The organism is Mucilaginibacter terrigena, from assembly GCF_004168255.1.
Taxonomy (GTDB): domain Bacteria; phylum Bacteroidota; class Bacteroidia; order Sphingobacteriales; family Sphingobacteriaceae; genus Mucilaginibacter; species Mucilaginibacter terrigena.
In genome coordinates, this window is the sequence record NZ_SEWG01000011.1 from 1 (window position 1) to 57,671 (window position 57,671).

Annotated in this window: 54 protein-coding genes (1 of these 54 running past the window's edge); 35 read left to right on the forward strand and 19 right to left on the reverse strand. The window is 44.2% G+C overall.

The genetic code is table 11. From position 1 onward, the window contains the following. Positions 1 to 148: 148 nt before the first annotated feature. From EWM62_RS18710 to EWM62_RS18725, 4 genes are all read left to right on the forward strand, one after another. On the forward strand, positions 149 to 502 hold the full coding sequence (locus tag EWM62_RS18710; protein WP_129878209.1) for a GIY-YIG nuclease family protein: 354 nt from the start codon (positions 149 to 151) through the stop codon (positions 500 to 502). Between the two features lie 163 nt (positions 503 to 665). Next, a complete protein-coding gene (locus tag EWM62_RS18715) occupies positions 666 to 1,859 on the forward strand; it encodes a hypothetical protein (RefSeq protein WP_129878210.1) in 1,194 nt (397 codons plus the stop codon). Between the two features lie 334 nt (positions 1,860 to 2,193). Beyond that, the gene (locus EWM62_RS18720) at positions 2,194 to 2,355 is read left to right on the forward strand and encodes a FeoB-associated Cys-rich membrane protein (RefSeq protein ID WP_129878211.1); all 162 of its coding nucleotides are present in this window, start codon (positions 2,194 to 2,196) and stop codon (positions 2,353 to 2,355) included. Positions 2,356 to 2,407: 52 nt separating this feature from the next. After that, a complete protein-coding gene (locus EWM62_RS18725) occupies positions 2,408 to 5,794 on the forward strand; it encodes a glycosyltransferase (RefSeq protein WP_129878212.1) in 3,387 nt (1,128 codons plus the stop codon). Positions 5,795 to 5,901: 107 nt separating this feature from the next. On the opposite strand, the gene ispF is transcribed toward EWM62_RS18725, so the two are convergent. Both ispF and porV read right to left on the reverse strand, forming a co-directional pair. Continuing rightward, positions 5,902 to 6,384, reverse strand: coding sequence for a 2-C-methyl-D-erythritol 2,4-cyclodiphosphate synthase (ispF, locus tag EWM62_RS18730; protein ID WP_129878213.1), 483 nt, complete (start codon positions 6,382 to 6,384; stop codon positions 5,902 to 5,904). After that, positions 6,384 to 7,562, reverse strand: coding sequence for a type IX secretion system outer membrane channel protein PorV (porV, locus tag EWM62_RS18735; protein ID WP_129878214.1), 1,179 nt, complete (start codon positions 7,560 to 7,562; stop codon positions 6,384 to 6,386). The genes ispF and porV overlap by 1 nt, the downstream gene beginning before the upstream one ends. Positions 7,563 to 7,795: 233 nt before the next feature. On the opposite strand from porV, the gene EWM62_RS18740 reads away from it, so the two are divergent. From EWM62_RS18740 to EWM62_RS18790, 12 genes are all read left to right on the forward strand, one after another. Beyond that, entirely contained in the window at positions 7,796 to 9,448 is a 1,653-nt protein-coding gene (locus tag EWM62_RS18740; protein WP_129878215.1) for an SUMF1/EgtB/PvdO family nonheme iron enzyme, read from the forward strand. Positions 9,449 to 9,653: 205 nt separating this feature from the next. After that, positions 9,654 to 9,821 carry a hypothetical protein gene (locus EWM62_RS19410; protein ID WP_162499880.1) on the forward strand — a complete coding sequence of 56 codons (168 nt, stop codon included), beginning with the start codon at positions 9,654 to 9,656 and terminating at the stop codon, positions 9,819 to 9,821. Beyond that, positions 9,821 to 10,042 carry a type II toxin-antitoxin system VapB family antitoxin gene (vapB, locus tag EWM62_RS18745; RefSeq protein ID WP_129878216.1) on the forward strand — a complete coding sequence of 74 codons (222 nt, stop codon included), beginning with the start codon at positions 9,821 to 9,823 and terminating at the stop codon, positions 10,040 to 10,042. The genes EWM62_RS19410 and vapB overlap by 1 nt, the downstream gene beginning before the upstream one ends. Positions 10,043 to 10,045: 3 nt before the next feature. Further along, on the forward strand, positions 10,046 to 10,429 hold the full coding sequence (locus EWM62_RS18750; protein WP_129878217.1) for a type II toxin-antitoxin system VapC family toxin: 384 nt from the start codon (positions 10,046 to 10,048) through the stop codon (positions 10,427 to 10,429). Positions 10,430 to 10,568: 139 nt separating this feature from the next. Continuing rightward, complete coding sequence (typA, locus tag EWM62_RS18755; protein WP_129878218.1) at positions 10,569 to 12,380, forward strand: translational GTPase TypA; 1,812 nt, start codon at positions 10,569 to 10,571, stop codon at positions 12,378 to 12,380. A 91-nt stretch (positions 12,381 to 12,471) separates the two neighbouring features. Then, the gene (locus tag EWM62_RS18760) at positions 12,472 to 13,470 is read left to right on the forward strand and encodes a tectonin domain-containing protein (protein WP_129878219.1); all 999 of its coding nucleotides are present in this window, start codon (positions 12,472 to 12,474) and stop codon (positions 13,468 to 13,470) included. Positions 13,471 to 13,547: 77 nt separating this feature from the next. Then, the gene (locus EWM62_RS18765) at positions 13,548 to 14,864 is read left to right on the forward strand and encodes a flippase (RefSeq protein WP_129878220.1); all 1,317 of its coding nucleotides are present in this window, start codon (positions 13,548 to 13,550) and stop codon (positions 14,862 to 14,864) included. Then, entirely contained in the window at positions 14,861 to 15,514 is a 654-nt protein-coding gene (locus EWM62_RS18770) for an O-methyltransferase (RefSeq protein ID WP_129878221.1), read from the forward strand. Before EWM62_RS18765 ends, EWM62_RS18770 begins: the two co-directional genes overlap by 4 nt. A gap of 3 nt (positions 15,515 to 15,517) precedes the next feature. After that, entirely contained in the window at positions 15,518 to 16,288 is a 771-nt protein-coding gene (locus EWM62_RS18775; protein ID WP_129878222.1) for a class I SAM-dependent methyltransferase, read from the forward strand. A gap of 51 nt (positions 16,289 to 16,339) precedes the next feature. Next, positions 16,340 to 17,260: a glycosyltransferase family protein gene (locus EWM62_RS18780; RefSeq protein WP_129878223.1), complete on the forward strand. Its 921-nt coding sequence runs from the start codon at positions 16,340 to 16,342 to the stop codon at positions 17,258 to 17,260. 240 nt (positions 17,261 to 17,500) lie between these two features. Next, positions 17,501 to 17,743 carry a hypothetical protein gene (locus EWM62_RS18785; protein WP_129878224.1) on the forward strand — a complete coding sequence of 81 codons (243 nt, stop codon included), beginning with the start codon at positions 17,501 to 17,503 and terminating at the stop codon, positions 17,741 to 17,743. 154 nt (positions 17,744 to 17,897) lie between these two features. Further along, the gene (locus EWM62_RS18790) at positions 17,898 to 18,992 is read left to right on the forward strand and encodes an AI-2E family transporter (protein ID WP_129878225.1); all 1,095 of its coding nucleotides are present in this window, start codon (positions 17,898 to 17,900) and stop codon (positions 18,990 to 18,992) included. Positions 18,993 to 18,998: 6 nt separating this feature from the next. Here EWM62_RS18790 and EWM62_RS18795 read toward each other — a convergent pair whose 3' ends face one another. From EWM62_RS18795 to EWM62_RS18810, 4 genes are read right to left on the reverse strand one after another with little or no spacing between them, the layout of a single operon-like run. Continuing rightward, positions 18,999 to 19,934 carry a hypothetical protein gene (locus EWM62_RS18795; protein ID WP_129878226.1) on the reverse strand — a complete coding sequence of 312 codons (936 nt, stop codon included), beginning with the start codon at positions 19,932 to 19,934 and terminating at the stop codon, positions 18,999 to 19,001. 29 nt (positions 19,935 to 19,963) lie between these two features. Continuing rightward, positions 19,964 to 20,689 carry a DNA repair protein RecO gene (gene recO, locus EWM62_RS18800; protein ID WP_129878227.1) on the reverse strand — a complete coding sequence of 242 codons (726 nt, stop codon included), beginning with the start codon at positions 20,687 to 20,689 and terminating at the stop codon, positions 19,964 to 19,966. Beyond that, positions 20,679 to 21,044, reverse strand: coding sequence for a diacylglycerol kinase family protein (locus EWM62_RS18805; protein WP_129878228.1), 366 nt, complete (start codon positions 21,042 to 21,044; stop codon positions 20,679 to 20,681). Before EWM62_RS18805 ends, recO begins: the two co-directional genes overlap by 11 nt. 5 nt (positions 21,045 to 21,049) lie before the next feature. Continuing rightward, positions 21,050 to 21,235 (reverse strand): hypothetical protein, encoded by a 186-nt coding sequence (locus tag EWM62_RS18810; RefSeq protein ID WP_129878229.1) that lies wholly within the window; start codon positions 21,233 to 21,235, stop codon positions 21,050 to 21,052. A gap of 267 nt (positions 21,236 to 21,502) precedes the next feature. Between EWM62_RS18810 and EWM62_RS18815 the strand changes: the two genes are divergently transcribed. Continuing rightward, a complete protein-coding gene (locus EWM62_RS18815; protein WP_129878230.1) occupies positions 21,503 to 22,279 on the forward strand; it encodes an SDR family oxidoreductase in 777 nt (258 codons plus the stop codon). Here EWM62_RS18815 and EWM62_RS18820 read toward each other — a convergent pair. Further along, positions 22,276 to 22,467 (reverse strand): hypothetical protein, encoded by a 192-nt coding sequence (locus EWM62_RS18820; RefSeq protein ID WP_129878231.1) that lies wholly within the window; start codon positions 22,465 to 22,467, stop codon positions 22,276 to 22,278. The two genes, EWM62_RS18815 and EWM62_RS18820, sit on opposite strands and share 4 nt — an antisense overlap. 8 nt (positions 22,468 to 22,475) lie before the next feature. Continuing rightward, the gene (locus EWM62_RS18825) at positions 22,476 to 24,020 is read right to left on the reverse strand and encodes a CotH kinase family protein (protein WP_129878232.1); all 1,545 of its coding nucleotides are present in this window, start codon (positions 24,018 to 24,020) and stop codon (positions 22,476 to 22,478) included. 112 nt (positions 24,021 to 24,132) lie between these two features. Between EWM62_RS18825 and EWM62_RS18830 the strand changes: the two genes are divergently transcribed. Further along, positions 24,133 to 24,750 (forward strand): HAD family hydrolase, encoded by a 618-nt coding sequence (locus EWM62_RS18830; protein WP_129878233.1) that lies wholly within the window; start codon positions 24,133 to 24,135, stop codon positions 24,748 to 24,750. 240 nt (positions 24,751 to 24,990) lie between these two features. Here EWM62_RS18830 and EWM62_RS18835 read toward each other — a convergent pair whose 3' ends face one another. Beyond that, a complete protein-coding gene (locus EWM62_RS18835; protein ID WP_129878234.1) occupies positions 24,991 to 26,649 on the reverse strand; it encodes a M28 family metallopeptidase in 1,659 nt (552 codons plus the stop codon). A 353-nt stretch (positions 26,650 to 27,002) separates the two neighbouring features. Here EWM62_RS18835 and ileS point away from each other — a divergent pair, with 353 nt between their 5' ends. The 8 genes from ileS (at position 27,003) to EWM62_RS18875 (ending at position 35,248) form a co-directional block, all read left to right on the forward strand. Beyond that, a complete protein-coding gene (ileS, locus tag EWM62_RS18840) occupies positions 27,003 to 30,386 on the forward strand; it encodes an isoleucine--tRNA ligase (protein WP_129878264.1) in 3,384 nt (1,127 codons plus the stop codon). Beyond that, positions 30,387 to 30,764, forward strand: a complete 378-nt coding sequence (locus EWM62_RS18845) for a TraR/DksA family transcriptional regulator (protein WP_129878235.1) — start codon at positions 30,387 to 30,389, stop codon at positions 30,762 to 30,764. Beyond that, complete coding sequence (locus EWM62_RS18850) at positions 30,765 to 31,370, forward strand: lipoprotein signal peptidase (protein ID WP_129878236.1); 606 nt, start codon at positions 30,765 to 30,767, stop codon at positions 31,368 to 31,370. Between the two features lie 409 nt (positions 31,371 to 31,779). Then, the gene (locus EWM62_RS18855) at positions 31,780 to 32,475 is read left to right on the forward strand and encodes an SIMPL domain-containing protein (protein WP_129878237.1); all 696 of its coding nucleotides are present in this window, start codon (positions 31,780 to 31,782) and stop codon (positions 32,473 to 32,475) included. A gap of 117 nt (positions 32,476 to 32,592) precedes the next feature. Continuing rightward, the gene (locus tag EWM62_RS18860; protein ID WP_129878238.1) at positions 32,593 to 32,832 is read left to right on the forward strand and encodes a hypothetical protein; all 240 of its coding nucleotides are present in this window, start codon (positions 32,593 to 32,595) and stop codon (positions 32,830 to 32,832) included. Between the two features lie 86 nt (positions 32,833 to 32,918). Continuing rightward, complete coding sequence (locus tag EWM62_RS18865; RefSeq protein ID WP_129878239.1) at positions 32,919 to 33,332, forward strand: hypothetical protein; 414 nt, start codon at positions 32,919 to 32,921, stop codon at positions 33,330 to 33,332. A 205-nt stretch (positions 33,333 to 33,537) separates the two neighbouring features. After that, positions 33,538 to 34,674 (forward strand): N-acetyl-alpha-D-glucosaminyl L-malate synthase BshA, encoded by a 1,137-nt coding sequence (bshA, locus tag EWM62_RS18870; RefSeq protein ID WP_129878240.1) that lies wholly within the window; start codon positions 33,538 to 33,540, stop codon positions 34,672 to 34,674. Positions 34,675 to 34,747: 73 nt separating this feature from the next. Next, positions 34,748 to 35,248 (forward strand): lipocalin family protein, encoded by a 501-nt coding sequence (locus EWM62_RS18875; RefSeq protein ID WP_129878241.1) that lies wholly within the window; start codon positions 34,748 to 34,750, stop codon positions 35,246 to 35,248. Positions 35,249 to 35,347: 99 nt separating this feature from the next. Here EWM62_RS18875 and EWM62_RS18880 read toward each other — a convergent pair whose 3' ends face one another. Both EWM62_RS18880 and EWM62_RS18885 read right to left on the reverse strand, forming a co-directional pair. Beyond that, positions 35,348 to 36,481: a lactonase family protein gene (locus tag EWM62_RS18880; RefSeq protein WP_129878242.1), complete on the reverse strand. Its 1,134-nt coding sequence runs from the start codon at positions 36,479 to 36,481 to the stop codon at positions 35,348 to 35,350. 181 nt (positions 36,482 to 36,662) lie between these two features. Next, positions 36,663 to 38,084, reverse strand: a complete 1,422-nt coding sequence (locus tag EWM62_RS18885) for a pseudouridine synthase (protein WP_129878243.1) — start codon at positions 38,082 to 38,084, stop codon at positions 36,663 to 36,665. A gap of 220 nt (positions 38,085 to 38,304) precedes the next feature. Here EWM62_RS18885 and EWM62_RS18890 point away from each other — a divergent pair, with 220 nt between their 5' ends. From EWM62_RS18890 to EWM62_RS18920, 6 genes are all read left to right on the forward strand, one after another. Then, complete coding sequence (locus tag EWM62_RS18890) at positions 38,305 to 39,093, forward strand: lytic transglycosylase domain-containing protein (RefSeq protein WP_129878244.1); 789 nt, start codon at positions 38,305 to 38,307, stop codon at positions 39,091 to 39,093. Positions 39,094 to 39,294: 201 nt separating this feature from the next. After that, positions 39,295 to 40,323, forward strand: coding sequence for a hypothetical protein (locus EWM62_RS18895; RefSeq protein WP_129878245.1), 1,029 nt, complete (start codon positions 39,295 to 39,297; stop codon positions 40,321 to 40,323). Next, entirely contained in the window at positions 40,323 to 41,219 is an 897-nt protein-coding gene (locus EWM62_RS18900; protein ID WP_129878246.1) for a hypothetical protein, read from the forward strand. Before EWM62_RS18895 ends, EWM62_RS18900 begins: the two co-directional genes overlap by 1 nt. A 186-nt stretch (positions 41,220 to 41,405) precedes the next feature. After that, the gene (gene uvrA / locus EWM62_RS18905) at positions 41,406 to 44,252 is read left to right on the forward strand and encodes an excinuclease ABC subunit UvrA (RefSeq protein WP_129878247.1); all 2,847 of its coding nucleotides are present in this window, start codon (positions 41,406 to 41,408) and stop codon (positions 44,250 to 44,252) included. A 57-nt stretch (positions 44,253 to 44,309) separates the two neighbouring features. Next, positions 44,310 to 44,498: a hypothetical protein gene (locus EWM62_RS18910; RefSeq protein WP_129878248.1), complete on the forward strand. Its 189-nt coding sequence runs from the start codon at positions 44,310 to 44,312 to the stop codon at positions 44,496 to 44,498. Between the two features lie 382 nt (positions 44,499 to 44,880). Then, a complete protein-coding gene (locus EWM62_RS18920; protein WP_129878249.1) occupies positions 44,881 to 46,386 on the forward strand; it encodes an NAD(P)H-hydrate dehydratase in 1,506 nt (501 codons plus the stop codon). A 211-nt stretch (positions 46,387 to 46,597) separates the two neighbouring features. Here EWM62_RS18920 and EWM62_RS18925 read toward each other — a convergent pair whose 3' ends face one another. The 6 genes from EWM62_RS18925 to EWM62_RS18950 all read right to left on the reverse strand — a co-directional run bounded on the left by EWM62_RS18925 (position 46,598) and on the right by EWM62_RS18950 (position 50,967). After that, positions 46,598 to 47,455 (reverse strand): anti-sigma factor, encoded by an 858-nt coding sequence (locus tag EWM62_RS18925; RefSeq protein WP_162499881.1) that lies wholly within the window; start codon positions 47,453 to 47,455, stop codon positions 46,598 to 46,600. Positions 47,456 to 47,457: 2 nt separating this feature from the next. Next, positions 47,458 to 48,009 carry an RNA polymerase sigma factor gene (locus EWM62_RS18930; RefSeq protein ID WP_129878251.1) on the reverse strand — a complete coding sequence of 184 codons (552 nt, stop codon included), beginning with the start codon at positions 48,007 to 48,009 and terminating at the stop codon, positions 47,458 to 47,460. A 24-nt stretch (positions 48,010 to 48,033) separates the two neighbouring features. Further along, the gene (lipA, locus tag EWM62_RS18935) at positions 48,034 to 48,912 is read right to left on the reverse strand and encodes a lipoyl synthase (RefSeq protein ID WP_129878252.1); all 879 of its coding nucleotides are present in this window, start codon (positions 48,910 to 48,912) and stop codon (positions 48,034 to 48,036) included. A gap of 184 nt (positions 48,913 to 49,096) precedes the next feature. Then, on the reverse strand, positions 49,097 to 49,426 hold the full coding sequence (gene ytxJ, locus EWM62_RS18940) for a bacillithiol system redox-active protein YtxJ (protein ID WP_129878253.1): 330 nt from the start codon (positions 49,424 to 49,426) through the stop codon (positions 49,097 to 49,099). Positions 49,427 to 49,659: 233 nt separating this feature from the next. Next, entirely contained in the window at positions 49,660 to 50,157 is a 498-nt protein-coding gene (gene ribH / locus EWM62_RS18945; RefSeq protein ID WP_129878254.1) for a 6,7-dimethyl-8-ribityllumazine synthase, read from the reverse strand. Between the two features lie 135 nt (positions 50,158 to 50,292). After that, entirely contained in the window at positions 50,293 to 50,967 is a 675-nt protein-coding gene (locus tag EWM62_RS18950) for a tetratricopeptide repeat protein (protein ID WP_129878255.1), read from the reverse strand. Between the two features lie 187 nt (positions 50,968 to 51,154). Between EWM62_RS18950 and EWM62_RS18955 the strand changes: the two genes are divergently transcribed. After that, on the forward strand, positions 51,155 to 52,846 hold the full coding sequence (locus tag EWM62_RS18955; protein WP_129878256.1) for an ArnT family glycosyltransferase: 1,692 nt from the start codon (positions 51,155 to 51,157) through the stop codon (positions 52,844 to 52,846). Here EWM62_RS18955 and EWM62_RS18960 read toward each other — a convergent pair. Further along, positions 52,823 to 55,387, reverse strand: coding sequence for a phosphocholine-specific phospholipase C (locus EWM62_RS18960; RefSeq protein ID WP_129878257.1), 2,565 nt, complete (start codon positions 55,385 to 55,387; stop codon positions 52,823 to 52,825). The genes EWM62_RS18955 and EWM62_RS18960 overlap by 24 nt on opposite strands. Positions 55,388 to 55,447: 60 nt before the next feature. Further along, on the reverse strand, positions 55,448 to 55,963 hold the full coding sequence (locus EWM62_RS18965; protein WP_129878258.1) for a GNAT family N-acetyltransferase: 516 nt from the start codon (positions 55,961 to 55,963) through the stop codon (positions 55,448 to 55,450). A 169-nt stretch (positions 55,964 to 56,132) separates the two neighbouring features. Here EWM62_RS18965 and EWM62_RS18970 point away from each other — a divergent pair, with 169 nt between their 5' ends. Next, the gene (locus EWM62_RS18970) at positions 56,133 to 56,462 is read left to right on the forward strand and encodes an L-rhamnose mutarotase (protein ID WP_129878259.1); all 330 of its coding nucleotides are present in this window, start codon (positions 56,133 to 56,135) and stop codon (positions 56,460 to 56,462) included. Between the two features lie 57 nt (positions 56,463 to 56,519). Further along, positions 56,520 to 57,671: the 5' portion of an alpha-L-fucosidase gene (locus EWM62_RS18975; protein ID WP_129878260.1), read on the forward strand. It continues 150 nt past the right edge of the window; only the first 1,152 of its 1,302 coding nucleotides appear in the window; its start codon is at positions 56,520 to 56,522; the stop codon falls past the right edge of the window.

Consider the following 57,671-nt stretch of genomic DNA (forward strand, 5'->3'; position numbering starts at 1 on the left):
ATGACAAGTGTTAAAAAAGATTTGTCATGCTGAACGTAGTGAAGCATCTATTCGCCGATAGAACAGTAGGCGATAGTAAAGTTCACAATAGATCCTTCGTTCCTTAGGATGACAAGTGGGCAGTAGTGACAAACAGGAAAAATGATATATGAAACAACACAATTATTACACATATATCCTTACTAACTATAACAAAACTGTATTGTACACAGGCGTCACAAATGATATTGAAAAGCGCCTTTACGAACACTATTTCGGATTAAACCAGGAAAGTAGTTTTACATCGAAATATAAATGCTTTTATCTGTTATGGTACGAGCGTTATCAATACGTTAATCACGCTATTGAGCGTGAAAAAGAAATAAAGGGTTGGACAAGGGCGAAGAAGATATATTTAATAGCACAGGAAAACCCAAATTGGACTTTCTTAAATACTGACATTATGGAGTGGCCACCAATAAACACGCACACTGAGTATGGTGGTACATTAGTCGGCGATTAGATCCTTCGCTATCGCTCAGGATGACAAAGGATTAAAAAGATTTGTCATGCTGAACGTAGTGAAGCATCTATTCGCCGATGGGACGGTAAGCGATAGTAAAGTTCGCCATTAGATCCTTCGCTATCGCTCAGGATGACAAACGGGAAAATTAAAAATAGCCACTATGAACCCATCTATCAGAAAAACCTTCAACCAAAACTTTACCGAAGAAAAGTATGCTGATTTTTTGGTAGACCTGAACGCAGGCACTAAAAACCCTATCGAGTTTCGGATTGCCGAAACACCGGTGTTTTTAACAGACGATTTCAGGGATAAGCTTTTGCAGGCGGGTGAAGAGATAGTTGCTACTATACTTAAACCCGGGTTTAAAGAACTCACGGAACGCGCCATTCCCGAAAAATGGCGGGTAGCTAACGAGAACGGTCACTCGCATTTCATCGCGCTCGATTTTGGGGTTTGCAAGGACGAAGCTGGGGATATCGTTCCAAAGCTGATAGAGCTGCAGGGCTTCCCCTCTTTATACGGTTTCCAGGTACATTTGGCCGAGAATTACCGCCATGCGTTTAATATCCCCGGCAACCAAACCATATTTTTTAACGGCTTAACCAAAAGCACTTACCTTGATCTGCTGCGCAAAACCATCATTGGCCCCTACCAGCCCGATGAAGTGGTGATAATGGATGTAGATGCCCCAAACCAGAAAACCGCGGTTGATTTTTACCTTACCGAAGGTTACCTGGGCACGCCCGTTGTGTCCCTTGCAGACCTGATACAGGAAGGCGACCAGCTTTTCTATTTGCACAAGGGTGAAAAGAAACGCATCCGCAGAATTTATAACCGGCTGATATTCGACGAGATTGAAAGCGACCCTGAAATATTTAATAAAGTGGTTGATATCCGCAAGCCGCTTGATGTGGAATGGATAGCACACCCAAACTGGTTTTACCGCATCAGTAAATTTACCATGCCTTTTTTAGAGGGCGATTACATCCCCAAAACGCAATTTTTGCATGAGGTTAAGGAGATCCCCCAAGACCTGCAGAATTACGTGCTGAAACCGCTGTTCAGCTTTGCAGGGCAGGGCGTTATCATCGATATTATGGATGGCGATATCGAAAAAATAAAAGACCCGGAGAATTGGATCCTGCAGGAAAAGGTAACCTACGAGCCCGTTCTGCAATCGCCGGATGGCGGGGTGAAGATAGAGGTCCGCCTGTTATACCTGTGGCCCGATAGCGATGCCAAACCCACCCTTGCCATCAATCTGTCAAGGCTTAGCCGTGGTAAAATGATAGGCGTTAGGTACAATAAAGATTTTGACTGGGTGGGCGGTACAGTAGCTTTTATGCACAAATAGTTCAAATAGGGGGCACCTACGGAGCCTTTTATTTTATTATCAATTCTATAAACATGTGGCTCTATTGTAGCCAAATTGCAAATTTTGAAGCCCTGTAAAGCATCCTGTTACAGAATAATTCTTATAAGCAGGTGTTTTGCTGAAACCAAATTACAAATTTGAAGCTCCGTTAGGAGCACCCTGTTTGTAGAGTATCTAATAACACGCATTTGGCCCCGTAGGTGCCTCCTAAAAACAATCGATATTCAATAATAGCAACCGGTTTATAATGCAAATAAACTTTATACTATTTTTGTACTCTGTACGTATATAAATAAAGTATTAATTTTGCGACATGAACATACAGGCGATTATCATCATCGTATTATTTATTGCAGCAGTATTTTACGTTGCCCGCTTACTGTATAAAAGCGTATTCACTAAAAAAGGCTGCGGTGGCAATTGTAAGTGCGGGGTCGATTTTTCTGATATTAAAGCTGTTAAGCAAGCTAAATAATTTGGTTGATATTGTTATTACCTTGTCATAATTCATAGTTTAAAACCCCTTCATGTCTTCTAATAAGCAGATATTTCAGGCTGATAACCCCGGCAGGTGGAACCGTTTTAAATGGCTTAGCCGTATTTTGTTAATTGTTTTTGTGGTTGGTGTGGTAGCAGCGGTTGTTACGGTTACTTCAACCGAGTACCCGATAATTCCCGACCTTAACCCCGCACCAAAAAAGCTGTCCAAAACCGAAATGGAGGCTTTGAAAAAATCAAGAAAGTACGCGGATTTTAAAATAGAAAAGGCGGAGATAGAGGTATTGGATAAGGCCCGCAAGTTGCACCAATTAAAACACCCTAATAATGATAACCGCATAAACGCGGGGTTTTATAAAGCCTGGGAAGCACAGGCCTACAATTCGTTGGTAGACCATATAGCCCGCCTGGATATGGTGGTTACCGAAGGCTTTGCTTTTTCGCCCAACGCCGATACGCTAAAAGTTAGTATAGATACCGGCCTTATTAATCTTAATAAAAAATATAAAAAACAGGTACTGGTTACATTATCCAATTACGTTAACTATGATAATGTACGGGGCGGATACGATGTAAAGGATGTTGAACGTATCTTCAAAAGTAAAAAATTGCGGGTGGCCTTTATCAACAGTATGGCAGCCGCGCTTAAACGCTATAACTTTAACGGTATTAATATTGATGTTGAGGATTTGCCCAACCGTAACAGCAAGGAGAGTATCGCTTTTCAGAACGATGTTTACCGCATCTTTCATAGCCAGGGCTTACTGGTAACCCAAAACGTAATACCAAACGACGAGGAGTTTGACCTGAAACGCCTGCAGCACGTTAACGACTTTTTGTTTGTAATGGCCATAGACCAGCACTCGGATATGAGCAACGCGGGTGATATATCGCATCAGCATTGGGTTGAAGAGATCCTTGACCAGGTTTGTTCAGAGATCCCGAGCGAGAAGGTTATCCTCACTATTGCCGGTGGGGGCTTCGACTGGCGGGCGGGAAGCGTTGGCACAGCAATTGGCTATCCGCAGGCAATAAGCACGGCTAAAGAAAACAACAAAAAGATAATTTACGATCCGCAATCGGCCAACCTGCATTTTAGTTACCTGGGTACCGACAGCCTGGACCATACGATTTACTTTGCCGATGCCGCAACAAATTTTAACATCATCCGCATGGCGGATGATTGGGCTACAGGTGGTGTTGCGTTATGGCGTATGGGTGCCGAAGACCCCCGTCTTTGGACGTTTTTCCAGAAAAACCTTTCTATAGATTCGTTAAAAAAGACCGGTATCGATATTAAGCACTTTACCAAGGTTGGTTTAAATAATAAAATTGATTACGCCGGCGAAGGCGGCGAGGTACTTGACCTGATAACTACCCCCACCATAGGCGAGATCCAGGTGAATATGGATACCTCAACCTACACCATCACCAACCAAAAATATATAAAGCTGCCCACCAAGTATGTTATACGCAGGTATGGTTACAAACCCGGTAAGGTTGTTTTAACTTTTGATGATGGCCCCGACCCGGATTTTACCCCGCGCATTTTAGATATCCTTAAAAAGGAAAAAGTGCCCGCATCGTTCTTTGTGGTAGGGTCCATGGTGGAAAAGAATATCCCTATCCTGAAAAGGATCTACGACGAGGGTTACGAAATTGGTAACCATACGTTCTTTCACCCGGATATTTCTACCATAAGCCTGGATAGGGTAAACCTGGAACTGAACTCTACCCGTAAGCTGATAGAGTCGGTAACCGGGCGCAGCACCATATTGTTCCGCCCGCCGTTTAACGCCGATGCCGAGCCGCAAACCCTGGCCGAGGTTATACCCGTGGCCGAAAGCCGCAGGCAAAGCTACATTACCATCGGCGAGTCTATCGACCCGTGGGACTGGCAGCCAGGTGTAACAGCCGATAGTATTATTGCCCGCACCATCAGGCAAAAAGATAACGGCAGCATGATACTGCTGCACGATGCCGGCGGCGATACCCGCGAAGAAACCGTGAAGGCCTTGCCCGCTATTATCCACTTTTTTAAGAAGAACGGTTACGAGTTTACCACCATTGCCGATGTTTTAGGCAAAACAAAAGACGATCTAATGCCCCCTGCCGAAAAGGAAAGCAAAAGCTTTTGGGGTAAATACTACGATATTGTAGTGGTGGGCTTTTTCCTGGGGAATAAGTTTGTTTTCTACCTGTTCCTGTCGGCTATATTCCTGGCGATAGGGCGTATTGTTTTGATAGGTATTTTGGCTGCACGCCAGTTTGCCATTAATAAAAAAATAGACAGGGCGCCGCACCCGCAGCCGCCTGTAAGTATTATAGTGCCTGCCTATAACGAGGAGGTTACAGCTATAATTACCATACAAAGCCTGTTAAAAACCGAGTACCCTAATTTCAATATCATTTTTGTGGACGATGGGTCGAAGGATAAAACCTACCAGGTAGTTGCCGAAGCTTACGGTAACCACCCGCTGGTTAAAGTATTAACCAAGCCAAACGGGGGCAAGGCATCGGCGCTTAATTTTGGTATTACCCACGCCGAACACGAATTTGTGGTTTGTATTGATGCCGATACACAGTTAAAAAACGATGCCATTTTTCACCTGATGGCCTACTTTACCGATGAAGAGATTGGCGCGGTTGCCGGTACGGTTAAAGTTGGTAACGAGAATAACATCATTACCAAGTGGCAATCCATAGAATATATAACCGCGCAGAACATGGACCGCCGTGCATTTGATATCATCAACAGCATTACCGTGGTGCCGGGCGCAATTGGGGCGTTCCGCAAATCGGCCATATTCAGGGCGGGGGGCTTCACCTACGATACCCTTGCCGAAGATTGCGACCTTACCATGCGTATTTTAAAGCAGGGCTACGTTATAAAAAACGCCGCCGAAGCCGTGGCCTACACCGAAGCGCCCGAAACGCTGAACATGCTTTTAAAGCAGCGTTTCCGCTGGAGTTTTGGGGTTATCCAGAGTTTTTGGAAAAACCGCGACGCGCTGTTCAATAAAAAATTCAGCTACTTTGGGATGGTGGGGATGCCGAACATCCTTATCTTCCAGATCATCCTGCCGCTGTTTTCGCCCCTGGCCGATTTTATTATGCTGCTTGGCCTGTTTGGCGATAAGCCCGAAAAAATGCTGACCTATTACGTAGCCTTCGTGATGATCGACTTTTTGGTGGGGCTGCTGGCCTTTAGGATGGAAAAGGAAAATTACCGCAAACTGATCTACATCATTCCGCAGCGTTTTATATGGCGCCAGCTGATGTACTATATCCTGTTCAAATCCATCCGCAAAGCGCTGAAAGGCGAGCTGAACACCTGGGGGGTACTGAAACGTACCGGTAATGTAAAGCTTAAAAAGGGTGAGCTGATAGGGGATAGCAACGAGCCGCCGATGTAACTGGTTCATTGGTTCACTTGTTCATTAGTTCATTTGTGCCCATAGCGAGCAATTGTTCGCCAACAACCGTAGCTACCAATCAACTAATGAACAAGTGAACTAATGAGCTAAATCCGCTCTATTAAACAAACGGCATACGCAACAACACCTTCTTCGCGGCCTATAAAGCCAAGCTGCTCGTTGGTAGTAGCTTTTATAGAGATATCTTCAATATCAATACCCGCGGCTTTGGCAATATTAGCCTGCATAGCAGGGATGTGAGGGTTGATCTTTGGCGCTTCCAGGCAAACCATGGCATCGATGTTGCCTATCTGCCAGTTTTTTTCGGCCAGCAGGGCAACCACGTGCTGCAATAATATCAGGCTGCTGATACCTTTCCAGCGGTCGTCGGTATTAGAAAAGTGAAAGCCTATATCGCGCAGGTTGGCAGCGCCTAAAAGGGCATCGCATATGGCGTGCAGCAGCACATCGGCATCAGAATGGCCGTAAGCGCCTGCCGTATGTTCCAGGTTTACGCCGCCCAGTATAAACGGGTGCTGTTGCTTTAGCTGGTGCACATCAAACCCAAACCCAACCTTAATTTTAGCCATTATCTTTTAGAAGCGTTGCTGGTGCCGCCAAACCCGGCCGACAAAGTAAAACGAAGCGTATTGGCCAGCGGGCTGTTTTGCTGGCTGGCTATCAGGTACGAAAAATCAAACTGAAATACATCATACTTTAACCCAAGGCCCGCGGTAGCATAGTGCCTGCCGCCTTTAGCGGGGTTTTCGTAAAAATAACCTGCCCTTATGGCAAAGCGCTCATTATATATATATTCCATCCCCGGCGAAAAGCTGATCTCCTTCATCTCTTCGCTAAAGCCGCCCGGCGCATCGGCAAATGAACCGAAGATACCGGCAGGCACCGATATATCATCATCTTTCCCGCGTATAATGTTGCCATCGTTATCGCGTATGGGCGGCGTAGGCACCAACAGCTTGTTAATATCAAACGCGATGGTGAACTTGCTCATTTCGTCAACATTCCAGGTGTTGGCTACCCCCAATTTTAAATTGGCCGGTAAAAAATAGCTTGGGCCGGTGGTGGTATAAGTTATTTTATTGCCAATGTTTGAAATATTAGCGCCGAAAGAGAATATGGAATTATCGCCGTATGGCTTATTATAAAACAATGATACGCCTGCCGATACCGCGTTGCCGGCTTTGCTTTGCTGGCCTGCGCCGGATACAAACGCGCCATTGCTGAAATTAGAATAGATATATCGCAGCGTTAAGCCCAACGACAGGCTTTCGCCAAATTTACGGGCGAAAGATGCATCGATAGAAAACTCGCTCGGCTTATAAACCCCTTGCTCGGTTTGGTTGGCATCTATCAGCTGTATCGACCCGAGGTTGAAATAACGCAGCGATGCGCCAAAGGTATTCCGGTCGTCAATTTTATGGGCATAACTTAAATAAGCCAGGTTAACATCGGGCACCAGGTGCCTTAACCATGGGCTGTATGATAAGGCGATATCGTTGTTGTTTTCGAGGAAAGCCAGTTTTGCCGGGTTCCAGTAGTTGGCATTCACATCCGGCGATAGCGCAACACCGGCGTCGCCCATAGCCCCTGACCGCGAATCGGGCGCGATATTCAGGAACGGCACAGCCGTAGGGATGGTATTTGTGCTGCTGCCATCGGTACTGGGGTTGCTGCTTTGCGCCAAAGCAAACCCTGGTATTGCAAGTAACAGATATATTGTAAGGCTTTTAGGGCTCAAAAACTTCATTGGTGCAATTTAGTCTTATTATTTAAAAATAATAAAAATATACAAACGTTATTATCGGTAATAGCATGCTGTTACCCCACGTATAACAGGCAATGCATTAAATTATTGTAACTCCGCTAATAAAATATACGTTTAAATAAGCTTTAAGTATATAACTTGTTATAAACACATAAATAACACAATTTTTATAATTGATTTTTTCTAAATTTACCTCTAAATATATTTTGCAAAATATGAAAGTACTTACTAATACTGCTTTGGTGTTGTTGGGAGGGTTAGGTGTTATGCTTAGCAGCTGCAGTAAACGTCAGCAATCACAAAAAACAGGTTTAGCTTATAACGACAGGACAAACGGCGGATACTTACGGTATCAGCAAAGCCACCCTTCGCCGGGGCCCGGCCTTGTACCTATAGAGGGCGGAACATTTGTTTTAGGCGGCAGTGCAGACCAGGACGTTACATACGAGTACAATAATGTACGCCGCAGGGTAACCGTTCCGTCGTTTTATATGGATGAAACCGAGGTATCTAACCAGGATTGGCTGGATTACCTTCACTGGATAAACATTACCTTCCCTAACGATAACGAATTATATTACAATGCGCTGCCCGATACCCTGGTATGGCGTAAACCATTATCATACAACGAGCCCTATGTAGATAACTACCTGCGCCACCCCGCGTTTCAGGATTACCCGGTTGTGGGTGTTACCTGGGAACAAGCGCAGGAATATTGCGTATGGCGTACCGACCGTACCAACGAAAATATTTTGCGCGAACGTGGTAACCTGGTTACCTGGAAAGATGCCGCCGGAGGCAAAAACGGCGCTGCACCAAACAATGCTTTAAAAGAACCATTCAATACCGATATTTATCTGAACGGGCAAATAAGAGGCCAGGGGATAGATGGTAAAAAAATGATGACCGACCTTAACCCTAATGCACCAACAACCGGTACCGGCAAAAACGGCCGCGCGGTAAGGCCTGTGCGTTTAGAGGATGGTATATTAAAACAGGGCTACCGTTTACCATCAGAAGCTGAGTGGGAGTATGCTGCTTTGGCGCTTGCCGGGAACACGCAGTTTGAAAACATTAGCGATGGCCGTATTTACCCATGGGATGGCCTTGGGGTGCGCTCGCCGGGCAAAAAAACCCGTGGGTTGATATTAGCCAACTTTAAACGTGGCGGCGGCGATAACGCCGGTGTTGCAGGTGGCTTAAATGATAAGGCCATTATTACAGCGCCTGTACGCTCATACGAGCCAAATGATTTTGGTTTGTACAACATGGCAGGTAACGTTAACGAGTGGGTGGCCGATACCTATCGCCAAACATCGTTTGAAGAAGTGGACGACCTGAACCCTTTCCGCGGGAACGAGTTTACCAACAAACGCCTTGCCGACCCTACCAAGGGCTTATACGCTAAAGATAAATATGGCCGCCCTATTAAAGACCCGGCCCGCTCTAATAAAAAATTAAAGTATGCCGATATGATAGCCCAGCAACAGGCACAATCGGCTGCGGCTGCTAACCCTGCTGCTGCTAATAACGGCGCGCAAAACCTGCCGGCTACAACAGCTGCTATCGACCCGCTTGCTGGTAAACCTTACACGCCCGATTACAGGGATTACGGCGACTCGGTTAACACCAGTTTATACGGTACCACTACTTTGGTTAATAACCATTCCAAGGTTTACAAAGGTGGATCGTGGAACGATATGGCCTATTGGTTAAACCCGGCTACCCGCCGCTTTGCCGACCAGGAAAGCACCAGTGCCGAGATCGGTTTCCGCTGCGCAATGACAATGGTTGGCGCACCCGAGATCCATCCCGAAGGAAAACCGCACCTGCCGGTTAAAAAAGCAAAGAACTACAAAGCAAGATAGTGCTTAGATAAGATTTGATACAAAGCCGTTTCCTGAAAAGGGAGCGGCTTTTTTGATAGCACAGGATTTGCCCTGTAAACGGTCTGACAAACGCCTTGTGCTAATCAATGCAACAGTGCCTGCAAAACCAAAATCCGGACATAGCCATGATTAAGTTTTTGCAATAGGGCATTGGGAAGTATGTAATAATTTGTAAATTAGTGCTATGCTTGTTATTGAAGAAATAGAAGAAAAAATAAATAAACTTTCACCAGAGCAACTTGCGCAGTTTGAACGCTATGTCGATTTTTTATTATTAGAAGCTGAGCGCAAAAATCGCACATCTGAAGAATTAAAAAATTCTACATCAAAGCCCGATGATAATTTAAAGTAATGAATACCAAAGAGTTAATTAATAAAATAAATCATCTCCCATCGGATTTAAAAACCGACTTAAATGATTATTTAACTTTTTTAAATGCTCATGGAATTATTGACAAGATAAAGCAGTCACAGAAAAAAATTCAACCTGGATTTGGTGGAGGTAAAGGGATTTTTGGTGCAATGTCTGAAAATTTTAATGAGCCTTTAGAAGATTTTAAAGATTACATGTAGCCCATGAAGATATTGCTTGACGCGCATACCTTGATTTGGTTTACAGAAGGTGACGCAAAGCTATCATTTAACGCAAAAACTGAAATTGCAAAGGATGAAAATCAAAGATTTATAAGTATTGCTTCGTTGTGGGAAATTGTAATTAAAACAAGTATCGGAAAGCTTGAACTAAACCAATCCATAATTGATGTTAAAACGGTTTTAGACGTTAATAACATTTCTTTATTGGGAATAAATTTTAATCATTTATCAATTCTTTTAAATCTGCCCCAACATCATAAAGATCCTTTTGATAGATTAATCATATCCCAGGCTATTTCCGAAAACTTAACCATCATTTCTTCAGATCAGCACTTCAGCGCTTACCCTGTGCCGGTTATTTGGTAATGGGTGTTACAACAAACTCATCCGGCGGGGCCATTCCCTAACAATTATGTAATAATCAGTTAATTGTAAAATGGCGCTAAGGCTTTCAAATGCCATTTGTAAACCGTATCTTTGCGCAAAATTTATAAGGCCGCATTTCATGCAAAAAATAAGAAATATTGCGATTATCGCACACGTTGACCACGGTAAAACTACATTGGTTGATAAGATTTTACACAGCTGTGCCATCTTCCGCGAAGGACAGGAGACGGGTGAACTGATATTAGATAACAATGACCTGGAACGTGAGCGTGGTATTACCATCGTATCAAAAAACGTTTCGGTAATGTATAAAGATGTTAAGATCAACATCATTGATACCCCTGGTCACGCCGATTTTGGCGGCGAGGTAGAGCGTGTATTGAAAATGGCTGATGGCGTTCTTTTACTTTGCGATGCTTTTGAAGGCGCTATGCCTCAAACACGCTTTGTAACCCAAAAAGCTTTGGCCCTGGGCTTAAAGCCAATTGTGGTTGTAAACAAAGTAGATAAAGAGAACTGCCGCCCCGAAGAAGTTTACGAACAGATATTTGAATTGTTCTTCAACCTTGAAGCAACCGAAGACCAGCTGGATTTCCCGGTTATCTACGGTTCATCAAAACAAGGCTGGATGAGCACCGACTGGAAACAACCTACCGAGGATATTTTCCCGTTGATGGATGCTATATTGGAGAACATCCCGCCGGCACCTATTGAAGAAGGTACCTTGCAGATGCAGATCACTTCTTTAGATTATTCATCTTTTGTTGGTCGTATCGCTATTGGCCGTGTTGCCCGTGGTACTATCAAAGAAAACATGCCGGTATCTTTGGTAAAACGCGATGGTACTATTCAAAAATCAAGAATAAAAGAATTATACACTTTTGAAGGCCTGGGTAAGGTTAAAACCACCTCGGTAAGCAGCGGCGATATTTGCGCGGTTGTAGGTATTGATGGTTTTGATATTGGCGATACCATTGCCGATTTTGAAAAACCGGAGCAACTGGAAGTTATCCATATCGACGAGCCTACCATGAACATGCTGTTCACCATCAACACTTCACCGTTTTTTGGTAAAGAGGGTAAGTTTGTAACATCGCGCCACCTGCGCGACCGTTTGTACAAAGAGATGGAGAAAAACCTGGCGCTGAAGGTTGTTGAGACCGAATCGCCCGATTCGTACCTGGTTTATGGCCGTGGTATCCTCCATTTATCGGTATTGATAGAAACTATGCGCCGCGAAGGTTACGAGTTACAGGTTGGCCAGCCGCAGGTTATCATCAAAGAAATTGATGGTGTTAAATGCGAGCCGGTTGAAACCTTGATAGTTGATGTACCGGGCGAAGTTGCAGGTAAAGTAATTGAGCTGGTAACACAGCGCAAAGGCGACCTGCTGGTAATGGAGCCTAAAGGCGATTTACAGCACCTGGAGTTTGATATCCCTGCACGTGGTATCATCGGTTTACGTAACAACGTATTGACCGCTACCGGTGGCGAGGCTATTATGGCACACCGTTTTAAAGCATACGAGCCTTGGAAAGGTGTTATCCCTGGTCGCTTAAATGGTGTATTGGTATCTATGGATACCGGTAAAACTACTGCATTTGCTATTGATAAGTTGCAGGACCGTGGCAGGTTCCATATCGATCCGGGAACTGATGTTTATGAAGGACAGGTTTTAGGCGAGCACATCCGCGATAACGATTTGGTTATTAACCTAACCAAAGGCAAGCAGTTAACCAACATGCGCGCATCTGGTAGCGATACCAACGTGCGTATTGCACCTGCTATTAAATTCTCTTTAGAAGAATCGATGGAATACATACAGGCCGACGAATACATTGAGGTAACCCCGCAAAGTATCCGTATGCGTAAAATATTCCTGAACGAAAACGAAAGACGTATAAACGCTAAGAAATTTACTGCACAGTAATTAATTAGCTATCTGATAATAAAAGCTTCCTGTTTACCGGGGAGCTTTTTTTGTACGTAGGTTTTATTATATTTAAACTCAAATAAATTAAATGAAAAGAATTTTACATGTATTAGTGTGTTTTGTATTGTTATCAGCTTCGTCGTGCGTGAAAAACGCCGAAGTTGGGCCTGATTCCATTACCCTAAATTATACCGATTTGGAGTTGCAGGTGAGCAGTTCTAAACAACTGATAGCCCGAAGGTATGATGCTACCCAGATCACCTGGACATCATCTGATACTACTGTTGCAACCATCAATGATAAAGGGATCATCACTGCTTTAAAAGAAGGCCAAACCACCATGACCGCTAAAAGTAAGCAGTACAATATAACGGCTATTTGCCTGGTTAAAGTTGTACCGATGGTTATTGAAGGTAAAGATGTAGGCATAGGAGCAGATGGGTCGATATTTATTATCGGTATAGACAGCACCTCGGCCAGCAGCGGTTACAGTATATCAAAGTTGGTAAATAACACACTTACCAAACTGCCCGATTGTGGTGCAGTGCGCGTAGCGGTATCACCGGCTGGTGTACCATGGGTAGTAACCAAAGCGCATAAAATATTAAAATATAACGGCACCGGCTGGGACGAGATGCCCGGAAGCGGATCTGACATTGCCATTGGCGCCAACGGTGCGGTATTTGCCATCGGTACTATCGAAACTTCACCTACAGGTGGTAACAACATTATGAAGTGGACAGGCACCGCCTGGGAAGACATGCTTGATTGCGCAGCTATCCGTATAGCGGTTACACCCGCGGGCATCCCCTGGGTGGTTAATAAATCCGGACTTGTTTATGTTTTCGGTGGTGAGTATTTATGGAAGGCTTTTGATAACGTGTTGGCATCAGATATTGGCATAGGCGCAGATGGAAGTGTATTTGTAACCGGCAAAAATACAGGCGACACCAACCCTGATATATTTAAATGGGATGGCACAGCCAACTGGACCAATTTGAATATCAGCGGAGGTACAAACATATCAGTTGCGCCGGATGGTAAAGCGTGGTGGCTGGATAAAGAAAACATGCTGCATCATCAATAACCACTAATAATTATACTTATTTTAAGCTAAGCCTGGTGAACAATCGGGCTTAGCTTTTTTTATACCTTTGCAGTTATATGCGTATACCCAGCATCCCCGGATTTGACCAAGAGGCTTTAGAAAAGTATTTTAAAAATACCGGGATGAGCTTTGTGGGCAAGGTGGGTAGCCTTTTCATTAAAATGCTGGTAAGCATTGCTGTTGCCCGGTATTTAAGCAAAGCCAACTTAGGCATCATTACCGGAGGGATAACTTATATCTACCTTTTTTCGGCACTTGCTACACTGGGGCTCGATCAGTTTATTGTGAAAGAACTGCACGAATTCCCCCAAAACCGCGACCGTATTTTGGGCACTTCCTTTTGGATGAAGATTTTTGCGGGTTTGGGTTGCATCCCCGTTATCTGGCTGATGTATAAGATATATCCCGCGCATGGTACGCCCTATGGTTACGTGCTGATATTTTCTATTATCGGCGTTGTACAGGCGTTTAATGTTATCGATTCATACTTCCAGTCGGAGGTGAAATCAAAATATATCATGCAGGTGCAGGTCATCGGTACCCTGGTATCGGCAGCCATAAAGCTGGTATTAATTTACCTGAAAATGCCACTTATAGCTTTTGTATATGCCTATGCGTTAGATTTTGTTTTTTTGGCGATAGGCTATTTTCTTACCTACAACAGGGCTGGGCGGAATATATTTAGCTGGGTTTATAACGGCGAACTTGCAAAAAAACTCCTGCACTACTCATGGCCATTAATTATATCGGGGATAATGGTGTCATTATACATGAAAATAGATCAGTTGATGGTGCAGAATATCTCGGGCGTTAATGAAGCGGGGGCGTATGCAACTGTGGCAACTTTAAGTGAGGCCTGGAATTTTATACCAACAGTAATTATCACCACGCTTTTCCCGGCAATACTAAATGCACGCCGAGACGATATGAACAGGTACAAAAAGCGGATCCAGAACCTGTACGACCTGATGATATATCTGAGCCTGCCTGCCGCGCTTATCATCACATTTACTTCTCATTTAATATATAAAGTTTACACACCCGAGTATGCTTATGCCGCGCCAACCCTCTCGGTGCATATCTGGTCTGGGGTGTTTGTATTTTTGGGTGCAGCCAACAGCCAGTATTTAATAGCCGAGGGTTATGTAAAACTCACCTTTTGGCGTACGGGCTTTGGCGCAATTGTAAATATTGTGCTTAACTTAATACTTATACCTAAAATGGGGATGATGGGGGCCGCCATTGCCACATTAATTGCTTATGCAAGCTCGGCGTTTTTTGTATTGCTTATACCCAAAGTAAACAGGCAGGGCGTTATGATGTTAAGAGCATTATTTTTAATTTCACTGTTTCAAAAAATTATAAAACGTTGAGTACATTTTCATCCTTAATAAAAGTATTAACCAATCCGTCGCATTTGCGTGCGCTGCTGTCTTTTGATAAAAAAGGGTACCTCGATGATATTGGCTGGTTTAAGGCTTTTGATACCAGGTCGCCGGTTGATAGTGATGGTAACCCCATACCCTGGGTAACTTATTCGTTTATTGATTTTATAAGAACCAGGCTTAATAAGGCGCACACCGTGTTTGAATTTGGATCGGGTAACTCCACCTATTTTTATGCCAGGTATGCAGGCGCGGTGGTTTCTGTTGAGCACGATAAAGAGTGGTTTGATAAGATAGAAAGATCAGACGCTAAGCCGGAAAACGCCGAGCTGATATTTTGCGAACTGGTACGCGATGGTGATTATTGCCGCATGCCCGTTAAACTGCAGAAAAAATTTGATATTATTATTGTGGATGGCCGCGACAGGGTAAACTGCTGCAAGCAGGCCGTTGAAGCTTTAACATCAAACGGTGTGATTGTTTTGGACGACTCTGAACGCGAGGTTTATAAAGAAGGGGTAGATTTTTTACTGGGTAAAGGCTTTAAGCATTTATTGCTCAGCGGTATCTCGCCCGGTTTATTTTATCGCAAATCAACTTCGGTATTTTATAAGGCAGATAATTGCCTGGATATATAAACTATGGCACAAGAAATTATTAGCGGCAATGTAAAAAACGCCTACGACGAGTTTTATAAAACTCATGACGAGGCATGGCGCATGCTGGGGGCTAAATATAAGGCCTACCATGTTATGGATGTGTGCAAAGGCCAAACGTTTAATAAGGTGCTTGAGGTTGGCGCGGGCGATGGAAGTATATTAAAAAAACTGTCGGATTATAACTTTGCGCCCGAGTACCATGCCGTAGAAATTTCTGAGAGTGGCGTAGCGCACATTAAAGCGCGCGATATTAAAAACCTGGTATCGGTGCAGGAGTTTGACGGGTATAAACTGCCTTTTGAGGATGATAGTTTCGATCTGGTTATCCTGTCGCACGTGTTAGAGCACGTAGAGCACGAGCGCCTGCTGCTGCGCGAAATTAAACGCGTGAGCAAAAATTTTGTAATAGAGGTACCTATTGATTATAAACCCAATGTTGATAAACGTATAAAACATTTTATGGCCTACGGGCATATCAATGTATATACCCCAACATCGTTAAGGTACCTGCTGCAAACCGAAGGTTTCGAGATTAAAAAGGACCTGCCATCTATTATTGGGCCCGAGGTTACCCGCTTTAACACATTTATCAATCAGAAAAAGCCGCGCAGTTTTGTAAACAGGTTTAAAATACTGGCTACATTCGCCATAAAAAATACGGTGGTAGAACTAAGCGAAAAGTTTAGGGAGCGCCTGGCAAATGCCTACACGGTATTATGCACCAAAACCGGTAAGCAGGCCGACATATTTTAAGCGACAACCCTGTAAGGCAATCACTAAATCAATAATTCACTAAATCATCAATTGAACACCCCTGCACCCATAGCGCTTTTTGTATATAACCGGCCATGGCATACCCGCCAAACGCTTGATTATTTGCAGAAAAATTTGCTTGCAGCGCAATCGCCCCTGTATATATTTTCCGACGGTGCTAAAACAGATGCCGATAAGGCCAGCGTAGCCGAAGTTAGAAAGATCGCCGCCGGTATATCGGGCTTTAAATCGGTTACAGTTATCGGGCGGGAGCAAAACATGGGGCTTGCCAATTCTATCATCAGCGGGGTTACGCAATTGGTTAACCAGCATGGCAATGTAATTGTATTTGAGGACGACCTGGTGTCATCGCCCTATACGCTGCAATATTTTAATGGTGCTTTAGAACGTTATGCCGGCGAGGAAAAAGTGATGCATATAAGCGCCTACATGTTCCCGCTGCAGGATCTGGCCCTGCCCGAAACCTTCTTTTTCCGCGCGGCATTTAGCTGGGGATGGGCAACCTGGGCAAGCGCCTGGAAAAACTTTGAACCGGATATTGATAAGCTGATAGCCCAATTTGACAACGAAAAAATTAACCAATTTTCGATTGAAGGCACCATGAACTTCTGGAAACAGATGCTTGATTTTAAGGCCCGCAAAAATAATTCCTGGGCTATCCGCTGGTATTCGTCGGTTTTTTTAAATGGCGGGCTTACGCTAAACCCCGGCCAATCGCTTATCCATAACATTGGGCACGATGGCAGCGGGGTACATTCAAACATCGAGGATATGTACGGTGTGCAGGTAGCGCAGCAGCCTGTTAAGAACTATCCCGGCGTGTTGGAAGAAAATAAACAGGCTTATGATGCCATAAAATACTTTCTTAAAAATCGAAAAGGGAGCATTTTGCAGCGGGGAATGCGCTTTGCAAAGCAGCTTCGTTCAAAATATCTGCTAAAAAAGCAGTAACTTATTAACACAAGGCCAAATTAAATAGGCGTTGTTGATAAATAAATGTTATTTAATATTGTCTACTAAGTATATAGATATTATATTTGGTTAATTATTATATATCCTACCCAACCAATTGTTCTTTATGATATAATGAGGTCAGTAAAAACACAAAAAGAGAAAACCACAAGTTTTCTCTTTTTTGGTTTATGAAACATTGGTGCGTTCTTTGATGTTATACATCAAAAGAACTAAACCATGATAGAAGAGAAAGACACCACCCCAGCCGATAAAGATGGCAAATACGAGTTTCAGATCCACTACTCGGGCCGCGAAGTGCCATGCCGCGTTCAAAAAGAGCAAAATAAACTTATAGTGAACATTGATGACAACATCGAAGCCGAGCTTACCGTGCAGGACGATGGCTGCCTGGTGCAAACCGGCGGTAACGACCTTGCCGACTCTGCCATCGATTATATCAAAAAGCGCATCTTAGGCTAAAGCGATAAATTTTTTATCACACAGGCCATAACGTATCACAAAGGGCACCGGGTTTTAAGCGTTATAAATATCTGTTAATGTTAATACCGCTAAAATAAACGCTGTGCTCTTTGTGTTTTTTTCCCGGGCCGCTCAGTAATAAAAAATATTTTAAATGAATATTACCTACCTCAACCAAACCCTTCGTATCCTGCTGCTTTTTGTACTGGTGTTTGGTATATTGTATGTGGCATCGGCTGTATTGATACCGCTTACCTTTGGTGTGGTATTATCCATGCTGCTATTGCCGGTATGCCATTGGTTGCAAGGCAAAGGCATAAACAATGGCTTCGCATCTGTTTTAAGCGTAATTGCCCTGCTTGTTGTAATAGGCGGTATCATTACCCTGCTGCAATACCAGATAAGCGATCTGGCGGACGACCTGTCGAAAATTGAGGAACGGGTAAACAGTATGATCATTGGGGTAAAGGAGTATATAAAACAGCATTTTGGGATATCGCACCGCGAACAAACAAAAATAATTAAGGAGCAGCAAAGCGGGGGCATGAGCCAGGCCGCAGGCATGATAACCACCCTGGTAGGCTCGCTGGCCGGGATCATCATTGATGCTATACTGGTACTGGTGTACACCTTCCTGTTTATTTACTACAGGGCGCATTTCAAAAAATTTATCCTGCGCTTATTTAAGCCCGAAAACCGTAAAGAGACCGAAGTGGTATTAAACAACGCCGGCAAGGTTACCCAAAGCTACTTAGGCGGCCTGGGCCTGATGATTGTTATGCTTTGGATAATGTATGGCATTGGCTTTACCATTGCAGGCGTTAATAACGCGTTGTTTTTTGCCGTACTATGCGGCATACTGGAGCTGGTACCCTTTGCCGGGAATATTACCGGCACCTCCATTACCGTTTTAATGGCCCTGGCACAAAGCGGCGACACAAAGGTGGTAATCGGCGTGCTTATTACCTATGGGTTGGTACAGCTGATACAAACCTATGTGCTGGAGCCGATTGTGGTGGGCGACAGGCTTAACATAAACCCACTGTTCACTATCCTTATCATTGTAGTGGGCGAAGCCGTTTGGGGCATCCCCGGTATGATACTGGCCGTGCCGCTGCTGGGTATGTTTAAAATAGTTTGCGACCACTGCGAACCCCTGCACGATTACGCCTTTTTAATTGGCCCGCCCAAAGAAAAGAAAGGCGAACAGGGTAATTTCATCACCCGGTTGTTTAAAAGTAATAAATAAGCGTTATTATTTTGCTGCTTTAAAACCCATTACATGTACCGAAATTATACTGGCGTGTTTCATACCCAAACTTTGGCCGGGCACAGTGGTCATAAATAGTTTCAAATAGGTATTCATAATTGCTTTTGTAACCCTTATACCATTGGCTTCGGCGATCTTATCCCCAAAAAAGTGACGTAAAGGCTTATTGTAATACCAGGTGCCGGCAGAATCTATGGTAGCCTCGAATACATAATCAAAATCCTGATAGGCTTTGTGGATTGTTATATTGAAAAGCGGGTTCAGGTAATCATCATCAGTACTATATTTATTATCTAAAAGGCTGGGTTTTGCCTTTTGTTGCTCAACCTTTAAATTCGGGTTTTTGCTGATGAGCTGCACCGGTTGCGATGCAGCAAAGGCCTTTTTAATATCGGCATTTGCTTTGGTTACCATGCCCCGCACAAACGCTGTATCCTGTTTACTGGCACGCTGCAATGTGGCCAAATCGGTATGCAGTTTGTTTTTAATGTAATCTTCTGAGTAAAGCCTCATGGTTACCTGCGATTTATTCAGGTTTATCGAATCGCCCTCAGCCTCTAACAGCTGAAATACCAGGCTGTCCTTACTCATTACCTTCATTTTTAAAAAAGCATGGGCAATATTAAAAACCGAATCAGTCCCCAAAGCCAGCGGAAAGTTGAAAAACTTATCCTTTTGCGGGCTGTAAAGCGCGGCCGAATCGGCCGATACAAAGCGCAGTTTCCAATCGGGCACCAGGTGAAAGCCGTACTCGTTATACGACAGGCCATTATTTTGCTTGCGCGATACTTCCAAAAACGTAATACCTTCAACGCTTTTGAATGATATCTTTGATTTTTCGGGCTTACGTGGGCCGCAGCTTGTAAACGCCAAAACTATAAACCCGGATATTAATACACTTATTTGTAGATGCTTATTCACGGCGTACAATTTAGTAATTATCTTTAATTCTATCCCAACACCTCTTCCAGAACTTCGTGCGATCGGATATTCCCAAACCCCTCGATATGCATGGCGTAATACTCCAGCAGTTTGTGTATCAGGTAACGGCGCTCGTCGTTGTTTAGTTTTACCTCATCTATATTGCCGAAGTTGCTTTGTAACAAGGTGTAGAAGTTTTTGGTATGCGGCGGCGACAGGTACGATACGCTCTCCGGTTTATAATTACTGAACACGCCATTCTTCATGTCAAAAAAATTGGCCCCGGCCATCGATCCGCCATGCGGATAAAAGCCCAGGTATCGCGTTAGCTGCACCAAAAACAGCAGGTGAAAGTTTGCCAGTCCGCGGGTTTTATGGTCCAGCAGTTCAATAGCGTTAAAAATAAAATCAAAGATGTTTTCGTCGGGCGTTTGCTGTTTAACGGCTTTGTACAATACCTCGTTCAGGAACATGGCTATGCAGCTTTTTATTACATCGTAGGGGATGGTTTGCAGTGTAGGCGAGTTCTTAAGTTCTGATATCCGCTGTACGTTGCCGTTGCTTTTGTGATAAACCACCATATCAACCAGGTGCAGGGGCTGCAGCATGTTACGGCTTATCTTAGCCTTCGGCTTTTTTGCCCCGTTAATGATGTACGATTGCAGCCCGAATTTTTCGGTAAAGATCTGCACCACTACGCTGCTCTCGCTATAATCGGTAGTTTTAAAAACAATGCCACGGGTTTTATGCAGCATGGATAAGCGATAATATTTTCGGTAAAAAAATAATAGTGCCGGTTACCAGTGTAAATATCGCCACAATTAAAACCGCCGCCGCGCTTACATCCTTAACATGGCCCGCAAGCTTGTTATACTGGGGCGATACCAGGTCTACCAGTGCTTCAATACCGGTGTTAAACAATTCCATCATCAGCACCAGCGCGATGCAAAGGGTTATCCAATGCCACTCGGTATTGCTGATGTTGAAATATAGCCCCATGGCAATGGCAATCAGCGCAACAGATACCTGTATCCTGAAGTTAAGCTGCGTGGCGAAGGCGTGTTTAAGGCCTTTAAACGCGTAACCAACGCTCAGGATAAATTTTTTCATAAGGGTTAGCGTTTTTTAAAGTTATCCATCAATAGCATTACAAAACTTATACAGCCGGCCAGCCCAAAACCTGCCGATGCGCCGTTACAGATATCCTTGTATGTACCGGGCGCAAAAAACAATTCGGCCGATGCAAAAAGTATAAGCGCTATGCCCAGCAATAAATAAGTACGGGCAGTTTGGTTTTTCATGTTCAAATGAATTGATGTTATCAATAAGCCGCAAAGCTTGTTTAGCTATCACAAATATATTTTATTTATGTTAGCAACGGTTTAACATTAGTGTTGTTATTGATGTTATACATATTATGCAGCGATAAACGGGGGCGAACCGAGGGAAGGAGGAGGTGGGGTAAGGTTGATGATAATTTAGTTTAACCCCCTGCAAATACACAAACCATCCGCACTGCTTCCCGAAAGGAGGGGATTTATTCGCTCAGGCACCGATAATAATATATTATGGACTTAAAACTAACAAATAAGGTGGCCATTGTACTGGCCGCAAGTAAAGGTTTGGGCAAAGCCATCGCTATGGCATTATCTGCCGAAGGCGCGAAAGTGATCATCGGCTCGCGCGATGAAGATGCTTTGAACAAAACCGCTGCCGAAATTACGCATGCAACCGGTAACCAAGTTATTGCCATACCCGTTGATGTAGCCAACGCCGCGCAGATGGCTGAGTTTATTGATAAAGCCGCCAATGCTTTTGGCCGGGTAGATATTTTGCTGAACAACGCGGGCGGCCCGCCCTTTGATAAGTTCGAGAATTTTGATGACGAGCAGTGGCAAAAAGCTTTTGAGCTTAACCTGCTTAGCATGGCGCGTACAAGCCGCCTTTTGTTGCCGCACCTTAAAAAAACAGGCAGCGGGCGTATTATCAATATCATCAGCGGGTCGGTAAAATCGGTGTTGGGTAATTCGGTATTATCTACCGCTATGCGCATGGGGGTGGTAGGGATGGCTAAGCTAATGGCCGATGAGTTTGGCCCATACAACATCACCGTAAATAACGTAGCGCCGGGCTTAATATTAACCGACCGCATAAAACACACCATGCCAAAAGATGTTGACCCCGATGAAGCCATAAAGCAAAAAGCCAAAAGCATCCCGCTTGGCCGCATTGGCAAACCCGAAGAGTTGGCAGCGCTGGTTACCTTCCTGGCATCCGGGCAGGCGGCCTACATTAGCGGGCAAACCATACAGGTTGATGGTGGCGCCGGACGTAATATTTATTAAGGTTTTTTGCCCGCCAGCCTTTTCTTTTTCATAATGCGGAAGCCAATGGCAAGCATACAGCCAATTACCGCGCCTATTAATACGTTACCCCATTGCTCGCTTTGCGTGCCAACCACAAACAGGCTAAATATGGCAAACAGTATAATAAGCACGCCCACAAATACCACCAGGTAAATTTTAAAATTCATAAACAAAATTACAAATTACTATCTATCCAGGCTACGCGCTGGGTAAGCCAAAACTTAAACTGCGAAACTTCTCTGGGGTAGGTGCCCAATATTACAGGGTTAGGCCATACATATTTGTCCAGTACATTCCATTTGGTGAAATTTTCTTTAGCCGGCAGGGTTAGCAAAGCCTCTGTATCGTCAATGCTTTTAAACATGGCGGGTATGCCATTGGCTTTAAGAAATTGCCAGCGGGTACGCACCTTGGTAAGAAACGCCGGGTCCTGAAATAAGCGCTTAAACCATGGGCCGTTTTTAACCCACCAACCATCCGGGCGGGTGGCATCGCTATAATCCACATTACCTGCGCCAAGGTCAAAGTCCCACGCAGGGCCCATGCCTAATTTACCGCTGCGGTCCTTAAAATAAAATATGCTGCTAAAATCCGCCGCATCCTGGTTCTTAAACAATTCGTTCACCAAAAACCAGTTGATGAACGAGTCGCTATTGATGTATTTATTGTAGCCGTTCACCGGGTCGGTAAAGTTTGCCGCGAATATGGCATTCTCGGTATCCTGCATGTAGTTTTGGATGTAAGCCATCTGCGCCGGGGTTATATCCCCAGGCTCTTTTACCGTAAAGGGCAGGCCCGAAGCTGTTTTAAAAAGATGTTCATCCTCCTGTCGCTGGTCAAGTTCTACTAAATACCCTCCGGTAACATTGGGTTCGGCATTATCACCGGCTTTCATTTCGGTTATATTTACCCTGTTTGCATTAACTTCTACCTGTTCAGTTAGCATATAGGTACCCAGGTATTCGCCGTTCATCACCACCTCTATAAATATGCCGTGCGGGGTAAAATCGCCGTTAAGGCTTTGTGCCACACCATCGGCAATATAATTGCGCATCAGGGTTTTGTCAGAGTGGTTAGCCAGCAACACCCAGTTTTTTGCAGCGCCAAGTCCTAATACCTTCGCCTTTGATGAAAATTTTAACCGGTATGGCTTTTTTGGGTGCAAGCCCCAGGTAGAGTTACCGCGGCCTTTTATCTGCAGGGCAATATCATTGGTTTCCTGCTCGTAAAGCCCGTTGGTGTTAATGTTTAAACTGCCGGTAACATACTCTTCTTTTGATACTACCGGGCCCGATGTTGTGAGGTTAAATATGGGCAGCCCGGTAAAATTGTAAATGCTTACGGTGTAATCTTTACCGGCGCCTTTCGAGTCGGTTACGGTGTAAACCACCGGCTTTGTAAAATCGTTTTCGGTAACACCGCTAACCTGTGCCACATCGCCTACTTTTACGGTTGATGCAGCATCTTTTAGTTTAAAAGTTAATATAAAGTTGTGATAGGTGCTTGTACTGGGGGTATAACCTTTTAGCTTTGTGCCATCAGCGGTCAGCACTACATCGTTAGTAACCTTACCCGCATTATTCTTAGCTTCTATTTTAAATTCAACATCCGGCCCGGTAACTACTACAGGCGGCGTAACAGGCGGCGGTACTTTTACCCCGTCCTTTTTACATCCAAAAACTAAAAGCAACAAACACAGGCAGGTAATAGATCTTTTCATTCAATTGGTTTATAATAATGCAAGATATTAAAAATTGAGCGAGTTTGTGTTAATAATACACGTGCAGAATACTTTCCTGAAATGTTTGCAGGTTTATTTATACTTGCAGCAAATGGATAAAGCATTATCAACTCAAAAGTACAAGGCCCTTACAAAACTTGCTACAGGCGATTTTAAAGCCTTTTTATACGATTGCGACGGCACCCTTGCCGATAATATGGGAGCGCACAAGAACAGTTACATACGCGTTGCTGCCGATGATGGCATAGTGATAGAGGGCGATATTATTGACGAATTTGCCGGCCTGCCCATTCTTAAAGTTGTTGACGAAATAAACAAGCGTTATAACACCACCTTTGAGCCGGTTGAATTTGCCGCGCGCAAGCATAAGATATTTTTTAACGAGTATATTGAGCAAACCCAGCCCATCGACTATGTGGTAAACCATTTAAAGAACCATGCAGGCAAAGTTAAAATTGGTGTGGTATCCGGCGGCAGCCGTAGCTCGGTAACCAAAACGCTGCAGGTTTTGGGTATCTATGACCTGGTTGAAGTACTGATATGCGCCGGCGAAACCGCCCACGGAAAACCCTATGCCGACCCTTTCCTGGCCGCTGCCGAACAGCTGGGGGTTGAGCCCCGCCATTGCCTGGTTTTTGAAGATGGCGAACCCGGCGTACAAGCCGCCGAAGCTGCCGGTATGCAATGGGTCAGGATAGATAAAGTGTAAATCGCGGAATAAACTTTTGACATTAATGGTGGCACTGTTCTGTCAGTCAATTTTTCACATATATCTGGTTATCAGGTGTTCACGTTTTTTTAATGCTGGTTGTGTATCGTGAACGTGAACATTTTCTGCCTGTAATCCCATAATAACATGCCTGTCATTCTGAGCGAGAGCGAAGAATCTATCGGCTACATGCTTGTTCGCGAATAGATGCTTCACTGTCGTTCAGCATGACAATGGTAATTAATCTTCTATCGGCGATGGCCTCATTTTCTCCCTTATCGCCCTAAATTCCGAGCCTTTCTTCCAACCTGGGAAAGTGGTTTCGTTGCTTAATTTAACGCCCAATTGGTACATCAGGTTAGCGGTTTGCGCCATGCCCTTGGTATCCATAGCTTCGCTGTACTCGTCTGATGGCTGGTGGTAGTGCTGTTCGTTATATTCCTTAGCTTTTTCCTTGCCAAAAGCCTCGCCGCGCTGGATGCTTTTTGCCCCGTTATGCAGATCGAGCGCCGGCACACCCACCTTAGCAAAGTTGAAATGATCCGACCGGTAGTAGCTCCCCGAGCCGGGTGTTTCATCGCCCACCACATCCCAGCCTTTTGGCTTGGTTAGCGCTATCACGTAATCGTCCAGGTCGTTTTGCCCTTTGCCGGTGATAGAGAAATTGCTTGTTTCGCCAAAATCTGATAAAGCATCGATATTTAAATTGGCAACCGTTTTATCAAGCGGATAAACCGGGTGTGTGGCATAATATTCCGAACCTAACAAACCCTGTTCTTCAGCAGTAACGGCTAAGAAAACTATGCTGCGTTTTGGCTTATCTTTTTGCTGCATAAACTTTTTAGCCACGGCCAAAACAGCCGCAACACCACTGGCATTATCTACCGCGCCGTTGTAAATGCTGTCGCCTTTTGCATCGGGTTTACCTATCCCGAAGTGGTCCCAGTGGGCGGTGTATAAAATGGTTTCATCCGGCCTGGCAGTGCCCTTTAAAGTAGCTATCACGTTATGCGATTTTGAATATTTAAGCGTGTTTTTTAAGCTTAGCGATACATAGCTGTTTAGCGGCACTGCCTTAAAATCTTTTTTACGGGCATAAGCGCGGATATCCCCCGTAATCCCTGCTGATGAGAGCAGTTTGGTGGCGGCTTCTTCGCTCATCCAGCCTTCAACCTGGCAACGGTTCATGTGCTTGTCGGCCTGCTGCAGGTACAGTTTTGCACCCGTAAAGCTATTTTGTATTACCTGCCAGCCATAGCTTGCCGGTTCGGTCTGGTGTACGATGATCACGCCTGCGGCGCCCTGTCGTGCGGCTTCTTCATACTTGTAGGTCCAGCGGCCATAGTAGCTCATGGTATCACCCTTAAACAGTTTTTCGCCTGCCTTAAAGCCGGGGTCGTTCACCAAAACAATAACGGTTTTGCCTTTAACATCAATGCCTTTGTAGTCGTTCCAGCCGTACTCGGGCGCTACAACACCAAAGCCTGCGAAAATTAGCGGCGAGTTCTTCAAACTCAAGGTATCTACTTCGCGGCGGGTTGCCGCAACAAAATCAACACCCGGTTTAAGGGCCACGGTTGCCGCGCCGTTTATGGTCATATCTTGCGAAGCAGAAGTAATTTCTACCAACGGCACTTCCTGAAAATAACTGCCCTTGTTGCCAGGCTCCAGGCCGAGTTTTTTAAATTCGCCGGCTATGTAGGCAATGGTTTTATCCTCACCTTTGGTGAACGGCTTGCGGCCAAGCAGGCTATCGTTTGCCAAAACGGCAATATGCTGGCGTATATCCGCGGCCATGCCGGTATCGGGCGTTGTGGCGATGGTGGTTTTCTTCTCAGTACCTGTGCAGCCGGCTAAAAAGGCGGCAACAACTAAAAAGCTTATGAAATTTAGTTTCATGGGTTTAATGTGTTTGTTAGTCAAATATAGGAAAGAAAGATTTTGTTTGACGTGGGCTATTACTCACCCCGACATCGCTACGCTCGTCGACCCTCTCTCCGCAAGCGGAAAGAGGGTGAGAATAAAAAATATGAATTTTTATCCCCCTCTTTGCGCAGCAGAGAGGGGGCAGGGGGTGAGTTAACTGTAAAAGCGATAGGCCTACAAGATTATTCATTATGCTTTTACTCCCTCTCCTTTGGAGAGGGCTGAGGAGAGGCTCAAATCTCTCCGTCATAATTAGCCATTTAACTATCATTTAATAATAAAATTCGCTATTTTTGCAACCTTTAAAATTCGACGCGAACACATTGATGTACAAGGAATATAAGCAGTTAAATCTATCCCAAACAGGTAAAGACGTGCTGGATTTCTGGAAACAGAACGGCATCTTCGAGAAAAGTATCAGCAGCAGGCCGGCAAGCAAGCCGTACACCTTTTATGAAGGCCCGCCCAGCGCTAATGGTATGCCCGGTATTCACCACGTTATGGGGCGGAGTATCAAGGATATTTTTTGCCGTTATAAAACCCTAAAAGGTTACCAGGTAAAGCGTAAAGGCGGCTGGGATACCCATGGTTTGCCCATTGAACTGGCGGTTGAAAAATCGTTAGGCATCACTAAGGATGATATCGGTAAAAAAATTACCGTTAAAGAATATAACGACGCCTGCCGCAAGGAGGTGATGCGCTATACCGATGTTTGGAACGACCTTACCCTGAAAATGGGCTATTGGGTAGACCTGGACAACCCATACGTTACCTACGAGAACGAATACATCGAAAGCCTTTGGTGGATCCTGAAACAACTTTACGATAAGGATCTGCTGTATAAAGGTTATACCGTACAGCCATACTCGCCAAAATCGGGCACGGGCCTAAGCTCGCACGAGCTGAACCAGCCGGGTACTTACAAAATGGTGAAGGATACGACTATCGTTGCCCAGTTTAAAGTAAAGAACGATAAAGATTCGGCATTTTTATTTGATGGCGTAAGCAGCGATGTTTTTATCCTGGCCTGGACGACAACCCCCTGGACGCTGCCATCAAACTGTGCCTTAGCCGTTGGCGAGGGCATCAGCTATGTACAAATAAACACCTTTAACCCTTACACCTACGACCCCATCAGCGTTGTATTGGCTAAGGACCTGGTGAAAAAATATTTTAAGCCCGAAGGCGAGAACGCGTCTTTTGAAGATTACAAAAGCGGCGATAAGATCATCCCCTGGACCTTAACCCGCGAGTTTAAAGGAACCGACCTGCTGGGTATCCACTACGAGCAGCTAATGCCGTACGTAACCAATGCCGACCTGGAAAAAAATGCTTTCCGTGTTATCCCCGCCGATTTTGTAACTACCGAGGATGGTACAGGTATAGTGCACACCGCATCTGTTTTTGGGGCGGATGACTTTAGGGCATGTAAGGAGAATAACGTGCCCTCCGTTATGGTGAAGGACGAGAATGGTAAGGAAGTACCCCTTGTTGATAAACAAGGCCGCTTTGTAGAAGAGGTTACCGATTTTGCCGGCCGTTACGTTAAAGAAGAATATTATACCGATGCAGATCGAGCAGCAGATGGTTTTAAACCCACTGACGTACTGATCTCCATCAAACTCAAAACAGAGAACAAGGCGTTCGACGTTAAAAAATACGAGCACAGCTACCCGCACTCGTGGCGTTCTGATGAACCTATACTATACTATCCGCTGGATAGCTGGTTCATCCGTACCACCGCGGTGAAGGATAAAATGGTTGCGCTGAACAAAACCATCAACTGGAAACCCGAAAGCACCGGTACAGGCCGTTTTGGCAACTGGCTGGAAAACCTGGTAGACTGGAACCTGTCGCGTTCGCGCTACTGGGGTACCCCGCTGCCTATCTGGCGCGAGGAAGATGGCAAAGAAGAAAAATGTATCGGCTCGATAGAAGAACTGAATGCGGAGATCGAGAAATCTATCGCTGCCGGTTTAATGCCTGCGGGCTTCAAGCTGGAGGATATGCACCGTCCTTACGTGGATGATGTGATCTTAACTTCATCAACCGGTAAACGTATGCTGCGCGAGCCTGACCTGATTGATGTTTGGTTTGATAGTGGCGCCATGCCTTATGCGCAGTGGCATTTCCCGTTCGAAAATAAAGAGGATTTTGCCGCTGCCTACCCGGCCGATTTTATCGCCGAAGGTGTTGACCAAACCCGCGGCTGGTTCTTTACCCTGCACGCCATAGCGGTGATGCTGAGCGAAGCCAGCGATGAGGTGAAAGCTATAAATCAGCAGGTTGGCAACAAAGGTGTAGCGTTTAAAAACGTTGTATCAAACGGGCTTGTGCTGGATAAGAACGGTAACAAAATGTCTAAGCGATTAGGCAACGGTGTAGATCCGTTTGAAACTATTGAGCAATTTGGTGCCGATGCGGCCCGCTGGTACATGATCAGCAACGCATCGCCGTGGGATAACCTTAAGTTTAATATAGAGGGGCTGGACGAGGTTCGCCGTAAATTCTTCGGTACGCTTTACAACACTTATTCATTCTTTGTGCTTTATGCCAATATCGATAAGTTTAAATACGAGGAAGCCGAGATAGCCCTTGATAAACGCCCCGAGCTTGACCGTTGGATCATCTCGTTACTAAACACATTGAGCAAAGAGGTTGACGGTTTTTACGCCGATTTTGAACCGACCAAAGCTGCCCGTGCTATACAGGAATTTGTTGATGCACATTTTAGCAACTGGTATATCCGTTTAAGTCGCCGCCGTTTCTGGCGTTCGGATAATTCTGAGGATAAGCTATCGGCTTACCAAACGCTTTATACTTGTTTAATCACCATCAGCAAATTAATGTCGCCTATAGCTCCGTTTTTTGCAGAGCGTTTATATACTGACCTGAACAGTGTTACCGGCAAAGAGGAATTTGAATCGGTACACCTGGCTTACTACCCCGAGTATCATAATGATTTGGTGGATGCTGATTTAGAAGAAAGCATGCAATTGGCACAGGATATATCATCACTGGTATTATCTATACGTAAAAAAATAGAAGTACCTGTTCGCCGCCCATTAATGAAAATTCTTTTGCCAATATTGGATAAGAACTTCAAAAAGAAGGTAGAGCGGGTAAAGGAACTCATACTATCCGAAACCAATGTTAAGAGTATAGAGTACATTACCGATGCAGCCGGTTTCATCAAGAAAAAGATAAAGCCAAACTTTAAGGCACTGGGCGCTAAAGTGGGTAAAGATATGAAGGATGTAGCTGCGGCTATCAATGCTTTTGGCCAGGAACAGATATCCGAATTGGAAGCAAACGGTTCAATCTTGATACTTGATACTAAATACTCGATACAATTATCCGACGTAGAAATTATCGCCGAAGATGTACCGGGGTGGCAGGTTGCAAATTTAGGAAAACTAACCGTGGCTTTAGATGTTACGATAACCAACGAACTGAAGGAGGAAGGTATTGCCCGCGAATTTGTAAACCGTGTACAAAACATCCGCAAGGACAAAGGTTTTGAAGTTACCGACCGCATAAACGTACGCGTAAATTGCGGCCCGGAGATTTGGAAAGCACTGGAAAATAATTTATCCTATATTTGCGCCGAAATTTTAGCCGATGGCCTGGTACTTGATAATGAGTTAACTGACGGTGTAAAGGCCGTTATTGATGAGAATGAAATTTTGATCGCTATAAGTAAAAGTTAAATGGAAAACGAAAAAACAAGGTATTCTGATTCGGAATTAAAAGAATTTAAGGACCTATTATTGGAAAAACTACGCAGCTCGAAAGAGGAATTGAGCGCATTGGCTACATCGTTAAGCTCGCCAAACGCGAACGGTACTGATGATACTGCCGGTACATATAAAACACTGGAGGATGGATCTGCGACGTTGGAGAAAGAACAAATTAACCAGTTAGCTGCCCGCCAAAAGAAATTTATTGAGCAGTTAGAAGCCGCTTTGGTACGTATCGAAAACAAAACCTACGGTATTTGCCGCGAAACCGGTAAGCTTATCCCTAAAGAACGCCTGCGTGCAGTTCCGCACACCACGTTAACAATGGAAGCTAAATTGAAGCAATAAATGAAGGCTGCTTATACAAAACCTTTTTTAACCGCAGCATTTATTATTTTACTCGACCAGATCATCAAGATCTGGGTTAGGAAACACATGATCCTGGGCGACGAGATCCGTTTCCTTGGTAACCGCGGCATGCTGCATTATACCGAAAATAATGGTATGGCCTTTGGCATGGAGCTTGGCGGTGAGTTTGGTAAGCTGGCCTTAACGTTGTTCCGTATTGTGGCGGTTTGCGGTATAGGCTACGCGCTTGTGTTCCTGATTAAGCATAAATACCACCGTGGGTTAATTATGATGGTGGCGCTTATATTAGCCGGCGCACTGGGTAATATTATCGATTCTACCTTTTACGGGGTTATTTATAAATACGCGGGCTTGTTTCATGGCCGGGTGGTTGATATGTTTTACTTCCCCCTGCTAACCGGTAGCTTTCCTAAATGGCTACCCATATGGGGAGGCGAGGAGTTCATCTTTTTCCGCCCGGTGTTTAACCTTGCCGATGCATCGATATCCATAGGGGTTATTATGATACTGCTAAACCAAAAGCGCTACTTTAAACAAGAAGAGCCCGAAGTAAGCAGCCCTAACAGCGAAATGGTAGAGGAGTAAACATCTTCTTTATAAATATTTGAAGCCGCCCGGTTAACCGGGCGGCTTTTTGTTTAATTGTCCTAACGGATAACTGAGCGCGACGAACGGAATGTCACCGTAAAATGCAGCATTGGCCTGTTCGGGTGGCACAGCAACTGCTTTAGCATTAACTTTCATAGAGCAGGACGCAGCTGCGACTTTTCTTTGGTTACTTTCTTTTGAGAGAAAAGAAAGTGACATCCACTGACAACTCATACGCTTCACTGCCAATCCTAACGGAGAACGGATAAGCGCCCTCACCCCTTTATTATCACCATATTAAAACACAGCAAAGCAATTGCGGTTACATATTTATATTTTTTGCCTGTTTCAGATTAAACTATTGCTACGTAATTAACTCTACACACTATATACTTATTTAATACTTATGAAAAAGATATTTTTAATAGCCGCATTAGTTGCCACCACATTTGGGGCGTTTGCACAAAGCGCAGACCTGCGCCGTAAAATTGAAGTTACCGGCATTGCCGAGCAGGAGGTTACTCCGGATATCATCAACGTATCTATTTCCCTTAAAGAATACCTTAACGGTAAAAAGAAGGTTACCATCAGTCAGTTAGAAGCCCAGTTGGAAAAAGCCATTGCCGAAGCCGGGATAGCTAAAGAAGATTTTACGGTGAATAACCTGTCATCGTGGAATTACGAAACCGAGAAAAAGAAAAACCCCGACTTTTTGGCCAGCAAACAATACGGCGTTAAGTTTCGCGATCTGAACAAGTTTAACCAGATCATGAGCAAGATAGACCCTAAGGGAATCCAAAGCACTAACATCGATAGCTACGATTACTCGAAAATAAACGAGATAAAAAACAAGCTTAAACTGCAGGCCTTACTTGCCGCGAGGGACAAAGCCGCGTTTTTAGTAGGCGGTTTAGGCGATAAGCTTGGCAGCGCGTTAAACATCAGCGAAAGCGATAACAGCAGTTTCCCGCAGCCGCGTATGTATGCTAACGTGATGTTTAAATCAAATGCAGCGGCAGATGCAGTAGTGCCGGAATCGGATATCGACTTTAAGAAGATCAAACTGAGTTTCCAGATCCAGGCTGTTTTCGAAATAAAATAACCAACCCGCTATATATAATAAGCAGCCCCGCATTGTTGGGGCTGCTTTTGTTTTAAAGCGTTAGCAAACATTTATTTTATGGAGATGTTATTTGAAAACACTCGTAGTTTGATTGCCATGAAAACATTAAGATATATAGCAGTAGCCGCTTTATTAGCCACATCAGTTTCTGCCTGTAAAGACCGCAGCAAGGCCACCTTAGGCGGCACGCAGGATACCGTTGCAAAAGCCGGCACCGGCGACCCAAACAATACGCACGCGGCAGATTCAACTAAAGTTGACAGCGCAAATAACAGCAATGCCGACCCAAGCGGCCGGGGCGCAAGCGATACTTTAAATTCGCGACCCGTTCATTAACAGGTGGTTAAATAATATTTTTTGCTCAAAGGGGTTGTTATTGTAAAATATACAATTTATATTCGTGTCCCCCAAACGGTTTGAGCATGATACGTACACGTTCGAAGAGAGTGCTTTTGATAGCTCCGATAGCTTTTCCCGACCAGTTGCTGGCCGAGTACGACAACGTGAAACACATTTCGGTTATTACTGCCATATTCCCGTGTATCCACGAAATTAAGCCCGATGTTATCCTGTTTGACCACGCACACATGGCTGACCATATGGAACGTGTATTGCGCCGGTTACAAACTAACCCCTTTTACAAACACATAAAAATTTGCTGCTACAAACGTAACGAAAGCGTTACGGCCGATGCTACCCTTAAGGTTTTAGGCGTACACCATATGATATACCACGCCGACCTGCAAAAGGAATCGAAAAGCAGCGCCACCCTTACCACTATAAACAACCTGGTAAATGCCTCGCTGGTTAAACTGATGGCGGGTGTAGCGCATTAAACAAATCATTTAGTCATTCGCTTTGCTGTCATTGAGTCATTGCACCTTGTTTGTCAACAAATCATCAACTATTCACCACGCTCTCTCTCCACACACCTTTTTACATAGGGGTAACACTTTTACCATAAATTGCTGTTAAACTTGCATGCTTGTAAGCAGTGTTCAATAAATTAACACTGGTTAAGCTTAAAGCGTATCACACAAAATGAAAATAGGAATAGTTTGTTATCCAACCTTCGGCGGAAGCGGGGTGGTTGCTACCGAGTTAGGTAAAGCCCTTGCCGATAGGGGCCACCAGATCCACTTTGTTACTTACAACCAGCCGGCGCGCCTCGATTTTTTTTCAGAGAACCTTTTTTACCATGAGGTATCGGTATCACAATACCCTTTGTTTGATTACCCACCATATGAGTTAGCACTGGCCAGCCGTTTGGTTGATGTGGTAAGGTTCGAAAAACTGGACCTGCTGCATGTACATTATGCTATACCACATGCATCGGCAGCATATATGGCTAAGCAGATCCTGGCTACCTATGGTATCTCTATCCCGTTTATCACTACCCTGCACGGTACAGATATCACGCTGGTAGGGCAGGATAGTACCTACAAGCCGGTGGTAACTTTCTCCATCAATAAATCCGACGGGGTGACCGCCGTATCTGAACATTTGAAACAGGATACCTATAAGTACTTTGATATTGAAAAGGATATTAAAGTGATCCCCAATTTTATTGACCTTACCCGTTTTAGCCTTAAAGCCAAGGACCACTTTAAAAAAGCCATAGCGCCTAACGGCGAAAAGGTGCTGGTGCATACCTCCAACTTTCGTAAGGTAAAACGTACCGAAGATGTGATAAAGATGTTTGCCAAGGTGGTTGAAAAGATCCCGTCGAAATTGTTAATGGTAGGCGATGGCGGCGAGCGGTCGGTATGCGAGCAGCTGAGCCGCGACCTGGGCATTAACGAGCATGTGCGCTTTTTGGGCAAGCAGGATGCAATAGAAGAGATCCTTTCGGTATCCGACCTGTTCCTGATGCCATCGCAGTCGGAAAGCTTTGGTTTGGCCGCCTTAGAGGCTATGGCCTGTAAAGTGCCTGTAATAAGCAGTAACGCCGGCGGTTTGCCCGAACTGAATATTGAAGGTGTAACCGGCTATTTAAAAGATGTAGGCGATGTTGATGGCATGGCCGAACGCGCCATTTATATACTGGAGGATGAAGAAAGGCTGAACCAGTTTAAAGAAAATGCCCTTGCCCGCGCTAAAGAACTGGAGCTGGCCAATATTATGCCATTGTATGAAAATTATTACCGCGAGATCATTGAGAGCAGTAAACAGCAATAATATTATATTATTATAACCTTTTGGCCTGATTTGTGTTTATACCTCAAATAACACATATTATATAAGACCAAACATGAAAAAGATATTTCAAACATCAATCGCAATTTTAGCCCTTGCCTTTATTTTTTCGGCTTGTTCAACGCCGCAGAACACTAATTCTGGAACAACATCATCTTCCAGCGTATCGCGTGGTAAGTTTGTAGGCACCTGGACATTAACAAACGTAAGTTACGACGGGCTTGTAGCCGGAGCGGTACAAAACGTATTTGACCAGGCCCCGCCGGAAGCATTTGTAGGCAGTACCTGGAAATTCACCAACAGCGGTAACGGTATTTATACATTAACCAATGGCACTTCGCAAACCATATTTTGGTCGGTGTTTAATGGTGGTACAACCGGCACACAGTTTCAGTTTAAAAAGTTGTATGAAGGGGATAAAGCCAAGAACGTACAGGAAGGTTACCGTTTAGATATTGGGGTTATTGATAACACTACCATGACCCTGCGCTCGCCTGTAGCAATAGGCAATGGCGCTAATGGCTATATTATTTACTCGTTTACCAAAGCGCAGTAAAAAAGTTTAAAGCAGAAAGCGAAAAGCTCAAAGCGATAGTGGTTACTATCAGGCTTTGAGCTTTTCTTTTTTTAATTGCTTTATGTTTCGGCTTTTTGCTTACATCGCCGGGGCAAATTTAACACAAACAGGGTTGCCAACCTGTATGCGCGAAACCGCGTTTAATATCTTACCGGTGTTTTCGTCTATCTTATACACTATAACCGTGTCGCTGTTTTGGTGAGCCACTATCAGGTACTTTCCGGTGGGGTCAATTGCAAAATTACGCGGGCCCTTACCACCTGATGGCTTGCGTTCTATAAAGGTAAGTTCGCCGTTCTCCTGGTTTATGGCAAATACAGATATGTCATTGGCATCACCGCGGTTAGTAGCATACAAAAACTTGCCGTTTGGGGAAACATGGATATCGGCAGCCCCGGTAGTCCCTTTAAATCCATCAGCCAACAGACTAATATCCTGGCGTTGTTTTGGTTTTCCGTTGTTATAGTCAAATACCACTACGCTGCTACCCATTTCGGTGATCAGGTATAATGTTTTCTTATTGTTCGAGAAAGCCAGATGGCGTGGGCCATAGCCAGGTTTTACGCTTACAAACGCAGGGTTTGCCGGTACTATCGGGTTGGTTTTGCCGCCTTTGTATTTGGTAATGTTTATTTTATCGGTACCAAGATCGGTATATAGCACGTATTTTTCATCCGGGGATAATACCGCGGTATGCACATGCGCTTTTTCCTGTCTTTCTGCATTAACGCCATGTCCATCATCTTTAATAGTTTGTACTGCAGGGGCAATTGAGCCATCAACGTTTATGGGCAGTACTGCTATGTTACCACCCGAGTAATTGGCCACAAAAAGGTTTTTCTGATCCTTATCAACCGAGATATAGCATGGCGAGCCGCCTAATGTTGATACCTTATTAATGAAAGTTAATTTTCCTGTTTTTGGTTCGAATGCGAATGAGCTTACCTCGCCGTTATCGTTCTCGTTAACCGCGTAAACAAACTTGTTATTGCTTGATACAGCAAGGTATGATGGGTTGCTTACATCATCTATCTGGTTTAAATACGCCAGCCTGCCGCTTTCGGTATAAAATCGATAAACGGCAATACCTTTACTGCTTCCGCTGGTATAAGCGCCTACTAAAAGGTCGAAGCTTTTTGGGAATACCGGCTTTTTTTGGGCGAACCCCACTACAGGCGCAAGCATAGAGATCAGGATCAGGAATTTTTTCATCAGTACTATATTGGTTTATAAGTGCAAGTTAATAAAATCATTAAAGAAGATGGCACTACTTATTAATAATGTGTAAGACGCGGGTGGGGGCGATTAGTTTAATCTAAGATTCGGCTAATCCCCCAAAACAAAAAAGGCGCCTAACGACGCCTTTATATATTCTGATACTAAATCGGACAGCTTATTTTATCAAATGCTTCAATTGTATCACTTCCTTTTCATCAAGGTATCTCCAACGGCCGCGTGGCAGGTCTTTCTTGGTAAGGTTGGCGTAAACCGAGCGGTCGAGCTTTACAACATCATAACCAAGCGATTCGAAAATACGGCGTACAATACGGTTTTTGCCGCTATGGATCTGTATACCAATTTCTTTTTTAGTGCCACCTGCAACGTACGATACGCTATCAGGTTTTATCAACCCGTCCTCCAGCTCTAAACCAAACTCAATTTTGTTCAAGTCGCCCTGGCTAAGCGCTTTATTCAGTTCAACCAGGTAAAGCTTGGTAACGCTGTTACGCGGGTGCGATAGTTTATCTGCCAGGTCGCCGTCGTTGGTCATTAATATTAAACCGGTAGTGTTACGGTCAAGGCGGCCAACGGGGTATATGCGTTCGCGGCTGGCTTTTTCTACCAGGTGCATAACGGTACGGCGCTCTTGCGGGTCATCCGTAGTAGTAATATAATCTTTAGGCTTGTTAAGCAGTACGTAAACGTTCTTCTCGCGCTTTAAAGCCTCGCCGTTGTAGCGTACCAGGTCTTTAAGCGGGTCAACCTTGTGGCCAAGTTCAGAGATAACTTCACCGTTTACCGATACCACACCAGCGGCTATCAGTTCATCAGCCTTACGGCGACTACAGATACCTGCATTGGCAATATAACGGTTAAGGCGGATCAGGCCATCATCCTTAGTTTTTACAACCGGGTTTTTACGGCCGCGCATGGTAGGTTTTGATGGTGCATCATCACCCTCGCGTTTGCGGAAACCTGTTGATGTACTTGGGAAATCTTTTTTGCCGCCACGGGTGCCGCTAAATTTTTTCTCGCCTTCAAAGCTTTTCTTTGGTCCGTCGGTACCGGCGGGGCGCCTGTTAAAAGGCTTGTCGCCAGATACTGGGTTTTTACGCGGGCCGTATGATGCCGGGCCTAAACCTGGTTTTTTATAGCTGCTGCGTTCGCTGTCGCCGGTTTCGGGGCGGCCGCTGTATGGTTTATCGCGTGGGGTAAAGTTTTTGCGCTCGCCTTGTGGTGCATCGCCGCCGAAGCTGCGTTTTGGGCGGTCGCCATCTGCCGGCCTGCCGCTGTATGGCCTGCCTTTTGGTACAAATGCTTTTTTATCACCAAATGATGATGTTGGGCCCGAGCCATAGCTTTTCTTTGGCCTTTCGGTGCCATCAGCATCTGGTTTACCTGTGTTTGGTTTTGAATAGGCAGATCCTCTTTTATCTGTAGAGAAGTTTTTTTTGCCATCTGTACGGCCTGCGCCAAAGGGTTTTCCTGTAGAGGATGATGATGGTCTTTTGGTGCTATCACCGCCACTTTTTGAGCGGCCTTGTGATTTGTTGGGCCTGTCGTCGCGACTACCTGCTGGTCTTTTAAATACCATATTTTTTTGTTTTGCGCTTTCGCAGCGTGAGGGTCAAAAGTACAATAATTTAACCAAAAAAACAACTTTTTAATCGGGTTCAAAAAGCACGTTTAAACTACTTTAAAGCACGATTTTTGGCTTATTTTAAAATGCCCAAAACACTAAGGGTATTATAAGTGTTTGATAATCTGCTTTATATAACGTACCTTTGCAGCACATCATACCAAATGTTTAATTAATGAGTAAAATTGAAATGACTAAAAAACACTTAATTACGTGCTCCGTAATCGTGGTGCTGGTTATCATTTCCAGTCTTAACATTTTCAGTACAACACCGGTATTTCCGGCAAAACACATCGCTTACACACCTTCAAATTTGTTGTTCAGCAAGCCCGCTGACGACGCCGGAGAAGCGTTTAGTTTTGCCAACGAGGCACTACCGGTAAACGACAAAAAAGTAGATTTTAAATTAAAAAAATCAATAGCAAAGCACAGGTACAAAACAGTTCAGTCGAACGTTTTACATGCTAAAGCCGACAAGATGTTCCCTATCATCGAGCCTATCTTAAAAGCCTACGGTATCCCCGAAGATTTTAAGTTTGTACCGCTGGTAGAATCGGGCTTATGCGAAGGTACATCGCCAAAAGGCGCGCGTGGCGTTTGGCAGTTTATGCCGGGCACTGCACGCTCGTATGGCTTAAAGGTTGGCCACGGTAAAGATGAACGCCTGAATTTGCGTAAATCAACCATTGCTGCCTGCAAGTACATTAAAGAACTGTACGGCGAATTTAACAGCTGGACACTGGCCGCTGCTGCTTACAACAACGGTTCGATAAAGCTGGAACGCGCTATAAACAAGCAAAATGAGGATAACTACTTCCGCATGACGCTTAACCGCGAAACCGGTTCGTACGTTTACAAGCTTATAGCCATGAAAGAGATCATCAATAACCCTGCGAAGTATGGTTATAAGAACTTTTACAGCTATCTGCAAAAACCACTGCCATTTTTGGTAGCATACAATTAAAGTAATTTTAATATTACGGAGCACTTTTAAAAGGCCATCCCTGTTGGGGTGGCCTTTTTTGTTGGCAGAAGTAGATTTGACAACTTTTTAAAAGTTGTCAAATCTTTAAATCTTTTATTTTTCGTTCTGGATTATAGCTAAAGATATTTATTACATTAGTAACTAATATCAGGCAGCTCCTGAGCATTTAGACTATTTAATATGGCAATTAAACTTTTTACAATCGATCAAGACGAAGTTATAAATAGTGAATTTATAACGGGGAAAACTAATTATGACTATGCATTAAAGCATTTTCTTCCGCTCATTGATAGACTGGAAATACAAAGAAAAGGCCAAGATCCTAAATTTTATGGCAGGTTGGAAAGTGATATCCTAAAAGGATGTATAATGCCACCTATTACTCTCGCATTTGTTGGGTTAAAAGTTATAGACAAAAATTTATCTATTATTCAAGAGTTGATAAATAGTGAAATAGAAAATGCTTTTATTTTAGATGGATTACAAAGGTTAAGAACACTTCAAAGAGCAGCGAATAACAAAGAATATACGATTGATATGAATAGGCCAGTTTTCGTCAATATATTGCTTTGCGATTCTATGGATAAACTTTTATATCGAATGATCACTTTAAATAATGGACAAAAGCCAATGACTGCAAGGCATCAAATAGAAATTATTGCAAGTAATGTATACGATTTTTCAAATTCGACTATAACTATTCAAACAGAAAAACACAAATCAAAAAAAGTAATCCCTGGTGCTTTTAAGCAAGCTGACTTTATAAAAGCCTATTTAGCATTCTTAAGTAAATCAATTAACATCGATAATGCTAAAATAATTGAGGGTAAAATGGATGAACTTATTGCAGATAAAATACTAGATACTAATATAAAGGAACAAGCAGTAGAATTTACCCAGGTGATTGATTTAATAGATCGATTTACAATAACCAACCCATATATAAAAAAGTGGTTTCAAAATGTCAATAACTTAATAGGATTTAGCTCTGCCATTTCTAACTCTTTTCAATCAATCTTTAAATTGGAAGGGATTGAGTTTGATCAGCACATTAGAATTTTTGAGAAAGCTTTTGAATATTTTGATGTCTCAAAGATTCGGGTTGGAGACATTCGAAGAAAAACTTTATCTTACTTTATTAGAAATTTCGAAGAATTGAGAGATTTAGATGATATTAATTTGGTTGATGTTTTATCACAAGAGATATAATGGCATCATTTGAACAATTTGAACTTTGTGAGCCATTCATTCAATCAAATATCGAAAGGTTGCCTAACTCTCTAAGATTAGATAAGAGTATAAAAGATGAAGGGAAACTTTATCGACTATTGATAGGGACTTTAGATATCAAGAATAACATCACGGGAGAAGTAATTAAGCAAAAATCTAACTATTCAGTATTAGGTAAAAAGGAAAGGAATAAGTTTTCATTGCGATTGTTTACTGATCCGTTATCACCAACAGCTACGATTTCAGATTTAGATTTGCATCTAACTTCAGGTAATCCAAGTAATATTGTGTTATTTAAAGATTTAATAAATGAATATTGCAGTTTTTATTATTACAAAGCCAAAAATATTGACACGCTTGCCTATTTACATGTTTACCGAATTTTGGAAAGAATGTCGTATACGTTTCCTATGATGTACGCTTCTAAAGCCACAGACTATGTTGGGACTTTCAATAAACTTCAAAATTTTTTTAAGGGGTCAAATTCAGAACTTAAATTTTTTAACCTTTTTATTGAAGACTTTTTTGAAGAGGAATTTTTAGAATATAAGGTAAAAATTAATATTACCGCATATAATCAAGATATCAAAGAGAGTTATTATAGAATACTAAAAATGTTATGCAGTAGCAATGATCCAGTAATTACGCTAACTGACTTTAATGAATTTTCAGATATAACCTTTGAAAATAGGAATACTATAAATCTTCTAATTCATTTAAGGAATAGGTATTTTCATTTTGCTTCTGGAGGACAAAGAAATATCAAATCATCAGAAATGATTGAACCCAATGATTTTTATAGAATTCTAAATGAACATTTTGTCAACTGGTTGGCGGTAGTTTATTTTAAAATTGCAAAATCATCAATACGATAATTTGTTTATAAATAATTGAGCTCCTCCAATCTTATTTCTTCCCAATTAATTTTACACAAACACTATATTCTGCCCCATGGGTTTACTATAAATCACCGCCACTTTTCCGTATATTTGCGAACTTTTTTAGTATTAATGCGGCCAATAAAAACTTAGCCGTATCTGTCTTGTTTTCTGGAAGAATATATGAGCGAAAAAACATTAGACCTGGGCGAGCAAAGTGAAGTGGAAGTTTATGGTGCCCGGGTACATAATTTAAAAAATATAGATGTTTCCTTTCCGCGCAATAAGCTGGTTGTGATAACCGGTCTTAGTGGCAGCGGTAAATCGTCGTTAGCGTTCGATACCATTTATGCCGAGGGTCAGCGCCGCTATATGGAAACATTTTCGGCCTACTCGCGCCAGTTTATGGGCGGTATGGAGCGTCCCGATGTAGATAAAGTATCGGGGCTTAGTCCGGTTATCGCCATCGAACAAAAAACCACCAGCAAAAACCCCCGTAGTACCGTTGGTACCATTACCGAGATATACGATTTTATGCGCTTGCTTTTTGCCCGCGCGGGCGATGCCTACAGCTATACCACCGGCGAGAAAATGGAGCGTATGAGCGAGGAGCAGATCCTGAAAACCATTTTCGAAAAGTTCGACGGGCAGCCGGTAAACATTTTAGCACCGGTGGTAAAAGCCCGTAAAGGCCACTACCGCGAGCTTTTTGAACAGATCCGCAAGCAAGGTTACCTAAAGGTTTATATTGACGGCGCCAGTGCCGATGTGGAAGCCAAAATGCAGGTAGACCGCTACAAGATCCATGATATTGATATAGTGGTAGACCGCCTGGTAGTAAGCGAGGCCGACAGCAAAAGATTGTACACTTCGGTACAGTCGGCATTGAAGATAGCCAAAGGCATTATCCGCATTGCCGATAAGGACAACAACGTATTTTACTTCAGTAAATACCTGATGGACCCTGTATCGGGCATCTCGTACGACGAACCGCAGCCGAATACCTTCTCGTTCAACTCTCCATACGGCGCTTGCGAAAAGTGCAGCGGTTTGGGATATATATTTGAGGTTGACGAAGCATCGGTAGTGCCTAATCCCAAGCTGAGCATCCTGAACGGCGGTTTAGCTCCTATAGGCGAATACCGCGAGACCTGGATCTTCCAGGTGCTGAAGGCGCTTGCCAAAAAATACGATTTTAGTCTGAGCACCCCCATAGAAAAACTTACCCGCGAGCAACTGGATATTATATTGAACGGTTCGCCGGATATGATCACCGTAGCGGTTGAGTATAACAAATGGAACGTTCAAAGCTACCAGATCACATTTGATGGCATCATCCGCATGCTGGAAGAACAACAGGAGCGCCGCAACGACGAGGGTATGGACGATATGGAGAACTATCGCGTACTGCGTACCTGCCCAACCTGCGAAGGTGCAAGGCTGAAGAAGGAATCATTGCACTTTAAGGTCGATCAGAAGAATATCTTCGAGCTGGCCTGTATGGATATCACCACGCTCGACAAATGGTACACCGGTTTGGAAGACAGGCTAACCGAACGCCAGAACGTTATCGCCAAAGAGATCTTGAAAGAGATCCGCGCGCGTATTGGCTTTTTGCTGGATGTGGGCTTAAGTTATTTGACACTGGACCGCACCGCCAAAACCTTATCGGGCGGCGAGGCGCAGCGCATCAGGCTGGCTACACAGATAGGCTCGCAGCTAATGAATGTGATGTACATTTTGGATGAGCCAAGCATCGGCCTGCACCAGCGCGATAACGAACGCCTGATAAACGCCCTTAAAAACCTGCGCGACCTGGGTAACACCGTTTTGGTTGTTGAGCACGATAAGGACATGATACTGGAGGCCGACCACGTGATTGACATGGGCCCGGCTGCAGGTGTACACGGTGGTACGATCGTAGCGCAAGGCACACCTGCCGAACTGATGAGCCATCACACGCTCACCACATCATACATCAACGGCGAACGCGAGATAGCTATCCCCAAACAACGCCGTGAGGGGAATGGTAAGATATTGTCGCTTAAAAAAGCAACAGGCCATAACCTGAAAAAGGTGTCTGTCGAATTCCCGTTAGGAAAACTGATAGGGGTAACCGGCGTATCGGGCAGTGGTAAATCAAGCTTGATCACCGAGACCCTGTACCCTATACTGAACCATCACTTTTTCCGCGCCAAAAAGCACCCGCTGCCTTACGAAAAAATTGAGGGGCTGGAAAATATCGATAAAGTAATTGAGATAGACCAAACGCCTATCGGCCGTACCCCGCGCTCGAACCCGGCAACTTACACAGGGGTATTTTCGGATATCCGTAATTTGTTTGTGGCATTGCCTGAGTCGAGGATCCGTGGTTACAAACCAGGCCGCTTCTCGTTCAACGTAAAGGGTGGCCGTTGCGAAACCTGCCAGGGTGCAGGCCAAAAGGTTATCGAGATGAATTTCCTGCCGGATGTACAGGTGCCTTGCGAAGAATGCGGCGGCCGCCGTTACAACCGCGAAACGCTGGAAGTACGCTATCGCGGCAAATCCATCAGCGATGTGCTGGACATGAGCATTGAGGACGCAACGCCGTTCTTTGAGCATATCCCATCCATCTACCGCAAGGTTAAAACCCTGTTTGATGTGGGTTTGGGGTATATTACATTGGGGCAGTCGTCAACCACCCTATCCGGCGGCGAGGCTCAGCGCGTGAAACTCGCTACCGAACTTTCTAAAAAAGACACCGGTAATACTTTTTATATATTAGATGAGCCTACAACCGGGCTCCACTTCGAGGATATTAACGTATTGCTTGGCGTGATAAACCAACTGGTTGATAAAGGTAACACCGTACTGGTGATAGAGCACAACCTGGATGTTATTAAGGTTGTTGACCATGTTATTGACCTTGGACCGGAAGGCGGCTCAGGCGGCGGCAAGATCCTGTTCAGCGGCACGCCCGAAGGCTTGTGTAAAGTTAAAGATAGCTTTACCGGCCAGTTTTTAAAGAAAGAGATGAAGGTGAAGTAAAAACATCTGCATTGTTACTTTACTTAAATATTTTTATCTTGTATAAAAGTTAAAACGATGACAATCATAACTATTGATATTCCTGACAATGATACCGCGCAAGTTATAGCTCAGTTAGAAAAATTGGGTGTAAGTATTCGCGAGTCTAAATTGGATGATTTAGATAAGTTAACTAAGGAAGACTACCAGAAACATTTTGCTCATAAAGCGAATGCTAACAGAAATAATCTTTCAAAGTATTTATGATCGTTAATCAGCGTGATATTGTTGAAATAGCTTTTTACACAGGAAACCGGAGCCACATCCCGCAGTGTTATTTCTAATAATGCTATATTTGAGACTGAAGGGTTCTTTTATGCAATTCTTCTTTCTACAAAGAATTATTTCCCTGAATTCACTATGGAAATTACGCCCCAAATGATTAATTCGCCACGTAATTTAAGAACCGGATATGCAGTTTGTCATATGATCCAACAGTTTTATACGGAGGATGTAATTACAAGAACAGGCGCTACATTAAAAATAGACTCATTTAAAAAGCTTACTGATCAGGTTAAAGAAGTAATCTTCGGATAATCTTTTCAAACCCTCCCCAAAACAAAACCTATAAATCCTATCTTTAGGATATATGCTGCCTTTACTTGTATCAAAGCAAATTCGCGAGGCTGATGCCTATACCATAGCGCGCGAGCCTATCAGTTCCATTAACCTGATGGAGCGGGCCGGTAAAGCTTTTGTGGGTTGGTTCATCAATCATTTCCAGTATAAAAATCAAACCATTGCAGTGTACTGTGGCACCGGCAACAACGGCGGCGACGGCCTTGCCATTGCCCGTATTTTATGCGACCATGGGTATTGCAATATTGATGTGAAGATCTGCCGGTTTAGCGAAAAGGCCAGCGACGATTTTAATGAAAATTTAAAGCGGATAAAAAAGACCGGCATCCCGGTTAAAGAACTAAAGCCTGGTGCAAAATTAGCTGCAGAGAAAGCAGATATGATTATCGACGCCATGCTGGGCAGCGGCCTTAATAAACCCCTGGCCGGCGATTATAAAACGCTGGTTGAGTACTTAAACAGCTTGCAAAAAACCGTTGTTGCCGTTGATGTACCCACCGGGTTTTACACCGATGGCGAGATCCCTAAAGATGCCATCATCCTTAAAGCCAATCTGGTAATCACCTTTCAACAGCCAAAGATCAACTTCCTGCTGCCCGAGAGCGGCCCGTATATCAACTGCTGCGAGGTTGTTAAAATAGGGCTGGATGAAAACTTCTTAAACTCCGTTGATACGCCATATTACCTGGTAGAAGAGAAGGATGCCCGGCAACTTATCAAACCCCGCCAACGCTTTAGTAATAAAGGTACTTATGGGCATGCCCTTATCATAGCCGGGAAGGACGAAACGATGGGGGCGGCCATGCTCTCTGCTTCGGCTTGCGCACATGCAGGGGCCGGGCTTACTACGGCCTGCATCCCGCGAAGCGGATTGGTTGCCCTTAACAGTTCCATGCCCGAAGTAATGGCATTGGTTAGGGATGAAGGCAAACTGCCCGATTTAGAATGGGGCAAATTCAGCACCATTGGCATAGGCCCGGGCCTGGGTAAAGAGCCAAATACTTTGAAGCTGCTTAAAGCGATTATAAAAAATTATAAATATCCGGTGGTAATTGACGCGGATGCCTTGAATGTATTGGCCGAGAATCAAAGCCTGCTTAAGAAACTACCCGCCGGAAGTATTTTAACACCCCATATGAAGGAGTTTGACCGACTGTTTGGTAAGCATTCCAGCTGGTGGCAGCGACTGCAGACCGCAAAAATCAGGGCTAAAGAGTTGGGGATTTATATCATCCTGAAAAACGACTATACCATTACGGCTACACCGGATGAGAAACTGTACTTTAATTCGACGAGCAACCCGGCCATGGCCAGCGGGGGTATGGGCGATGTTTTAACGGGGATAATTACTTCGCTACTGGCGCAAAAATATTCGCCGCAGGATGCCTGTATTTTAGGGGTATATATTCACGGAAAAGCCGGGGACGAGTTGGCGCTGCCAAACCGCATGCATGTGGTACTGCCTACCAGGATCATTAGCCAGTTGCCCATCACTATGGCAAAATTAAAGGCATAAAAAAAGCGAATGTAAGTATCAAACATTCGCCTTTTTAAACTATTAACTGATCTTATAAAGAACTAAATACTTCTAACTAATTGTATCTATATGACGTGCGAGACATATATTAGTTACAATAACAACGCGAAATATTTAATTGTTTGATGTTTTTAACAAATTTTAACAAAAAGCTTTTAGAGGGGCAAAGGGGCGACCGTCGGTTAGGTGGTTAAAATGTGCCTATGACCACCATTTGATCCATGGTAGGATTAACACTACCACCCATGGGTTCCAAAGTAACAGCAAAACCGGCTGCTGATGCTATCGATCTCATTTCCTTAACGCCTGCGGTATCTGTAGCGGGAGCATCAAAAACACCCATATCTACCGGTTTGCCATTAACCAGCGCCCATAACTGGTATTGGTGCTGCGCGTCATTCTTAGGTAATTTAATGCTTTGTACGTCAACCATTACCTTTTTACTTACAGCGTTCCAGGCAAGTATCATGGCGGCGGTAGGGGTTTTTGGCATGCCCTTTAGCCTTAGTACTTTGTAAGTGGTATCGCGGTACATATCCAACTGGTTATCCATCAGGTTAACCTGGTTGGCAAATCGCTGTTTATCCTGCTGCAATGAGGTTAGCAGCGTGTTTGACTCCTGTAACTTACTGTAGATATTTACCAGGCCGTAAATACTTATCAGCAATAAAGTTAGACAAGCCGCAAACGCGTATTTATAAAAACCGTTTGCACGCACTGCCGGTAAAGTTACGATGTTATCATTGTCCTGATTATCGATGTATTGGCGGTCGTCATCCTGATGGGTAATGCCTTTTGTAAAAGTATTATCATCGCCCAGGTTAATTACCAAACTGTTTAAAACACGGGTGCGCAAATGTTCGGAAGGTTCAACGGCATGCTCTTCGGCATAAAACTCCATCGATCTTTCTATCTCAGTTATCTCAGCTTTTATCTCAGGATATTTCGCTGCCATATCCTCCACCTGCAACTTTTCTTCCGCGCTGATATCGCCCAGAACGTAGAGTTCCAAAATGCCTGATTCGATATATGCCTTAACGTCTTCCACTATCAATTAAAATGTTTTCTGAGTTGAAGTATAGCCATTCTTAACCTTGTTTTAATGGTGCCCAGCGGGATGCCCAATTCATCGGCAGCTTCCACGTGGGTATAACCTTTAAAATACACCAGGTCCAGAATTGATCTTTGCTCGGGTTTTAGTGTCGAAACCAAATCCCTTATACCCACCAACTCGGGCTTGTAAACTGTATTTTTTTGTTCGTCAATGAAAGTTACGTTATTTTCAAGCTCATGGTTTTTGCTTTGATTTTTAAAATCTTTTGAGCGTACCTTATCGATTGCCAAATTACGCGCAACATTAACCATCCAAGTGAATAGGCGGCCTTTTTCGGCGCTGTAACCCGAAAACGAATGCCAAATTTTTACGAAAGTTTCTTGCAGAACATCTTCGGCGGTGGCCTCGTCGGTAATTATCCTGGAGATAACACCAAACAGCGATGCCGAGTACATATCATATAATGCTTCGACCGCAATTTTCTCACGGTTTTGCAGGGCCAGAACTAATTCTTCTTCTGATAATGATATTTTGCGTTTTGGGCTCAACTCGATGAAGATATAAAGGAAAACCTACATTTCAAACAAATGTTTTTCGGCATGGTATGATGAGCGCACCAGCGGGCCGCTTTCAACGTACCTGAACCCCTTTTTTAATCCCCATTCTTTATAGCTTGCAAACTGGTCCGGGTGAATCCAGTCGATAACCGGGTGGTGGTTACGGGTTGGCTGTAAGTATTGGCCTAATGTAAGGATGTGTACCCCTGCTTCCAGCAGGTCGTCCATTGCTTCCAGTACATCTTCTTCACGTTCGCCCAGGCCAAGCATAATGCCCGATTTAGTGCGAACCCCCGCGGCTGATGTGCGTTTCAATGCCTCAAGGCTGCGGTCGTATTTGGCTTGTATGCGTACTTCGCGGGTTAAGCGGCGTACGGTCTCTAAATTATGCGATACTACTTCGGGGCGTGTTTCCAGCACGCGGTCAAGATTATCCCAGATGCCGCGGAAATCGGGCAGTAAAGTTTCCAGTGTGGTATCCGGGCTTTCGCGGCGGATAGCATTAATTGTTTCGGCCCAGATGATAGAACCGCCGTCCTTAAGGTCGTCGCGGTCAACCGAGGTTATAACGCAATGTTTTACCTGCATCAGTTTAACCGAGTTGGCTACGCGGTTTGGCTCGTCGGTATCAACGGCTAAAGGCCTACCGGTTGCCACCGCGCAGAACGAGCACGAGCGGGTACAGATATTGCCTAATATCATAAACGTAGCCGTACCAGCGCCCCAGCACTCGCCCATGTTGGGACAATTACCGCTTTCGCAGATGGTGTGCAGCTTATGCTCGTCAACCAGGCCACGTACGTGTGCGTATTCCTTCCCTACCGGAAGCCTAACCCTTAACCAATCGGGCTTACGCTGCGGCTGGGTGGCGGGTACTACTGGCAAATCTATCATGGTACAAAATTAGTTAAAAATGTTATAAATGTTGTAAGGGTTGAAATGGTTACAGTGGTTTGACTTTTTACCAACTACGGGTCTAAGTTGAAACCTTAGACCCGTAGTTGATGTACAAAAAAATCCGCAGAATAATTCCTGCGGATTCTATATATCTTTTATCCTTTTGTCTTTCGTCTTTTATCTAAGCAAGCACGCTCATCGCCTCGTCAACCGAGATGGAGCCGTGCGACTGATCCAGGATGCATTCGCCATCTTTTATCAACAGCATCTGCGGCGACTCGTGGTACACCAAAAAATCCTGTGCTATTTTGTTTGACAGGTCGCGGTGTTTGATGAGGTCTAAAAAGTAAAGGGGCATATTCGCCGGCAGGTTTTGCCAGTCCATCTCAAAGCGCCTTTTTGCCATCATACTGATAGAGCAGCGTGTGCTGTGTTTAAAAATTAAGCTATAACCCTGCTGTTGTTTAATATTATCCAGCTGACCGGCCGTTTCCAACGATATCCATTCCATAAAACAAAAATAATGTAAAGCGCCTGTTTAAACGTAAAAACAGTGTAAAACCCGTTTTAGTTTTAGGCTAAAGGCAATAAAATGACAAATGAATGTTAACGGTGGTTTGGGTACGAACCGTATGCAGGGCACAATTTGTTTGAGCACGAAGCCATGCTGCCAAGTGCCAGCGCTAAAATTGCTATGTAAAGTACTTTCTTCATGTGTTTATTAAACTTAATATTTATACGGTTTTAACCAATTAAAGTTTCGTTCAGTTTAGCCATTTTAATGGCCGTAACAGCGGCTTCATCACCTTTGTTGCCATGTTTGCCACCGGCCCGGTCAATTGCCTGCTGCTGGTTATCAGTAGTTAATACACCAAATATAACAGGTTTTGAATATTTTATGGCAACATTTGTTACCCCATTTGCAACTGCGGCGCAAATAAAATCAAAATGGCGGGTTTCGCCCTGTATTACACAACCAAGGGTTATTATCGCATCAAGCTTTTTGTTTTTTAGCAAAAGCTCGGCGCCGGTTGTTAATTCAAAGCTGCCCGGTACCCCGTACGAGTGGATGTTTTCGGGTTTTGCGCCGTACTTTATCAGGCTATCGTAGGCACCCTGATATAACGCGTTGGTTATTTCGGCGTTCCACTCGGCAACCACAATGCCAAAACTGTAACCTGCGGCTGAAGGTATTTCGCCCGCGGTGCTAAAATCTGACAGGTTTTTTAATTGAGTAGCCATTTTTGATTTCGGATTTTAGATTTACGATTTCGGATTTTTTGTTTAACAAAAATGTTCGATCCCTGATCTATTGTGAATGTATGCATTCAACCTATAAATCCGAAATCGAACATTCGAAATTCGATATTAAATTAATTACTTCGCCTCCGCGCGGGCTATGTACTCTTCTATATTTTGTGCTTCGGCGCTGTCAAAGTAATCAGCTTTGATTTTTTTGTAAGTATCGGCAGCAGATTTGTTGTCTTTTTTTGCTTCGTAAACCAAACCCAGTTTTTTTAAGTAAAACGGCGAAAGGAATTTGTTGCTTGCTTTATCAGCAGCCTTTTTAAAGTAAGTTTCAGCTTTGTCGTAATCTTTTAATTCAACGTAAGCGTCACCTGTACTGCCCAATGCTTCGGCAGCTATCATACTGTCGTCGCCGCGGTAGTTGGTTAAATTATCAATTGCCTGGCGGTATTCGCCCTTGTTTAAATAAGCGGTGCCCAAATAAAAGTATGCAAGGTTAGCAACTTTTGTATTGCTGTAATCTGTTATGATTTTTTTGAAACCGGGGTAACCGCCATCGCCGTTAATTGCTTTGTCCCAATCTTTTTTAGCCCAAAAATCTTGTGCTACGTGCATTTGGTTTGCGGCTGTAACTTCCCTTGGTGCAAGGTATAATTTAAGATAGGCTACGTAAATAACAATCATTACAACAATTGCTGCTGCAATAAATAATAGGCTTTTTTGGTTTTCCTGAACAAAACTACCGCTTTTTACAACATTATTGTTAGTTGCTGTAGTTTTCGATTTCACCTCGGTTGCTGACATCTGTATTTTAAAATTAAGTTTGCAAAAATACGGTTTTCAATCCTTTTAGCAAATTTAAATTTTGGATACTTAAAGCGCTGATTGTTTGATTGCAGGTTATGCGAAAAACAGGTGTTTTAAAGTCCACACAAACATTTTCACCCGGATATACAATTTCTATTCGCATCTCGTTAACTTTACCCGCTACATGACCCAACCACACACCCCTGATAAAACCAAATGGCTATACCTTTTTACAGGGCTGGCTGTTCTGCTTAATTTCAGCGGGTTGTTTATTCCTATACTGGCGCCCGATGGGACACTTTACGCCGTAATTGCCAAAACAATGGTGCAGCGCAACGACTACGTGCAGCTGTTTGTACACAATGCCGACTGGCTTGATAAACCTCATTTTCCGTTTTGGGTAACCGCATTGTCGTTTAAACTTTTTGGGTTCAGCACCTGGGCCTATAAGCTGCCGGGTATTTTATTTATGCTGATGGGTGCGGCCTATACTTATAAACTGGCTAAACAACTTTATAGTAAAGAGGTGGCCTTATGGTCGGTACTAATATTGCTTACGGCGCAGCACATTATCCTTTCAAATAACGATGTACGTGCCGAACCATACTTAACCGGCCTCGTTATTGCATCGGTATATCACTTTTATAAAGCTTACATACGTAACAGCTTTTGGCAACTGGTATTAGGGGCGGTTTTTGCTGCCTGCGCCATCATGACCAAGGGCATGTTCGCGCTGGTGCCTATTGGCGGGGCTATTGCCGGGCACCTGGCTATCACCAAACAGTGGAAACAGCTTTTTAACCTGCGCTGGCTGCTTGCCGCTGTGCTGATACTGGTGTTCATCCTCCCCGAAATATACTGCCTTTACGAGCAGTTTGATGCACACCCCGAAAAGGTGGTATTTGGCCGCACCCACGTATCGGGCATTAAATTCTTTTTTTGGGATAGCCAGTTCGGCAGGTTTTTTAACACAGGCCCTATCAAAGGCCACGGCGACCCGTCCTTTTTTGTGCATACCACGTTGTGGGCGTTTTTACCATGGTCGCTGATATTGTTCGCGGCAATATGGCATTTTGTTAAAACGGGGATAAATAACGTGCAAAAGCGGGAGTGGCTTTGCATCAGCGGGGCATTGCTTACCTTCCTGTTGTTTTCGGCATCTAAATTTCAACTACCGCATTATTTAAATATTGTGTTCCCATTCTTCGCCATTATTACTGCGCAGTATTTAGTAGGGTTGCATACCGAACGAACGATCAGGATAATAAGAGGGGTGCAAACAGGCGTAGTTATTTTATTACTGCTGATAATTGCCGCGCTGCACTACTTTTTTAAGCCGGATGTATTTACCTGGGATATAGCGGCCGCGCTTTTGGTATGGCTTGGGTTATTGCTGATACTACCCGGTAATTTTGCCAATACCGATTTCAGGCAAACCGCCTTTCGGACACTTATTGTGGCCTTTGTGGTGAACCTTTATTTGAACCTGTCATTTTACCCGTCCCTGTTAAAATACCAGGCCGGGAGCGAGGCCGCCGTTTGGATAAATAACAACAACCCGCAAAAACTGCCGGTGTTACAGTCGCTGGATGTAGAATCGCACCCGTTTGATTTTTACATTAATACAAAACTGATAACCTTGTCGCCGGGATTATTACAACGTTTGCCAGCGTCGCCGTTTATATTTTATGGAACACAACAGGAAGTAAACCAATTAGCCGATAATGGCCGTGCCGTAACGCATTTAGCCGAATTTCAGCGGTACCGCATAACCCGCCTTAAACCAGGATTTTTAAACAGGCGTACTCGAAATAAAGAACTTACCCAAATGGAGGTAGTGCTGGTGAGTAGTTTAAGTGATAATACCACCCATTAACGGATCCGAAAAACCGGAGTTCCCGGTCTCTACCCTGCCTGCATACCGTTTCTCGAAATTAGCGTATCCTTTTACCTTGATGCTGAAATCGTACCAGTTATGCTGTTTGCTCAGGTCGAGCTTAATGGTTTGCGGAGCAAAACTTTCCTGCTGTATGGTCATTTGCTTAGTGCCGGTTTTGTAGGAGTTATCTACTACCTCAACCGTTAACGGTGTATTGCCGCCAATAAGCCAAAAGGTTAACACCACGTTGCCGGTTAGCTTTTTACCATTTGCCTGGTACGCAAAATCAACGCCTATGCCGGGGTCTTGCGCGCTACCTTTAAATGCACGGTAAAAACCGTTAGGGCCGTAAGTGCGCAGGTAATAATTGCTATTCTCAAACTCGTTGAGCGGCCATTGGTCGGTAATCGTATCGCCTGCTTTGGCGGTATAGCTCCAGGTACGTACGGGTTCCATTTTCTGCGGATCGCGGAAGGACGCATATTTGTCCGGCGCGTAAACGTTAAATGGCGCGCCAATGGCTTTATCGCCAAAAACCTTATCGCCAGCTTTAAATTTTATCTCGAATGCGGTTTTGTCCTCATTTAAGCTTCCACCAACATAAAGTTCGTAAGGCAGGGCGCATGACGGCTTAATACCCGGTTCCTGCTTGGGCATATAAGGTGAAATGGCCGGGTTCTTTTTGATCCTGGCAATATCGTCTGCCGATAGATTTTTATAGGTAGACGGCACTTTCTTGAATTTAGCCTTGTGTATGCTTTCTACAAATTTCTCTCTATCTAAAACTAACGGACTGGCAATCTTTTCGCCGTTATACGGCCTGAAGGCAGTGGTAAGGTCGCCGCAGATGGTACGGCGCCAATCGCTTATGTTGTGTTCCTTTATTTTCTTCCCTGTTTTTTTCGCCAAAAAGGTTTCCAGGAATTGCAGGGTAGAGGTATGGTCAAATACCTCCGAGTTTACATAACCGCCCCGGCTCCATGGTGATGCTATTACCATAGGTACACGGTAACCCAAACCTATCGAGTTTTCGCGGTCGTAATCTATCGGGAAGTTTTTGCGTTCGCGCTCCTGCTCAAGGGTTACAAAGTCTACCCGCGTATCAATCCCGTCAGATACCTTACCTGTGCCTTTTTTATGCGAATGAGGGGCGGTAAAAGGCGGTACATGGTCGAAGTATCCGTCGTTTTCGTCGTAGGTTAAGATGAAAATGGTCTTTTTCCACACCTCGGGGTTTTGGGTAAGGATATCCAGCACCTCTGATGTATACCAGGCCCCGTACCATGGTGAATCGGGGTGGTCAGAGAAATTCTCGGGCGCGGTTAACCACGATACGGTGGGCAGCTTGCCTGTTTTAACATCTTCCCTAAACTGGTGCAGTACATCGCCCTTGGGTACCTTCATTTCGCGCCTGGTGCCGTTGTCATCGTATTTAAGGGTAGCCAGGTCGCGGTAATGCGGGTCGCCGGTGTTTACGGCAAAAGCTTTATGGTGAAGGTTCTTTTCTTTCTGCGATAGCTTATCAAAGGTGGAATGCTCCAGCAGGGCGGGGTTATTTTTTAAATTATCCAGGTCGGCACGCAATTGTCTTAGCTGCGCCTGCAAGTGATCGATATGTGCATCGCCCTTGCGTAAACCTGCTATCTTTTTCTCCATCGCCGCTATTTCGCCGGGCAGGGTAGCATAGCGCTTTTGCATATAATTGATATGCTTATCGTACAGGTTGATGTTGTATTGCTTAAAGTATTCAAGCGGGTTATCGCCAAAGTTTGATAGCCAGGGTTCTTCCTCGCCCTCAAAGCCAAGTGGCACACTCATTTCGTTCTGGTAGCACTTCCAGCTTATGCCGGCATCCTCCAGTCGCTCGGGGTAGGTTGTCCAGTTAAGGGTGCCATAATCTGCATCTTCGTTCCATACGCGGGCGCGGGTATCTTCGTTCTGCTCCTCGCGAATGGTACCGCTCCAAAAGAAAAGCCTGTTTGGCGTAGTGCCGGTAAGCGACGAGCAGAAGTGCTGGTCGCACACGGTAAACGCATCTGCGAAAGCGTAATGAAAGGGCAGGTCCTGCCGGTTATGATAGCCCAATGTTAAGGGCATGTTTTCGTATTCTTTCACGCCAGATCGCTTTTCGTTTAGCCACTGGTCAAATTTGCCATCGTTACGGGCGTTTACCTGGTTGGCCCACGAGTGGGGCAGACAGTTCATCCAGGTGGCACGGGTGTTTTTTATATCCAGGTGAAAAGGCGCGTATGTTTCGCCCTCGCTGTTTGATTGCAGCCAAACCGGGTTTTTATTAGGCAGACTGATAGCACGCGGATCATTAAAACCCCTAACACCCTTCAGCGTACCAAAGCAATGGTCGAAAGAGCGGTTCTCCTGCATCAGCAGTACAATATGCTCTGCATCGGCCCAGGTAGTGCCGGGGGCCGGGTTTATAGCCATTGCTTTTTGGATAGAAGCCGGCAAAATATTGGCCAGGCCTGCCGCGCCGGTAAGCATTGCCGCTTTTTTCACGAAATCTCTGCGTGTATCTGACATAGTGCTAAGTTATTAAACACGTTTTAAATATCTGTACTGTTTGGTAACGGTTGTATGATGTTATTGTAAATTCAAGCGGTATAATAATAAAGGTATATCGCCCGACGGGGTTATTAAGCCGTTTTGTGCAAATCCGCACCGTTCAAGCAAACGCTGCGAGCGGATGTTTTCAGGTATGGTAATGGCATATAAACTATCTGCTGTATAATTCTGCTTTATATAACTTAGTGCGGCCATACAGGCTTCATAAGCTAACCCCTTGCCTTCGAAGCCCGGCAAAAAAGCGAATCCAAGGTCAGGACTGTCCAAATAATCGCGATTAACAGGGCCGCACATGCCAATAGGCTGGCCAGTGCTTTTTAATTCCGCCAGCCAAAGGCCATATCCACGCAGCTCATAAGAGGCCACCGGTCCATTTACTATATATGCTATGGCGTCGTCGGTGGTGTTAATGTTCCTGTCGCCTATAAATTTTTTCCAGCCGGGGGTGTTAAGCAGCTCAAAAACAAATTCGTGGTCGCCAGGGGAAAAGCGGCGAATGTTAAGCTGAGTAGATTCAAATAAAATAGTGTCCATTAATAGCTAAGCTAAATATTTAACCAAAAAGAGGATAAAAGTTTTTACAAAAAAAAGGGTGTAAAATCCGCTTCGCGTGAATTAATGAAGCTTACATACTTGCTTTTACCACAAACATTTACTTACTTGTATTTCCAATTGTCACCATCTGCCTAATAGATCTTCGCCTATGAAAAAGTATTGCCTTACCCTTAACCTGATAGATGACGAGGATTTGATTGCTGAATATGAAGCGCATCACCAGGCTATTTGGCCCGAAATAGTGGACAGCATTACCGGCTCGGGCATTACCAACATGGAAATTTACAGGCTTGGCACACGCCTATGTATGCTTATTGAAGCGAGTGATGATTTCACCTTTTCGAGGAAGGCCGCTATGGATGCATCTAACACCAAAGTGCAGGCGTGGGAAGATATGATGTGGAAATACCAGCAGCCAATTAAAGGTGCGCTTGCCGGCGAGAAATGGGTGCTGATGGATAAGATATTCCAGCTGTAATGCAGATGTGCAAATATGCAGATGAAGAAGTATGAACTACAACAATTATTTACCGATATGAGAACGAAGCTACTACTGTTTTGTGTGCTATTTAGCGTTATTACAAATCGCTCAATGGCGCAGGGCCCTTATACACCAACCGCCGAAAACCTTGCGCAAAGGCAAAAATTCCAGGACATGAAGTTTGGGTTGTTTATCCATTGGGGTATTTACAGCATTTTGGGCGACGGCGAATGGGTAATGCACAATAAAAAGATCCCGTACGATAGTTATAAAAGGCTGGCAGGTTTTTTTAACCCGCAGGAATTTAACGCAAAAGAGTGGGTGGCCTTTGCCAAGCAGGCGGGCATGAAATATATCACCATTACATCGCGCCACCACGATGGGTTCAGTATGTTCGGCACTAAAATGTCGACTTATAACATTGTGGATGCAACACCTTATCATAAAGACCCTTTGATGGAACTGGCTAAGGAGTGCGAAAAGGAAGGGATCGAACTGCATTTTTATTATTCGCTGCTGGATTGGGGCAGGACCGATTACGCTTTTGGCAGCCCGATAGTTGACGGTAAACCTGCAAACGGCGACTGGGACAGCTATATCAAATTTATGAAAGCGCAGTTAACCGAATTGATCACCAAATATCCGGGTGTAAAAGGCATTTGGTTTGATGGCGATTGGGAACGCACCAAGGTTAACTGGCATTATGATGAAATTTACGGTTTGATACATAAGCTAAACCCTGCTATAATGGTGGGCAACAACCACCATGTAGCGCCAAAGGATGGCGAGGATTTCCAGATGTTTGAAAAAGATCTGCCGGGTGGCAATACCACGGGCTTCGCGCCCGACCAAACCATTGGGCGGCTGCCGTTGGAAACCTGCGAAACCATCAACAACAGCTGGGGCTTTAACATAACCGACAGGAGCTTTAAATCATCCAAGCAAATTATCCATTACCTGGTGAACGCTGCCGGGCACAACGCTAACTTTTTACTGAACATTGGCCCCATGCCCAATGGTAAGATCCAGTCGGAATTTACCGATACGCTGGCTATTGTAGGCGCCTGGGTGCAAAAGAACGGCGAAAGTATTTACGGTACCCGTGGCAGTAGTATATCCGCCCAACCCTGGGGGGCATTAACTGTTAAAGGTAAAACCGTGTATGTACATATTACTACGCCGCAGGGTGGGCCTTATATATTTATC

Excerpts from the sequence above, each read along its gene's own strand:
- EWM62_RS18710 (WP_129878209.1), top strand. The coding sequence starts at position 149 with ATGAAACAACACAATTATTACACATATATCCTTACTAACTATAACAAA.
- EWM62_RS18715 (WP_129878210.1), top strand. The coding sequence starts at position 666 with ATGAACCCATCTATCAGAAAAACCTTCAACCAAAACTTTACCGAAGAA.
- EWM62_RS18720 (WP_129878211.1), top strand. The coding sequence starts at position 2,194 with ATGAACATACAGGCGATTATCATCATCGTATTATTTATTGCAGCAGTA.
- EWM62_RS18725 (WP_129878212.1), top strand. The coding sequence starts at position 2,408 with ATGTCTTCTAATAAGCAGATATTTCAGGCTGATAACCCCGGCAGGTGG.
- ispF (WP_129878213.1), bottom strand. The coding sequence starts at position 6,384 with ATGGCTAAAATTAAGGTTGGGTTTGGGTTTGATGTGCACCAGCTAAAG.
- porV (WP_129878214.1), bottom strand. The coding sequence starts at position 7,562 with ATGAAGTTTTTGAGCCCTAAAAGCCTTACAATATATCTGTTACTTGCA.
- EWM62_RS18740 (WP_129878215.1), top strand. The coding sequence starts at position 7,796 with ATGAAAGTACTTACTAATACTGCTTTGGTGTTGTTGGGAGGGTTAGGT.
- EWM62_RS19410 (WP_162499880.1), top strand. The coding sequence starts at position 9,654 with ATGCTTGTTATTGAAGAAATAGAAGAAAAAATAAATAAACTTTCACCA.
- vapB (WP_129878216.1), top strand. The coding sequence starts at position 9,821 with ATGAATACCAAAGAGTTAATTAATAAAATAAATCATCTCCCATCGGAT.
- EWM62_RS18750 (WP_129878217.1), top strand. The coding sequence starts at position 10,046 with ATGAAGATATTGCTTGACGCGCATACCTTGATTTGGTTTACAGAAGGT.
- typA (WP_129878218.1), top strand. The coding sequence starts at position 10,569 with ATGCAAAAAATAAGAAATATTGCGATTATCGCACACGTTGACCACGGT.
- EWM62_RS18760 (WP_129878219.1), top strand. The coding sequence starts at position 12,472 with ATGAAAAGAATTTTACATGTATTAGTGTGTTTTGTATTGTTATCAGCT.
- EWM62_RS18765 (WP_129878220.1), top strand. The coding sequence starts at position 13,548 with ATGCGTATACCCAGCATCCCCGGATTTGACCAAGAGGCTTTAGAAAAG.
- EWM62_RS18775 (WP_129878222.1), top strand. The coding sequence starts at position 15,518 with ATGGCACAAGAAATTATTAGCGGCAATGTAAAAAACGCCTACGACGAG.
- EWM62_RS18785 (WP_129878224.1), top strand. The coding sequence starts at position 17,501 with ATGATAGAAGAGAAAGACACCACCCCAGCCGATAAAGATGGCAAATAC.
- EWM62_RS18790 (WP_129878225.1), top strand. The coding sequence starts at position 17,898 with ATGAATATTACCTACCTCAACCAAACCCTTCGTATCCTGCTGCTTTTT.
- recO (WP_129878227.1), bottom strand. The coding sequence starts at position 20,689 with ATGCTGCATAAAACCCGTGGCATTGTTTTTAAAACTACCGATTATAGC.
- EWM62_RS18805 (WP_129878228.1), bottom strand. The coding sequence starts at position 21,044 with ATGAAAAAATTTATCCTGAGCGTTGGTTACGCGTTTAAAGGCCTTAAA.
- EWM62_RS18810 (WP_129878229.1), bottom strand. The coding sequence starts at position 21,235 with ATGAAAAACCAAACTGCCCGTACTTATTTATTGCTGGGCATAGCGCTT.
- EWM62_RS18815 (WP_129878230.1), top strand. The coding sequence starts at position 21,503 with ATGGACTTAAAACTAACAAATAAGGTGGCCATTGTACTGGCCGCAAGT.
- EWM62_RS18820 (WP_129878231.1), bottom strand. The coding sequence starts at position 22,467 with ATGAATTTTAAAATTTACCTGGTGGTATTTGTGGGCGTGCTTATTATA.
- EWM62_RS18825 (WP_129878232.1), bottom strand. The coding sequence starts at position 24,020 with ATGAAAAGATCTATTACCTGCCTGTGTTTGTTGCTTTTAGTTTTTGGA.
- EWM62_RS18830 (WP_129878233.1), top strand. The coding sequence starts at position 24,133 with ATGGATAAAGCATTATCAACTCAAAAGTACAAGGCCCTTACAAAACTT.
- EWM62_RS18835 (WP_129878234.1), bottom strand. The coding sequence starts at position 26,649 with ATGAAACTAAATTTCATAAGCTTTTTAGTTGTTGCCGCCTTTTTAGCC.
- ileS (WP_129878264.1), top strand. The coding sequence starts at position 27,003 with ATGTACAAGGAATATAAGCAGTTAAATCTATCCCAAACAGGTAAAGAC.
- EWM62_RS18845 (WP_129878235.1), top strand. The coding sequence starts at position 30,387 with ATGGAAAACGAAAAAACAAGGTATTCTGATTCGGAATTAAAAGAATTT.
- EWM62_RS18850 (WP_129878236.1), top strand. The coding sequence starts at position 30,765 with ATGAAGGCTGCTTATACAAAACCTTTTTTAACCGCAGCATTTATTATT.
- EWM62_RS18855 (WP_129878237.1), top strand. The coding sequence starts at position 31,780 with ATGAAAAAGATATTTTTAATAGCCGCATTAGTTGCCACCACATTTGGG.
- EWM62_RS18860 (WP_129878238.1), top strand. The coding sequence starts at position 32,593 with ATGAAAACATTAAGATATATAGCAGTAGCCGCTTTATTAGCCACATCA.
- EWM62_RS18865 (WP_129878239.1), top strand. The coding sequence starts at position 32,919 with ATGATACGTACACGTTCGAAGAGAGTGCTTTTGATAGCTCCGATAGCT.
- bshA (WP_129878240.1), top strand. The coding sequence starts at position 33,538 with ATGAAAATAGGAATAGTTTGTTATCCAACCTTCGGCGGAAGCGGGGTG.
- EWM62_RS18875 (WP_129878241.1), top strand. The coding sequence starts at position 34,748 with ATGAAAAAGATATTTCAAACATCAATCGCAATTTTAGCCCTTGCCTTT.
- EWM62_RS18880 (WP_129878242.1), bottom strand. The coding sequence starts at position 36,481 with ATGAAAAAATTCCTGATCCTGATCTCTATGCTTGCGCCTGTAGTGGGG.
- EWM62_RS18885 (WP_129878243.1), bottom strand. The coding sequence starts at position 38,084 with ATGGTATTTAAAAGACCAGCAGGTAGTCGCGACGACAGGCCCAACAAA.
- EWM62_RS18890 (WP_129878244.1), top strand. The coding sequence starts at position 38,305 with ATGAGTAAAATTGAAATGACTAAAAAACACTTAATTACGTGCTCCGTA.
- EWM62_RS18895 (WP_129878245.1), top strand. The coding sequence starts at position 39,295 with ATGGCAATTAAACTTTTTACAATCGATCAAGACGAAGTTATAAATAGT.
- EWM62_RS18900 (WP_129878246.1), top strand. The coding sequence starts at position 40,323 with ATGGCATCATTTGAACAATTTGAACTTTGTGAGCCATTCATTCAATCA.
- uvrA (WP_129878247.1), top strand. The coding sequence starts at position 41,406 with ATGAGCGAAAAAACATTAGACCTGGGCGAGCAAAGTGAAGTGGAAGTT.
- EWM62_RS18910 (WP_129878248.1), top strand. The coding sequence starts at position 44,310 with ATGACAATCATAACTATTGATATTCCTGACAATGATACCGCGCAAGTT.
- EWM62_RS18920 (WP_129878249.1), top strand. The coding sequence starts at position 44,881 with ATGCTGCCTTTACTTGTATCAAAGCAAATTCGCGAGGCTGATGCCTAT.
- lipA (WP_129878252.1), bottom strand. The coding sequence starts at position 48,912 with ATGATAGATTTGCCAGTAGTACCCGCCACCCAGCCGCAGCGTAAGCCC.
- ytxJ (WP_129878253.1), bottom strand. The coding sequence starts at position 49,426 with ATGGAATGGATATCGTTGGAAACGGCCGGTCAGCTGGATAATATTAAA.
- ribH (WP_129878254.1), bottom strand. The coding sequence starts at position 50,157 with ATGGCTACTCAATTAAAAAACCTGTCAGATTTTAGCACCGCGGGCGAA.
- EWM62_RS18950 (WP_129878255.1), bottom strand. The coding sequence starts at position 50,967 with ATGTCAGCAACCGAGGTGAAATCGAAAACTACAGCAACTAACAATAAT.
- EWM62_RS18955 (WP_129878256.1), top strand. The coding sequence starts at position 51,155 with ATGACCCAACCACACACCCCTGATAAAACCAAATGGCTATACCTTTTT.
- EWM62_RS18960 (WP_129878257.1), bottom strand. The coding sequence starts at position 55,387 with ATGTCAGATACACGCAGAGATTTCGTGAAAAAAGCGGCAATGCTTACC.
- EWM62_RS18965 (WP_129878258.1), bottom strand. The coding sequence starts at position 55,963 with ATGGACACTATTTTATTTGAATCTACTCAGCTTAACATTCGCCGCTTT.
- EWM62_RS18970 (WP_129878259.1), top strand. The coding sequence starts at position 56,133 with ATGAAAAAGTATTGCCTTACCCTTAACCTGATAGATGACGAGGATTTG.